57 protein-coding genes (1 of these 57 running past the window's edge) are annotated in these 57671 nt (G+C 37.3%); 25 read left to right on the top strand and 32 right to left on the bottom strand.

What is annotated here, in order from left to right:
* From ACS604_RS15375 to tviB, 20 genes are all read right to left on the bottom strand, one after another.
* Positions 1–248, bottom strand: partial view of an MraY family glycosyltransferase gene (locus tag ACS604_RS15375; RefSeq protein WP_474772160.1) — the 5' portion only. It extends 769 nt beyond the left edge of the window; 248 of the gene's 1017 nt are visible here — the first part of the coding sequence; the start codon lies at positions 246–248; its stop codon lies beyond the left edge, outside the window.
* 3 nt (positions 249–251) lie between these two features.
* On the bottom strand, positions 252–1211 hold the full coding sequence (locus ACS604_RS15370) for an NAD-dependent epimerase/dehydratase family protein (RefSeq protein WP_474772159.1): 960 nt from the start codon (positions 1209–1211) through the stop codon (positions 252–254).
* A 1-nt stretch (position 1212) separates the two neighbouring features.
* Positions 1213–2406 (bottom strand): glycosyltransferase family 4 protein, encoded by a 1194-nt coding sequence (locus ACS604_RS15365; protein WP_474772158.1) that lies wholly within the window; start codon positions 2404–2406, stop codon positions 1213–1215.
* Between the two features lie 11 nt (positions 2407–2417).
* Complete coding sequence (gene wecB, locus ACS604_RS15360) at positions 2418–3548, bottom strand: non-hydrolyzing UDP-N-acetylglucosamine 2-epimerase (protein WP_474772156.1); 1131 nt, start codon at positions 3546–3548, stop codon at positions 2418–2420.
* Between the two features lie 12 nt (positions 3549–3560).
* Positions 3561–4670, bottom strand: a complete 1110-nt coding sequence (gene wbjC, locus ACS604_RS15355; RefSeq protein ID WP_474772155.1) for a UDP-2-acetamido-2,6-beta-L-arabino-hexul-4-ose reductase — start codon at positions 4668–4670, stop codon at positions 3561–3563.
* A 2-nt stretch (positions 4671–4672) separates the two neighbouring features.
* Positions 4673–5707 (bottom strand): polysaccharide biosynthesis protein, encoded by a 1035-nt coding sequence (locus ACS604_RS15350; RefSeq protein ID WP_474772154.1) that lies wholly within the window; start codon positions 5705–5707, stop codon positions 4673–4675.
* Entirely contained in the window at positions 5700–6827 is a 1128-nt protein-coding gene (locus tag ACS604_RS15345; protein WP_474772153.1) for a glycosyltransferase, read from the bottom strand. Before ACS604_RS15345 ends, ACS604_RS15350 begins: the two co-directional genes overlap by 8 nt.
* A 112-nt stretch (positions 6828–6939) precedes the next feature.
* On the bottom strand, positions 6940–7956 hold the full coding sequence (locus ACS604_RS15340; RefSeq protein WP_474772151.1) for an O-antigen polymerase: 1017 nt from the start codon (positions 7954–7956) through the stop codon (positions 6940–6942).
* Positions 7957–8259: 303 nt separating this feature from the next.
* Positions 8260–9456, bottom strand: coding sequence for an oligosaccharide flippase family protein (locus tag ACS604_RS15335; RefSeq protein ID WP_474772150.1), 1197 nt, complete (start codon positions 9454–9456; stop codon positions 8260–8262).
* Positions 9449–11029 (bottom strand): capsular polysaccharide export protein, LipB/KpsS family, encoded by a 1581-nt coding sequence (locus ACS604_RS15330; protein ID WP_474772149.1) that lies wholly within the window; start codon positions 11027–11029, stop codon positions 9449–9451. Before ACS604_RS15330 ends, ACS604_RS15335 begins: the two co-directional genes overlap by 8 nt.
* Before the next feature lie 18 nt (positions 11030–11047).
* A complete protein-coding gene (locus tag ACS604_RS15325; protein ID WP_474772148.1) occupies positions 11048–11818 on the bottom strand; it encodes an oxidoreductase in 771 nt (256 codons plus the stop codon).
* 3 nt (positions 11819–11821) lie between these two features.
* On the bottom strand, positions 11822–12508 hold the full coding sequence (locus ACS604_RS15320; RefSeq protein WP_474772147.1) for an acylneuraminate cytidylyltransferase family protein: 687 nt from the start codon (positions 12506–12508) through the stop codon (positions 11822–11824).
* A 10-nt stretch (positions 12509–12518) separates the two neighbouring features.
* The gene (locus tag ACS604_RS15315; RefSeq protein WP_474772146.1) at positions 12519–13490 is read right to left on the bottom strand and encodes a Gfo/Idh/MocA family protein; all 972 of its coding nucleotides are present in this window, start codon (positions 13488–13490) and stop codon (positions 12519–12521) included.
* Position 13491: 1 nt separating this feature from the next.
* Complete coding sequence (locus ACS604_RS15310) at positions 13492–14547, bottom strand: nucleotidyltransferase family protein (protein ID WP_474772144.1); 1056 nt, start codon at positions 14545–14547, stop codon at positions 13492–13494.
* Positions 14540–15181: a PglD-related sugar-binding protein gene (locus ACS604_RS15305; RefSeq protein WP_192836870.1), complete on the bottom strand. Its 642-nt coding sequence runs from the start codon at positions 15179–15181 to the stop codon at positions 14540–14542. The genes ACS604_RS15310 and ACS604_RS15305 overlap by 8 nt, the downstream gene beginning before the upstream one ends.
* The gene (locus tag ACS604_RS15300) at positions 15182–16276 is read right to left on the bottom strand and encodes an N-acetylneuraminate synthase family protein (RefSeq protein WP_474772143.1); all 1095 of its coding nucleotides are present in this window, start codon (positions 16274–16276) and stop codon (positions 15182–15184) included. It lies immediately after the preceding gene.
* Entirely contained in the window at positions 16266–17402 is a 1137-nt protein-coding gene (neuC, locus tag ACS604_RS15295) for a UDP-N-acetylglucosamine 2-epimerase (RefSeq protein WP_474772142.1), read from the bottom strand. The genes ACS604_RS15300 and neuC overlap by 11 nt, the downstream gene beginning before the upstream one ends.
* Positions 17403–17407: 5 nt before the next feature.
* Positions 17408–18556 (bottom strand): LegC family aminotransferase, encoded by a 1149-nt coding sequence (locus ACS604_RS15290; protein ID WP_474772141.1) that lies wholly within the window; start codon positions 18554–18556, stop codon positions 17408–17410.
* Entirely contained in the window at positions 18556–19752 is a 1197-nt protein-coding gene (locus ACS604_RS15285; RefSeq protein ID WP_031947019.1) for a UDP-N-acetylglucosamine 4,6-dehydratase, read from the bottom strand. Before ACS604_RS15285 ends, ACS604_RS15290 begins: the two co-directional genes overlap by 1 nt.
* Before the next feature lie 13 nt (positions 19753–19765).
* Positions 19766–21040: a Vi polysaccharide biosynthesis UDP-N-acetylglucosamine C-6 dehydrogenase TviB gene (gene tviB / locus ACS604_RS15280; protein ID WP_474772140.1), complete on the bottom strand. Its 1275-nt coding sequence runs from the start codon at positions 21038–21040 to the stop codon at positions 19766–19768.
* 355 nt (positions 21041–21395) lie between these two features.
* On the opposite strand from tviB, the gene ACS604_RS15275 reads away from it, so the two are divergent.
* The 5 genes from ACS604_RS15275 to ACS604_RS15255 all read left to right on the top strand — a co-directional run bounded on the left by ACS604_RS15275 (position 21396) and on the right by ACS604_RS15255 (position 26794).
* Entirely contained in the window at positions 21396–22496 is a 1101-nt protein-coding gene (locus tag ACS604_RS15275) for a polysaccharide biosynthesis/export family protein (protein WP_416718162.1), read from the top strand.
* A gap of 4 nt (positions 22497–22500) precedes the next feature.
* Positions 22501–22929 (top strand): low molecular weight protein-tyrosine-phosphatase, encoded by a 429-nt coding sequence (locus ACS604_RS15270; RefSeq protein WP_474772138.1) that lies wholly within the window; start codon positions 22501–22503, stop codon positions 22927–22929.
* A gap of 18 nt (positions 22930–22947) precedes the next feature.
* Entirely contained in the window at positions 22948–25131 is a 2184-nt protein-coding gene (locus ACS604_RS15265; protein ID WP_474772137.1) for a polysaccharide biosynthesis tyrosine autokinase, read from the top strand.
* Between the two features lie 191 nt (positions 25132–25322).
* Positions 25323–26048, top strand: a complete 726-nt coding sequence (locus tag ACS604_RS15260) for a BamJ family beta-barrel-assembly machinery protein (RefSeq protein WP_474772136.1) — start codon at positions 25323–25325, stop codon at positions 26046–26048.
* A 50-nt stretch (positions 26049–26098) separates the two neighbouring features.
* Positions 26099–26794, top strand: a complete 696-nt coding sequence (locus tag ACS604_RS15255) for a BamJ family beta-barrel-assembly machinery protein (RefSeq protein ID WP_474772135.1) — start codon at positions 26099–26101, stop codon at positions 26792–26794.
* A 47-nt stretch (positions 26795–26841) separates the two neighbouring features.
* On the opposite strand, the gene murJ is transcribed toward ACS604_RS15255, so the two are convergent.
* Positions 26842–28392 carry a murein biosynthesis integral membrane protein MurJ gene (gene murJ, locus ACS604_RS15250; protein ID WP_474772134.1) on the bottom strand — a complete coding sequence of 517 codons (1551 nt, stop codon included), beginning with the start codon at positions 28390–28392 and terminating at the stop codon, positions 26842–26844.
* A 72-nt stretch (positions 28393–28464) separates the two neighbouring features.
* On the bottom strand, positions 28465–29034 hold the full coding sequence (gene ampD, locus ACS604_RS15245) for a 1,6-anhydro-N-acetylmuramyl-L-alanine amidase AmpD (protein ID WP_004795479.1): 570 nt from the start codon (positions 29032–29034) through the stop codon (positions 28465–28467).
* A gap of 171 nt (positions 29035–29205) precedes the next feature.
* Here ampD and nadC point away from each other — a divergent pair, with 171 nt between their 5' ends.
* A complete protein-coding gene (gene nadC / locus ACS604_RS15240; RefSeq protein ID WP_016139677.1) occupies positions 29206–30051 on the top strand; it encodes a carboxylating nicotinate-nucleotide diphosphorylase in 846 nt (281 codons plus the stop codon).
* Here the strand turns inward: nadC and ACS604_RS15235 are convergent.
* The 6 genes from ACS604_RS15235 to ACS604_RS15210 form a co-directional block, all read right to left on the bottom strand.
* A complete protein-coding gene (locus ACS604_RS15235; RefSeq protein WP_353155526.1) occupies positions 30048–30215 on the bottom strand; it encodes an ABZJ_00068 family colistin stress protein in 168 nt (55 codons plus the stop codon). The genes nadC and ACS604_RS15235 overlap by 4 nt on opposite strands.
* Positions 30216–30619: 404 nt before the next feature.
* Positions 30620–32788 (bottom strand): phosphocholine-specific phospholipase C, encoded by a 2169-nt coding sequence (locus tag ACS604_RS15230; protein WP_474772133.1) that lies wholly within the window; start codon positions 32786–32788, stop codon positions 30620–30622.
* Between the two features lie 21 nt (positions 32789–32809).
* Positions 32810–32944 (bottom strand): hypothetical protein, encoded by a 135-nt coding sequence (locus ACS604_RS15225; RefSeq protein ID WP_289845471.1) that lies wholly within the window; start codon positions 32942–32944, stop codon positions 32810–32812.
* Positions 32945–33077: 133 nt separating this feature from the next.
* The gene (gene rph / locus ACS604_RS15220) at positions 33078–33794 is read right to left on the bottom strand and encodes a ribonuclease PH (RefSeq protein WP_004795487.1); all 717 of its coding nucleotides are present in this window, start codon (positions 33792–33794) and stop codon (positions 33078–33080) included.
* 158 nt (positions 33795–33952) lie between these two features.
* Entirely contained in the window at positions 33953–35095 is a 1143-nt protein-coding gene (locus ACS604_RS15215) for a fatty acid desaturase family protein (RefSeq protein ID WP_174758670.1), read from the bottom strand.
* A gap of 30 nt (positions 35096–35125) precedes the next feature.
* Positions 35126–36151: a ferredoxin reductase gene (locus ACS604_RS15210; RefSeq protein WP_174758668.1), complete on the bottom strand. Its 1026-nt coding sequence runs from the start codon at positions 36149–36151 to the stop codon at positions 35126–35128.
* A 173-nt stretch (positions 36152–36324) separates the two neighbouring features.
* Between ACS604_RS15210 and ACS604_RS15205 the strand changes: the two genes are divergently transcribed.
* Entirely contained in the window at positions 36325–36963 is a 639-nt protein-coding gene (locus ACS604_RS15205; RefSeq protein WP_004795491.1) for a TetR family transcriptional regulator, read from the top strand.
* Between the two features lie 137 nt (positions 36964–37100).
* Positions 37101–37748, top strand: coding sequence for a TetR/AcrR family transcriptional regulator (locus tag ACS604_RS15200; protein WP_005308928.1), 648 nt, complete (start codon positions 37101–37103; stop codon positions 37746–37748).
* Between the two features lie 80 nt (positions 37749–37828).
* On the opposite strand, the gene ACS604_RS15195 is transcribed toward ACS604_RS15200, so the two are convergent.
* The gene (locus ACS604_RS15195) at positions 37829–38446 is read right to left on the bottom strand and encodes a thiol:disulfide interchange protein DsbA/DsbL (RefSeq protein WP_049838330.1); all 618 of its coding nucleotides are present in this window, start codon (positions 38444–38446) and stop codon (positions 37829–37831) included.
* A gap of 180 nt (positions 38447–38626) precedes the next feature.
* Between ACS604_RS15195 and ubiG the strand changes: the two genes are divergently transcribed.
* The 12 genes from ubiG (at position 38627) to ACS604_RS15135 (ending at position 49581) form a co-directional block, all read left to right on the top strand.
* Positions 38627–39340 carry a bifunctional 2-polyprenyl-6-hydroxyphenol methylase/3-demethylubiquinol 3-O-methyltransferase UbiG gene (gene ubiG, locus ACS604_RS15190; RefSeq protein ID WP_474772132.1) on the top strand — a complete coding sequence of 238 codons (714 nt, stop codon included), beginning with the start codon at positions 38627–38629 and terminating at the stop codon, positions 39338–39340.
* Positions 39337–40038: an HAD family hydrolase gene (locus tag ACS604_RS15185; protein WP_151743739.1), complete on the top strand. Its 702-nt coding sequence runs from the start codon at positions 39337–39339 to the stop codon at positions 40036–40038. Before ubiG ends, ACS604_RS15185 begins: the two co-directional genes overlap by 4 nt.
* Positions 40039–40107: 69 nt before the next feature.
* Positions 40108–40854, top strand: a complete 747-nt coding sequence (locus ACS604_RS15180) for a YciK family oxidoreductase (RefSeq protein ID WP_004795498.1) — start codon at positions 40108–40110, stop codon at positions 40852–40854.
* A gap of 216 nt (positions 40855–41070) precedes the next feature.
* Entirely contained in the window at positions 41071–41484 is a 414-nt protein-coding gene (locus tag ACS604_RS15175; protein WP_004795500.1) for an RcnB family protein, read from the top strand.
* A 241-nt stretch (positions 41485–41725) separates the two neighbouring features.
* A complete protein-coding gene (locus ACS604_RS15170) occupies positions 41726–42055 on the top strand; it encodes an RcnB family protein (RefSeq protein WP_174732179.1) in 330 nt (109 codons plus the stop codon).
* Positions 42056–42175: 120 nt separating this feature from the next.
* Positions 42176–43531, top strand: coding sequence for an amino-acid N-acetyltransferase (argA, locus tag ACS604_RS15165; RefSeq protein WP_174732177.1), 1356 nt, complete (start codon positions 42176–42178; stop codon positions 43529–43531).
* Between the two features lie 335 nt (positions 43532–43866).
* Positions 43867–44835 (top strand): sulfonate ABC transporter substrate-binding protein, encoded by a 969-nt coding sequence (locus ACS604_RS15160; protein WP_474772130.1) that lies wholly within the window; start codon positions 43867–43869, stop codon positions 44833–44835.
* A gap of 72 nt (positions 44836–44907) precedes the next feature.
* Positions 44908–45891 (top strand): sulfonate ABC transporter substrate-binding protein, encoded by a 984-nt coding sequence (locus tag ACS604_RS15155; RefSeq protein ID WP_474772128.1) that lies wholly within the window; start codon positions 44908–44910, stop codon positions 45889–45891.
* 26 nt (positions 45892–45917) lie between these two features.
* Positions 45918–47093, top strand: a complete 1176-nt coding sequence (gene ssuD / locus ACS604_RS15150; RefSeq protein WP_005308909.1) for an FMNH2-dependent alkanesulfonate monooxygenase — start codon at positions 45918–45920, stop codon at positions 47091–47093.
* The gene (gene ssuC / locus ACS604_RS15145; protein WP_353155547.1) at positions 47090–47887 is read left to right on the top strand and encodes an aliphatic sulfonate ABC transporter permease SsuC; all 798 of its coding nucleotides are present in this window, start codon (positions 47090–47092) and stop codon (positions 47885–47887) included. Before ssuD ends, ssuC begins: the two co-directional genes overlap by 4 nt.
* A 13-nt stretch (positions 47888–47900) precedes the next feature.
* Positions 47901–48701, top strand: a complete 801-nt coding sequence (locus ACS604_RS15140; RefSeq protein ID WP_174731826.1) for an ABC transporter ATP-binding protein — start codon at positions 47901–47903, stop codon at positions 48699–48701.
* Between the two features lie 259 nt (positions 48702–48960).
* Complete coding sequence (locus tag ACS604_RS15135; RefSeq protein WP_013199284.1) at positions 48961–49581, top strand: TetR family transcriptional regulator C-terminal domain-containing protein; 621 nt, start codon at positions 48961–48963, stop codon at positions 49579–49581.
* 36 nt (positions 49582–49617) lie between these two features.
* Here ACS604_RS15135 and ACS604_RS15130 read toward each other — a convergent pair whose 3' ends face one another.
* Both ACS604_RS15130 and ACS604_RS15125 read right to left on the bottom strand, forming a co-directional pair.
* A complete protein-coding gene (locus tag ACS604_RS15130) occupies positions 49618–50184 on the bottom strand; it encodes a 5'-methylthioadenosine/S-adenosylhomocysteine nucleosidase family protein (protein WP_440203382.1) in 567 nt (188 codons plus the stop codon).
* Positions 50185–50264: 80 nt separating this feature from the next.
* Positions 50265–51398 carry a TDT family transporter gene (locus tag ACS604_RS15125; protein WP_440203383.1) on the bottom strand — a complete coding sequence of 378 codons (1134 nt, stop codon included), beginning with the start codon at positions 51396–51398 and terminating at the stop codon, positions 50265–50267.
* Positions 51399–51605: 207 nt separating this feature from the next.
* Here ACS604_RS15125 and ribF point away from each other — a divergent pair, with 207 nt between their 5' ends.
* From ribF to ACS604_RS15100, 5 genes are all read left to right on the top strand, one after another.
* Positions 51606–52607, top strand: coding sequence for a bifunctional riboflavin kinase/FAD synthetase (ribF, locus tag ACS604_RS15120; protein WP_474772127.1), 1002 nt, complete (start codon positions 51606–51608; stop codon positions 52605–52607).
* 61 nt (positions 52608–52668) lie between these two features.
* Positions 52669–55506, top strand: coding sequence for an isoleucine--tRNA ligase (gene ileS / locus ACS604_RS15115; protein ID WP_474772126.1), 2838 nt, complete (start codon positions 52669–52671; stop codon positions 55504–55506).
* Positions 55499–56029: a signal peptidase II gene (lspA, locus tag ACS604_RS15110; protein WP_003655819.1), complete on the top strand. Its 531-nt coding sequence runs from the start codon at positions 55499–55501 to the stop codon at positions 56027–56029. Before ileS ends, lspA begins: the two co-directional genes overlap by 8 nt.
* 1 nt (position 56030) lies before the next feature.
* Positions 56031–56513 (top strand): FKBP-type peptidyl-prolyl cis-trans isomerase, encoded by a 483-nt coding sequence (locus ACS604_RS15105; protein ID WP_004640310.1) that lies wholly within the window; start codon positions 56031–56033, stop codon positions 56511–56513.
* A gap of 136 nt (positions 56514–56649) precedes the next feature.
* Complete coding sequence (locus ACS604_RS15100) at positions 56650–57192, top strand: NADPH-dependent FMN reductase (RefSeq protein ID WP_174760255.1); 543 nt, start codon at positions 56650–56652, stop codon at positions 57190–57192.
* A 43-nt stretch (positions 57193–57235) separates the two neighbouring features.
* Here the strand turns inward: ACS604_RS15100 and ACS604_RS15095 are convergent, their stop codons facing one another.
* Positions 57236–57547 carry an ankyrin repeat domain-containing protein gene (locus tag ACS604_RS15095; protein WP_474772123.1) on the bottom strand — a complete coding sequence of 104 codons (312 nt, stop codon included), beginning with the start codon at positions 57545–57547 and terminating at the stop codon, positions 57236–57238.
* Between the last annotated feature and the right edge of the window lie 124 nt (positions 57548–57671).

The following is a 57671-nucleotide window of genomic DNA, read 5'->3' as shown; positions in this document are numbered from 1 at the left end:
CCCAATCCAGCCGCAACTAAAATTAAACCCGTAGTTAATTGTAGTTGATGGCTAATCATCAAACCCACTAAAACTAATAAGAAAGTGATAACAATAGATACACCCCCACCACGCGGTGTTGGGACTGTATGCGAACTTCTTTCATTTGGATTATCAATAATATTTTTCTTCAATGCGTAATGGCGCATGTAGCCTGTAAGCAAGAATGAAATTAAAAAAGTAGCTAATATTACCCAAATTATCAGCATAAGTTACTCACTTCTCTCAAGATATATTTTCCCGGTTTTTTCTAAAGCATCGTACCCATTAATTGGAGGGGTCCAATTTAATAAATTATGCGCTTTTGAAGCATCAACTTCTAAAGATAAGAATAATTGCTCATACAACTTACTTTTACCGATACAACTAGCCCCTATCTTCATAAGAAATTGAGGGATATAAATTAAGTTCGCCTTTCGCCCCATACCTTTTCTTAGTGAAATCACAAGTTGTTGGGTAGATAGAACCTCATTATCTGAAATTAAAAATAATTCATTTTTTGCTTGAGGATGCTCAATACAAGCTTCGATAAATGAAACTAGATTTTCTAAAGCAACAAAAGAGCGCCTATTATTGAGGAAAGCAAAAGGTAAAGGTAGATTCGTTGAAGCAAGTTTAAGTAATCGAGCAAAGTTGCCAGGAGCATCAGCAGCATATACTAATGGCGGCCTAATTATGACAAGCTCAGTATTTGTATTCTCAAATAATTCTTTTAATGCTTGCTCCGCTTCCAGCTTAGAAATTGCATAATCGGCATGAGGTTGCGGTGGATCTAATTCATCAAAAGCTTTTTTATCTGTTACAGCTCCATTCACACCAATTGAACTAATGAAAATAAACCGTTTAACCTGATTTTCTAATGCCTGTCGAGCGAGTTGCAATGTACCATCGACATTTACGGCTCTAAATTGTTCTAAAGGATTTTGCACATTATCATTTAGTATGTGTGCTCTTCCTGCTAAATGTATGATCACATCAATGTCAGTAGGAATAGGCGTTGAAAAAACATTTTCTTCAGAAATCGCTACTAACTGCTCAACCATGTCAGGTAATGTATGCAAATGTCGTCTATTTAAAGCATATATCTTTTGGTATTTATTACTCAGATTGAGTGAACGGATTAAAGATTTACCGACAAAACCAGATGAACCTGTAACTAAAATATTTTTCATATTACGATTCCACAATGTCAGCAAAATTTTGCAGTAACTTATCCTGATGATAATGATCTTGTAAAATTTGACGTGGTGATTTAGACAATGTATTTAGCTTATTTTCGCAAATTTCATCAATTAAAGATGCCAAACTAATTGGATCATTTGGCTGGCATACCCAACCAATATTATGTTCTTTAACCATATTAGCCACTTCTGCATCTTCTTCCATAATAGCTAAAATTGGTCTATCAGCAGCCATAGTAAAATAGGCCTTACTAGGAACACCGAGGCCAAGCATGCCTTCTGCTAAAGTCACGATAGCAATATCACATGAGCTCAAACCTAAACTTCGCTGTTGGGCAGCTAACTCTCCAATATAAGCAACTTTATTTTTATTATTCTCGCCTTCAGCAACCTCTTTTACCAACCGAGCATCATTTCCACCACCAATAAATAAGAATTTAGCAGCTGGATGTTTACTTAAATTTATTGCGGCTAATAAATTAGAGATGCCTTGGACACGCCCCATGTTTCCAAAAAATTGAAAAACTATATTTTCGTTCCACCCCAGTGAGCTAATAATTGAAGACTGTTGTTTCTGTCTAACATCTATTTCAGTGAAATCTACCCAGTTCGGAATCACTGTAATATTATCGCTACCCGTTTTTTGTCTCATTAAGTTTTTCATATCACGGCCAATCACGATCAGATGATCGGCTCTAGAATAGATACGATTAAAAATAAAATTCATTATTTTAAATAAAACAGAATTTTTCTTTAAAATTCCTGCGGGAACTAAATTCTCAGGAAAAACATCATGAACGAGCAAATACCATTTAAATGGAATGAATACCCTTAAAAAAGCTAATAAAACTAGGAGAAAAAGTGGGTTTGTTCCAGAAACAACAACCTTGTCCTTAGCTAAGTTTTTTAACAAAATCTTAAAAAAACCAAAAGTTTGCTGTAATTGACCCAGCAATCGCTTAAGTAAATTATTTTTATCATAAGAAGCATGTAAAAATAATAAGAAGCCAATATTGCTACAGAACTTTTTCTGTATTTCCTCACGATCTCCTGAATAAGGCGCTATAACAGATAACTGCTCAACCCCATCGGATTGAGCAAGTTTCTGTATAATCTTATACCAAAAGTATCCTGTAGAATTTTGATCAGGATCAATAAACTCTGAAACAACCAACACTTTTTTCACAGTTTATAACCTTAAAATTGTTTCCAGATTACTCTATTTACATAATCTGTGTAGCTCATAATAATACGAACCACTTTTTCACTTACGTTCGGCATACTGTAGTCTTCAACTAGACGTAAAAGGCGTTCCTCACCTCTAGATTGTCCTTCTAAAATTGCCAAACCTTGTAAAATACGTTCCGCTTTTAAACCTACCATCATTACAGCAGCTTCTTCCATTCCTTCTGGACGTTCATGTGCTTGACGTAAGTTAAGTGCCGGAAAGTTTAAAATTGATGATTCTTCGTTAATTGTTCCGCTATCAGACAACGCAGCTTTTGCTGAAAGCTGTAACTTGTTGTAGTCACTAAAACCAAGTGGTTTTAATAATTGAATTAAAGGATGAAATTCAACATTTAACTCTTCAATACGCTTACGCGTACGTGGATGTGTCGATACAATTACTGGATATTTATATTTCTCTGCAACTGCATTTAACATCTCTACCAAATCTAAGAAGTTTTGATCTGAGTTAATATTTTCTTCACGGTGAGCACTCACAATAAAATATTCATACTCTTTTAAATTTAAGCGTTCAAGTACGTCAGAAGCTTCAATTTTTGCTTTGTAATGATGGAGCACCTCAAACATTGGACTACCCGATTTGATTACTAAATCAGCTGGCAAACCTTCCGCTAATAAATAATCGCGAGCAATCGTACTGTAAGTTAAATTAATATCAGCAGTATGATCAACAATTCGGCGGTTAATTTCTTCAGGAACTCGCATATCAAAACAACGGTTTCCAGCTTCCATGTGGAAAGTTGGAATCTTGCGGCGTTTTGCAGGTAATACAGCCATACAGCTGTTAGTATCACCTAAAACGAGTAAAGCTTCAGGCTTTACCTCATCTAAAATCTTATCAACTGCAATAATTACATTACCAATCGTTTCTGCACCTGTCGCACCAGCTGCATTTAAGAAATGATCAGGTTTACGAATACCCAAATCAGTAAAGAAAATTTCATTCAACTCATAGTCATAGTTTTGACCTGTATGAACAATAACATGATCAAAATATTCATCACACGCAGCCATTACGCGAGACAAACGGATAATTTCTGGACGTGTTCCCACGACTGTCATTAATTTTAACTTTTTCACAAATCTCTACTCTTAATTTGTTATTGGCATCGCATAAGTATCTGGCTTATCACGATCAAAAATTTCATTTGCCCATAGCATTACTACCATCTCATCCTCACCGATGTTAGTAATATCATGTGTCCAACCCGGTACGGTTTCTACAATTCGTGGTTCATCGCCTTGTGTTTCAAGCTCATAAAATTCGCCTGTCACGACATGCTTAAACTTAAATAGTGCCTTACCCTTAATAACAAGAAACTTTTCAGTTTTTGTATGGTGATAATGACCACCACGGGTAATTCCTGGATGAGCAGTAAAGTAAGAAAACTGTCCTGCATCTGGGGTTTTCAGCATTTCAACGAATACGCCGCGAGCATCACCATATTTTGGAACACTATAATCGAATTGCTCAGGCTTTAAGAAACTTAAATAAGTTGAATAAAGTGCACGAGTTAGCCCAGTTCCCACCCGATCTGTAATAAGCGTATCTCGAGATGCTTTAAAGCCATTTAAAACTTTAGCTAAGTCGCCTACTGTAATTTGATATTCAGGTTCAACTTGAAAAAATTGTTCAACCTGTTCTCCATTGATAATATTCCAGAATGTCTCAACTACATCATCGACATAAACAAGACGAATCACAGCATTTTCATCGTGAATTTGTAGCGGCAAGTCATTTGCAACGTTATGGCAAAAAGTCGCAACAGCTGAATTATAGTTAGGGCGTGACCACTTACCAAAAACGTTGGCTAAACGGCAAATATAAACTGGATTACCTTGTGCTTGATTAAGCGCTACAAGTGCCTGCTCACCACCTAACTTACTTTTACCATAAGGATTATCACGTTCAACTTGAATAGAAGACGATAAAATAACAGGCGTTTTCTTATTTGCTTGCTGCAAAATTTGAGTGATCTTTTCCGTTAAAGAGGTATTGCCTACAGCAAATTCTTCTTCATTTAAAGGGCGATTCACACCAGCCAAATGTACAATCCAATCAGCAGCTAAAACTGATTGTTCATACTCTTGATCTGTTGTTTCACGATGAGCTTTTAAAATCTCAATCTCAGGTTTTTCTGATAAAAATTGAATCAAGTTCTTTGCTATAAAGCCATTTGAACCTGTTACTAAGATCTTCATATTTATGCCTCTGGATCTACATATTGTCCTTTCGTTAAAGCTCTTACAAACTCTAACTTAAGTAATAATTTTTTCATTCCTTCAACATCTAATCGCTCAGTATTATGCGAGTTATAATCATCAAATTCTGTAATCTTTAGGTCACCATCTTCTACGTATTTCTCATAGTTAAGATCACGTTGATCTGCTGGTACTCGGAAATAGTCACCTTGGTCGATTGCAACAGCCATTTCTTCACGGCTTAGTAAAGCTTCATATGCTTTCTCACCATGGCGGGTTCCCATAATGGTAATAGGGTAATCTTTCTGGTTCAGTAATTCTTTTAATGCTTGAGCTAGGACTTCAATAGTTGCAGCAGGAGCTTTTTGTACAAAAATATCTCCATTTTCACCATGCTCAAAGGCATATAGAACTAAATCTACTGCATCTTCAAGTGTCATCATGAAACGAGTCATATTAGGATCGGTAATAGTTAATGGTTTACCTTTACGCATTTGATCAACAAATAAAGGAATTACCGATCCACGTGATGCCATTACATTACCGTATCTGGTACAGCTAATAACAATATCTAAATTTTCTAAATTTCTTGATTTAGCAACAATTACTTTTTCCATCATTGCTTTAGAAATACCCATTGCATTAATTGGGTAAACTGCTTTATCTGTACTTAAACATACTACGCGTTTAACACGGTTCTGAATTGCCGCTTCAAGTACATTTTCTGTTCCAATTACATTGGTTTTTACAGCTTCCATTGGGTGGAATTCGCAAGAAGGTACTTGCTTTAAAGCAGCTGCATGGTAAATATAATCCACACCACGAGTAGCATTTAAAACGCTATTGTAGTCACGAACATCACCAATATAGAATTTAAGCTTAGATGAGTGATATTTCTTACGCATATCATCTTGCTTTTTTTCATCACGGCTAAAAATACGGATTTCTTTAATATCTGTTTCTAAAAAACGCTTTAGAACAGCATTACCAAAAGATCCTGTACCACCAGTAATTAACAAAATTTTATCTTTAAACATATGAATTCTCGTCCTCATTTAAACAATTTTCAATAATCTGGGTATATTTAACTGCACGTTCTCTTGCAGTCGAAAAATTTTCAGCGTGTCTTTTTGCAGCTCTTAATTTGATATCTAATTCATTATTTTCATTATTTTCGATAAAATGATTAATCACAGCTGCTGCAGAATCTGGAGCAGTTGGGTCAAAATAAAATGCGAAGTCTAAGCAGACATCTTTTATAAAACCTCTATCTGAAGCAAATAAGGGCTTTTCCATAATCATAGCTTCTAAAGGAGTTGCAGAGAAACATTCTAAGAGACTAGGAAATATAATTGCATCCATTTTTTCATAAAAATTTGGACACTCATTTACCTTCAATGGGCCTACATTAATAATATTTTCCTGAAAGTTAGAGGATTTATTCGCCCACTCCTCTTCATTAAAAGTCACATAAAAATCAACGTCTTTCTGATGTTTCTTTCTCAACGCCTCTTTTACTTGAGGTAAGAAATTTGTATTTTTATGAAAATAATCTCGACTGATTAACCCAATTTTAAATTTATTAGAAGTTTTAATATTAACTTCTTCCCATTTCTCAGGAGAAAAATATACATTTGAGACAGTATTATAGACTACAAAAATATTATCTTTTTTAAATATATCCAACTCAACCAATTGGTTCTTAACATGTTCAAGCTCGACAATAAAGAAATCGGATCTTTTAAAAAATATTTTTTGTAAAAAATATTTTATTTTTAACTTAATTTTTTCACTAAATGATAAAAGATTATAACACTCATTATCTGGATAAATAATCCAAGCTTGAGCAAAACCAACTAGATTTATTCCTTTTATGCTATAATAACAAGGTCCAAAAATAGTAAAAACAAGATCATAATTATCAAATAATCCTAAATTATTTTTATAGTTTTTTAAACCAAAAATATTATATACATTATAGTTTTTAAAAAAACTTTTTGTAGCTTGATTAATGTTTTTATCTACTTCAGTTGAAACAATGACATCAAAAGATTTGATGATATTATTTGACAGAAATGGCATCTCATTAATAAAAGAGCTAGCCACCTGCACACCACCGCCACTATGTAAATTAGCAGCATTAATTAATATCTTCATCATTTCACCTTGAAATAATAAACAAAAGACTAAAAACCAAATAAAATATTTCACTATTGGAATAAATTACTTGTAAGATTAAATAACTATTAGCTACTTCTAAAATTTGCATCTATATTTTTTCAGCAATTTTAAACGCAACAATTCCAGCTAACAAAAAAGAGAATGATGACATTAAATCACCTCTAAGCATGAAGAAGATAGCTGCACATAAAAATACACCTTTACAATAATTAAAATTAATATTGTCAACTTTACTTAAATATAATGAATCTACCTTTTTCATTAGGAAAGCTAAAAAGATAGAAAATATAATAAATCCTAAATATCCAAAATTAACGTAACCTTCTGCTATAAATGGCATTGATATATTATTAAATGCATAACCTAAATCTAATGATAATTGGTATCCACTTCCAAAAGGTTTGTCACTCCATAAGAAACGAGGAACAAAGAAAAATAAAGCACCTAAAAGCTGATATCCATGAGTTACAAAATCAACCCTCAATACCTCAACAAGATTTTGGTAGGCATCAAAATGTCCCTGATTAAAGAAAACAGCTTCTGGCAAAAATTTAATTTCTTGGCTAATAGAGAAATAGCGAAATTGATTTAAAAATGGAAAAACTATAATTATACTAAAAATAATAAGTAATGTAATATTAATGGATTTACGCAATAGAGGTACTATTGTTAACAATAAAGGTAAATATATAAATGCTACTAAAAACCGTGCTATACCAGTAGGAAAAGCACAAAGTAAAACAAAAACAAAAATTACTGCCGCTTTATAATATTTTTTTGCAACTAGATATCTCATTAAAACAAAGGCTGGCAGAAGTCTTGATAACATTACAAAAATAGAGAAAAATGGATTTACACTGGAATTATCAGATAGATCATCTTCAACTCCACGAAAGAATACCTTAGTTAAATTAAAATCAAAGGCATATAAAATAACAAACAAAGAAATAGAACAAGTTAAAATAGCAATCAAAAAATTAGGTTCTTTTAAAATTTTTAATTCTTTACTTCTAGAAATTGGAAATAATTTATAAAAAACAAAAACTAAAAAATTAAATAAAAATAGCATTATATTTGCAAAAATATAGTCAGAACTTGAAAACACATTATTCGACCAAAATATGACATTATTAGAATAGTTAATCCAAGGAATAAAAGACATGAAGAGAAGATTAAAAATATAGTAAAAAAGTATTGAATTGATATAATTTTTTAAACACAATCCAATGTAAATAACACAAAATAAAACATTAGCAAAAAAAGTCAAACCTACAATATTGAAGTTTAAATCCAATAAAAAAGGTAAAATTACAAAAGCTGTTATAAAGAATAAAATGAAAATAAAATTCTTAATACTTATAAGCATCACATACCAACCTATATAAATTTTCTTGCACTGTAAGTTATATCAGACATTCTCTTTTGCTCTATTAAATAGAATAAAGAAAATATATCCTAAAAAAACCAACCAACCAGTTGCCACTTTTGCATATAAATAATAATCTAATCCATAATTTAATTTAAATAAGAGAGGGTATGCATAATATAAGGCTAAAATAATACATATAACTAGATTTACTGTGACAATTTCTTTTCTTAAATCCAGCCCATTCATTACATGATAGTAGATTGCTGTCAGAGAAAAAGGAATAACGGCTAACGTTGCTATATGCATTTTTCCAGTTAAAAAACCATAATTAGTAAATCTTTGAACAAAGTAGTCCATACAAAAATTCGCAACAACCACCCCTAATACTGTAATACCAAGCGTAATTAATGTTTCTCGCAAAAATAATCTCTGACCTGCTTCGCAACTTTGTTTTATAATCTTAACAAACAACAGCTCAGCAACTGTTGCTGGTATAATCATTAATGCAGTAAAAGCAAACAAAATAATACTATAATGTCCTAACTCTTCCCTACCACTTGAATAATCAATAAAAAAGCGGTCCATTACTAAATATAGAAAAATCATTAGTGAGTTTATAAATAGCAAAAAAGATGGAAGTGCTATTTCTTTTATAACTTTTTTAATTCTTTCATATTTGATGAAATGAAAAAGCTCTCTCTCTCTATAAAACAAGATAAGACTAAAAAATAGATAAGAAAAAATTAAAGATATAAGATATACATTAAAATCTAATGTGTAAAAATATAGACCAATAGATATTAGAAGAGGTACTAACTGATTATAAAAAACCAGCTTTAACATTTTTGTTAAACTATTTGTAGCACGATAATAGGCTTTTACAATATTTCCTACCGCAATAAAAATACCGCTTGCTGTTAGTATTGAAACTACAATATCAGCGTCATTTAATACCACAGCCACTAAAAGAATAAATAAAGAGCCTAAAAAGGTAGTAAATAAAACTGTTGCAACTAAATATTTTTTTTCTTCATCTGAAGCTACAGGAATATATCTGTCTAGTGAAAATCTAGCACCCAAATGTGAGTAATCTACAAGTTGCTGCCAAGTTCTAGCAAGAGTCAAACTCCCCAACTGATATGAGCTTAAATACTTCATTAACAACAAGTTAAATATAATATTTAAAAACTGAATTGTATAATTCAGTACAATATATATCAGTCCTTTTTTAAACATGGCTATTTACTACGTCTTTTTTAATTTCATCATAGAAGCTATCTTTCATTGCTTCACCATTTTTGAAATTTTCAATAATTTCTTTATATTTACCTAAATAAACCTCTGAGTAAATCTCGCCTGGCATAATATGACTTTTTGGTAAAATTTTGGAATGACGTCTACTTTGAGCAACCATATAAAGTAAGACTAATGCTCTATTTATTGTTTCGTTATCTAGCCTATCAATTTTGGTAATATTATCTAAAACACTATAGTACTCTTCTACGGTATCTGGTTCTTTAGTTATACCAAATCCATAATAATAACCTTTACCTGCAGTTACTGCCGGTATACCAAGACAACTAAACTCTAAACCAGCTGTTCCTTTTGCTGTAACAATATAATCTGCAAAATTGACAATCGAATTTGTATTTAAGTTATTTGGTAAAATATAAATATTATCCAACTGATACTTTTCTAAGAGCTCTTCTACTGCTCCTTTTTCATTCCACATATATGAACTAGGGTGAGCTTTGACAAAAGTATTAACTTCTTTATTTTCGTTTAAATGAATAAGAGTTTTAACTAAGAAGTCATAATAATCATTAAATAATAAACCCTCTCCAACATGCGGCGCATCGGAAAAAGCATGAGACATTACCACAATATTTTTTTTGTTCTTATCTACTTTTGGAAATATCTCTTTTAACTCATCTAAGCTGTAAGTTTTTTTATTTAGAAATGCATTTTTAACATCTATTTGATCAATGTTTCCATTAAATCTATTTTCAACATAAGCTCTAGCTTCTGCCAAATATTCAGGTGATGATAATTTTTGATTAAAAAGCTCTATCGAAGGTTTAAGGAAATGTTCTTTTATATTTACAGATGAGTTATAGCATTTATACGCATAAATATCTTTTAAAAAGATAACATTTGTATTATTTGCTTTTTTTAACTGTCTAGGCAACATTCCAAATTCAGCATACACATTATGACTTGTAACTAAATATTTTGGCTTATATTTTCTAATTAAGTATTCATTATTATAAAAGGTCAAGAATGCTCGAAATATTAACCTATAATGCGTAAATTTAATTTGTTTAATAGTATAAGTATTTGGCTTAAATCTAATAAGAGTATCATAAATAAGCTCACCTACCTCAACACCCTTATGTTTAAGGTGAGCTAACTTATTGCCATCTTTATATAAAACAATTGTCTTTAATGTTGCAAATAAAGCGGGAATAAAAATGATTGGGTTTAGAAACCCTTTCCACCACATATAAAAATCATTGATACCAAATGATTTATAAATATGTGCTACATCATTACCTTCCTCATAAAACCCTCTTAAGAAGACAACAGGTTTAGCACCGGTTACTTCTTGCACAGCTTTACCTATTCTTGCTTTATCCATAATACTTGCTGGACAAGTAATCTGGCCCTCTATTAAGCAATAACTATTTTCAGAAACAGGAGTATTTTGTTTTTTCCAATACTGAGAGTTTAAATTAGTGAACTCATCTTCTATTTCGCTAGACTTATATGGCTTAACATAATTTACAATAGTCTTTAAAATATTAATCATTGTGGTGATCCTTAAAAATTAGAGACTAAAGCCATCATCTACAATAATATTTTGACCTGTTACATATCTGGATTGTTCAGAAAGTAAGAATAAAACTGAACCTATAATTTCTGTAACATCTAACATACCAGCTCCGTGGGTATGGCTCTTATATGCTTCTAAAAATGGTTCAGGTTGATGATCAAAGATACCACCTGGACTTACACAATTAATGCGGAATCGACTATCGTTGACATAAGCAACTGTGTATTTGTTTAAATGAAGTGTTGCTGATTTAATTGCAGCATACTCAACAGGCATCGTCATTTTCGTGTTGTTATAGATATCAAATTTTGGAGCAACTACTCCATAAATAGATGAAATATTCACAAGCGAAAAAGGAGTCTGGCATTGTGTAAAATATTTTGCACATTGCTGAGTGAACAAAAACATACTACCTAAATGTAGTGATAAGTTCTCATTAAAGCTTTCAAGGGTCACATCAAAAAAATGTGAACCATATGTCTTATTACGTGGATATGTTGTATTAACAGCTCCATCAATTTTAAGATCTGTTGAAAAAAATGACTTTACACTTGATTCATTTGTTATATCTAAGGAAACCAACGATAACTTTTCATTTGTAGGATTAACTCCTACACTACTTAATCGAGTTTCCATAGATTCAACGTTTATATCAGCTGCAATAACTTTTGCACCTTGTTCTAATATAGCCGCCACTAAACGCGTGCCTAATAACCCACCAGCACCAGCTACTAAAAAGGTTTTATTCTGTAATAAATTTTGCATCAATTATTCACCTTTAATAATAGCTTCAGCTAAACGAAAATCGTAAATATCATCGATATCTACGGCTCTTGCTTTTGGCACTTCAATACTCGCAACTTTTCCTGAAAATAAACCATAGTTATTCAGCACAAACTGTGGCGTTGTCGCATAGACTACTGTTGTAATATCAAAAACTTTAGGAGCATCTTGACGGCGTGACACCTCGCCCTCAGGTTGGTTTACAAGCTCAACAAAACCTGTCTCGTTGTGCTTAACCATATTAAAATATGGACTGCGGCTTGCTGGTGTAATTGCAATACAAATATCAGCTATCTCTGCTTGTCTTTTTAAAATCGCAGCTTCTACATCATCTTGACTACGTAATGGACTTGTTGCAGGCAAACTAACAAAACCATCAAATGAACCATAGTGCTCAGTTGCCCACTCAACGGCATGACGCCAAGACAACCATTCTGGACTTTGATCAGTTGCTAGTTCAGCAGGTCGCTCTATAAGAATTGCTCCACCTTCTATAGCGACTTGTGCAATAGCCTGATCATCTGTTGAAACAAAAACTTGTTCAATCAGATCCGATGCTAAAGCTGTATCAATTGAATATTGTAATAAAGGTTTACCTGCCAGTGGTTTAATATTTTTTCCTGGTAAACCCTTAGAGCCGCCTCTAGCAAAAATAAATGCAAAATTTCTCATATAAGCAGCCTCATTCTTTCGTCACAAATTCTTTCATCTCTACAATCAGACCAACTGTTCTTTCAGCTTCTTGTAGACTAATAGATTGGTTTGGCTGTCCGTTTATTTTTCTAATAAAATCGGTAACCATTTCTAAATACATTTGATTTTTATCCCACTCAGGGTCGCTATAAATTTCCTGTCGCTCTTTAGCCTTTATAAGCACAACTTCATTTCGAATTAAATCCCACTCAATACATCCTTCACTGCCAATAAAACGGCATTTACGATGTGCTTTACGCTGCAAAAAATCTAAGTGGATATTAACAACGGCTCCTTTCGCTGTTGTCATTAAAAGATCGGCATTATCCTCGACTTCTAAACCGAGCTCTTCTGAAGCACGTAAAACGACATATTTAGGAGTAAGCGAACCTAAAATCCATTGAGCATAATCTAACTCGTGACTTAGCTCTAATAGGACTCCTCCACCCAATTCAGTTTTAGCAGATACTGTTTCGCGATAATCCTTGGTAGGTCGCCAATCTGGTAAATACTGACCAATTTCAATAAATGCATTATATAAGTTTCCAATGACACCCTCTTGTATCATTTGCCTTACTTGCTGCGCTGAAGGTAAATAGCGCAAACAGTAACCTACTGCTACAGGTGTCTTATACTGGGCTTCTGCATCAATTAAAGCTTGAGCATCTGTCTGCGTAACTGAAACTGGTTTTTCTATTAATACAGGGATACCAGCTTTAATAAGTGGTATTGCATGTTGGGCATGAAAAGGAGCTGGTGAAGCAATTATTGCAAACTGAACTTGCAACTGAATAATTTCCTCAATACTTTCTGCTATATGATCACTATCAGTTACTGGCTCTTTAGGAATACGACCACTGGCAGACATCACTATTAATTTTGCTTCAGGAAAAAGCATTTTAAGGTTACGGCGATGTCGGGTAGCAATATTACCTAAACCAATAACAGCAATATTTTTCATATTATTCTAAACCCAACATATGAATATCTTTTTGCGCACGGTTATAATCTTCCATATGACCAATATCAAGCCAGTATTCATGTAAAGGATAACTTAAGACTTTATTTTTCTTTTCCATTTGCTGTTCTAGGATAGTCGGCATGCCAATAAACTGTGCATTAACTTGAGCCAACAATTCAGGTGAAATGACATAAATACCTGTATTAATATCAAAAAAGTAACTTGGCTTTTCAGTCATACTTTGTATTTCATTATCTTCTGAATTAACTACGCCATAAGGAATTTGATATTGGAACTCTCGCACACACATCGTTGCAATAGCTTCACGCTTCTCATGAAAATCCAATAACTTTTCAAAATTCATATTTGTTAATACATCACCATTAATCACAATGAATGGCAATTTAATATCTGATGCTGGTAATAAACTCAATGCACCGCCAGTTCCAAGCGGATCAGTTTCATGTACATATTGAATCTGTACGTCAAACTTCTCGCCATTACCAAAATGCTCATTAATCACTTCTGGTAAATAATGGGTAGAAATATAAAATTTGTAAAAGCCTTGATTTTTAAAGCTTGAGATAATGGTTTCTAGTAAAGGCTTACCACCAACAGGTAACATTGGTTTTGGACATGTATCTGTGAGTGGACGTAAACGTGTACCAAAACCACCAGCCATAATAAAAACGGGATTTTCTTTACGTTTTTTACGAATCAAATCATCAAGCGTAATAATATTAACTAGCTGATTATTTTTAATTACTGGTAATGCCAGATAACTTTTTTCACGCATGATCTCAAAAATCTGGCGGTTATTTAAGCTACCTTCTTCAATACTATAAGGATTCGTATGCATGATTGTTTCAACAGCTGCATGCACATCTTGGCCTTTTAAGAGACCTCTACGAATATCACCGTCTGTAATACTTCCGATCAATTGATTATGATCATCAACCACCAAAACAATTCTTAAAGCATATAAATCAAGAAGTTCTAATGCTTTCAGAATTGAATCATTTTTATGCAAAATTATTTTATTAACATCTCTAGTCACGATTTAATTCCTTAGCAGGTGATCCAATATAGACCTTATTCGGTTCCGTATGTTTCACAACCACAGCACCCGCACCTATAACGGAGTTTTCACCTAAATATTTCAATTGCTCTGGGCTTTTGCCCGGCAAAATAGCAGCATTTGTTCCAATGTAAGTGCCTTGCTTCAAATGAATACAACCAGACACATTAACACCTGGCATGACAGAAACGTAGTTTTCTAGAATACAGTCGTGCCCAATTGTGCTGTTAAAACTTACTATAATAAAATGACCAAAACGACATGAATTTGTAATTCGCGCTCCAGCCGCAATTACCACACCTTTACTATGTTCTAGCAACTCCCGAATGCCATACCCAAGTGATGATTGAGAATGGATCAAATTGGGATAAGGTAAATCGGGATAAGCTTCATATATTCTTTTACGAATCTTTGGATCAGCAACACCTATTGCATACACCGTATCCATTAATGTCGGAATCACTGATTCTGGCAAAATGGGGAAACCAAGTAGGGTGTCACCATCTTTGGCATTTCTTTCTAAAAAAAATATATGGCGATAGCCTTGATCTATTGCTAAATCTACTAGCTCTTTTGCAAAGCCACCTGAACCAAAAATCGCCAGTTTTTTCATTTAAATTTCAATAAAGTCGTTCTTTTTAAAGCTACGTTTTGCTTTTGTACCAACAACATCCCAATACTTATTTGGTTCTAAACAAACGCGACCTGCTCGTTTTGTTGTGACATTGTCAGAGGTTAAAAGCTCCCCTTCCGCAATATCGGTTTTCGCCACAATACTACGACGTACTAGATAATAGTTATCGCTTTCTTGCTCTAGCATAAATTTAATACCGTCGCCTAAAGCTGCATGTGTTTTATGCAAAATTTCAACATAATGCTTAAATTCATCCGGTTCCATTGATGCTGCATGGTCTGGGCCAGCCATCGTTTTATCTAATGTAATATGTTTCTCGAAAATTCGAGCACCAAGACTTACACCAATAACCGCTGCATATTCATCAAGCGTATGGTCAGAAAATCCTGTTGCCAAATCAAATACATTTTTTAAAGTTGAAATGGCTTTAAGATTGCTTTCTTCAAACAATGCCGGATATTGAGTCACACAGTGTAAAATAGAAACCTGTTCCTTCAACTGTTTACGTACTGAAATTTTAGAATAAGCTTCTCTAAATAACTGCTGAGACGGTCGAACATCTGTTCCCTTATCGATAACAAATGCAAATACTGATAAGGCTTGTTCAATATCACCCAAACTTGCCGTTCCTGTAGATAAAATGACATGTTTTTTTGAACATGCAATTTCATAGAGAAACGGTAAATTTGAAATATCAGCAGATGATACTTTTAAGTAAGGTACATCGATGTCATTCACCAAAAACTGCAAACTGTCAGAGTCAAACGGCGTTGAAATAAAAGTAATTTGATGTTCATCACAAAATTTCTGTATTTCTTCTGTTTGCTCATAAGTGAGCTCTAAACTTTTTACAAGCTCTAATTGGCTTTGACTAGAACCTGTATTTTCTTTTTGATAAGCAGCCATTTCAGTTTGATCAGATAACAAACTATCTGCTTTAAATGTTTGAAATTTAACAGCGTTCGCACCACAATCTTTGGCTTTTAAAATAAGCTCTTTTGCTAGTTCTACAGAGCCATTATGATTTACACCAATTTCTGCAATGACATAAATTTCGTCTTGATTAAAGATCATAAAATGGTGCCTTCTTTTTAAAATCCGTCGTTTTAATAAGTTCAATTATTTTCTGAGAAGTGTTGCCAAGCCCTAAAGGTGGAACAACTTGACTCAATTCATCATCTGGGAAATGAATTGCTTTTTGCAATGCTTCTAAAATTTCATTTTCGTCTAATTTAACATCAAGGATAGATTCACAACGCAAACGTCCTTTTTGACGATCACCAATATTTACTGTTGGAACCTGTAACGCTGGAGCTTCTGATAAGCCACTTGATGAGTTACCTACCATAGCTAAAGCATTTTTCAAAACACTTAAATAATTTTGAATACCAAAACTCTTTACAAGCAATACACGATCTGGCAACTGTGATTTTAAATCAAGCATTGCTTTCACAATGTTAGTATTACCATTGTCGGCATTTGGATAACTAAAGACAAAATTGACATCTTTTATTTGCTTAAGTGCATCAAATAAAGGCGCAACATTTTCTTCTAGTAAATTAGTTTCAGGATGGTAAGTAATCAGAAAATATGGTTTTGAAAAATTAAAATCATATAATTCGCTTAATTCTGCAATATTTTTAAATGTTGTACGTTGGATATGATCTAAACCTAGTGCACCAACATTAAATACCTTGTCTGGTTGCTCCCCTAACTGAATAATCCTTTTCTTATATTCTTCTGCCGCGGCAAAATGAATATTGGACATTTTGGTGATTGCATGACGAATTGATTCGTCATATGCACCTTCAGTGATTTCACCACCATGCAAATGTGCAACAGGTACATGCATGATTAAAGCAGCTTGGGTCACTGCCAAAGCTTCGAAACGGTCACCCAAAACAACTAATAAATCAGGTTGCATACGTTTCAATGCATCTGCAAATCCAAGTAAGCCAACCCCCATCGACTTCACAACAGCGGACGATGTATCCGATGACAGTAGCATTTCGACCGATTCGGTAATTTCGAAACCATCTTGAACAATAGTTTTCCAAGTTTCGCCATGCTCAGGTGAATAATGCATAGCCGTAGCTAGAATTTGCAACTCCAGCTCTGGATCTTGCTGAATATCTCGCATTAACCAATACAGCAAACCATATTCAGCTCGAGTCCCTGTAAAAACGGCTATTTTTTTCATTCTTATTACTCCAGAGGAACCGAACTTGGAATATTTACAACTCTTTCTTCCAACCATAATGAGTTAGTTAAATCACCTTGTAATGCATTTTGGTACATTGGTAATCTGGTCATTAAAGTCCAGATTGGGCGAGTCATCACCTTATTTGAATTGGTTTCATCCAAAATCAAATCTCGTTGAGCTTTATCTTTGCAAATAATGGCATTTAACCAATAGTTAGATCGGCAGTCTTTAGGTTCCACAACAAATGAAATATCACTATCTTTAAAGAAATTTTGATATTGCTCTGCAAGTTCACGTTTTTTCGCAAGAAAGCCTTCTAAGCTTTCCATTTGCGCACAACCTAAAGCAGCATTCAAATTTGGTAAACGGTAGTTAAAACCATTTTCATCATGATAAAACTCATAAGGATGCGGTATTTTTGCAGTTGTCGTAATGTGCTTCGCTCTTATGCCAAGCTCTTCATCTTGACATAGGACCATACCGCCACCACCTGTGGTGATAACTTTATTTCCATTAAAACTAAGTGCTGAAACTAAACCAAAAATTCCAGTATGTTTACCTTTATAGTAAGAACCTAAACTTTCAGCTGCATCTTCAACTAATGCAATATTCCACTTGGTTACAACCTGTTGAAGCTCATCAATTTCAACAGGATGACCAAATGTATGCATTGGCACGATTGCAGAAATACGTTTATTCGTTGTTTTGTGTTTACATACACCTTGGTCGTCGATAAAAGCATTTTCTTGCAAATAAGCGTCTAATGCTTTCGGACATAGACCTAATGTTTTTAATGACACATCGACAAATAAGGGTTCAGCGCCGATATAAGACAAGGCATTACATGTTGCAACAAAAGTCAAAGCTTGTGTAATCACGATATCATCACGTTTTACGCCAGCCAACAATAGAGCAATGTGTAATGCAGCAGTTCCATTAACAGTCGCAATAGCTTTAGCACAGCCTGTAAACTGTTGAACTTTGGCTTCAAAGTCGTTTACATATGCCCCAACACTAGAGACGAAAGTACTATCAATCGTATCTAATACATATTTTTTTTCATTACCAAGAAAACGAGGTTCATGTAATGGAATAAAATTATTGGTACGATAAATGTCTCGTACAAATTGATTAAACTTAGAAGTATCCATTACATTTTCCCATCTAAATATAAACCTGTTTCTTTGTGTCCAAAGTTAGGCATCATATAGTTAAATAGATCAACAATTTCTTCTTTATTCCATTGTTTATTTGAAAGCATCGCATGAATTTTTTCTTCGAATACATGCAATTTATCTTCTTCAACATTTAACTCGTTTTTAATAACACCTAAATTATTAAAACGTTGCATATCTAAAGTTTCATTATCGGTAAAGAATTCTTCGAAATCTTTCTCACCCGTAGTTGTACTTCCAGCAAATAAACAAGGCCATTTTCCTTGTTTTGGCAAGGTCTGAATTAAGCTACGTGCTTCGTCTTCAGATTCACACAAATACGGCTCATACCCAAGATTATTAAGGTATTTGACTGCAATATCTGCAAAAGTAATGAGGTGTAAGTGCTCGCTAAGCTTAGGGAAGAAAATATCTCTATTCTCACCCAGTAAACAAGACATCAGGCACAGCTCACCTGACTCTTTTGGAGTAACGAAATAACGGCGAATATCATTTGGCGCAGCAATTGGCTGGTTTTTCTGAATACGTTGATTAAAACCATGTAGTAAAGAACCATCTGAAAATGCAACATTCGCAAAACGAGCCGTGGAAATATCAATATGCTGACTTTGACGCATAAGGAACATCTCCATAATACGCTTTGAGCCACCCATCATATTTACAGGGTTAGCAGCTTTATCTGTCGAAACACAGAAATACTTCTTCACGCCTTTTTCAATAGACTGCTGAATCGTTTTTTCAGTATTCAAAATATTGACATGAATCATTCGCATTAATGTAAATGGATCTTTTTCACTACGTACATGCTTTAAAGCAGAAAGATTTAAAACGTAGTCAAAATCACCATCATTCTGAATATAGGCATCATACTCAGCAGAGCCAATATCTAGTGCAAATGTTTGGAAATCACCATCAATGTAGCCAAACGAGCTACGAATATCACGAACAACTTCTGTTAAATTATTTTCAGAAATATCAACAACGTGTAGTTTCTTAGGATTACGTTTAAAAATTTCTTTAACAACTGCTTGGCCAATAGACCCCGCCCCACCTAAAACTAAAAACTTCGATGAGGAAACAATTTCGATTAACTTATTATTCCAATGTTGAATATCATCAACAAAAAGCTCTTGTGTTCTGCCAATTAAATTTAATTGAATATCTGTAGACATTATAAAACCCTAATCAAAGTCTAATATTTGAACTTTCTTTATCCAAAACATATTTCAAATCATAAAGCACATGCTTTTCTTTACCTAAAGCATGGAACTCCTCAACACTCATGGATTTAAACTGGTTATGTGCTACCGCAATGACGATCGCATCATACAAGCCTTGTTGTAATTCTTTAATTGGCGCTAGGCCATATTCGTGTTGTACTTCTGTATCATCAACCCATGGATCATATATATCTAAGTCTAGATCATATTCTTTCAGAGCTTTAATAAAGTCGACAATTTTTGTATTACGAATATCTGGACAGTTTTCTTTAAAACTCAGTCCCATCACTAAAATACGAGCACCAACAACTTGTATTCGCTGCTTCACCATTTCCTTAATGAGCTGTGTTGCCACATGCTCACCCATACGGTCATTTAAACGACGAGCTGCTAAAATAATTTCTGGATGCAACCCAATAGATTGAGCTTTATGGGTTAAATAATATGGATCTACACCAATACAGTGCCCACCTACTAGCCCAGGACGGAATGGTAAAAAGTTCCATTTCGTTCCAGCTGCTTTAAGCACATCTTCTGTATCAATACCAAGTTTGTTAAAAATAAGTGCTAATTCATTAATTAAGGCAATATTGACATCGCGCTGGGTATTTTCAATGACCTTTGCCGCTTCAGCCACTTTTATATTCGGCGCCTTATGAGTGCCCGCCTCAATTATAAGATTGTAGACATCATCGACATAATTAGCGATCTTAGGTGTAGAACCTGAGGTAATTTTTAAAATATTAGTTACTCGGTGAAGTTTATCACCTGGGTTAATTCGCTCAGGACTATAGCCTGCGAAAAAGTCTTGATTAAATTTTAAACCTGAAACCTTTTCCAAAACAGGAATACATACCTCTTCTGTTGCGCCGGGGTAGACAGTAGACTCATATACTACTACATCACCCTTTTTAAGCACTTGACCAATACTGGTCGATGCTTTAATTAATGGCGTGAGATCTGGTTGTTTAAAGTCATCAATTGGTGTTGGGACCGTTACAATAAAAAAATTGCTGTCTTTTAAGTCCTTTAGTTCAGCGGTATAACTTAATTGCACCGCCTGTTGTAATTCTTGTGTTGATACTTCTAAGGTATGATCTTTACCACTTTTGAGCTCATCAATACGTTTCTGATAAATATCAAAACCAACTACAGGTACTTTTTTCCCAAACTCAACTGCCAATGGCAAGCCTACATAGCCCAACCCAATAATTGCTATTTTTAAATTGGCAATTTGCATATAAACGAGCCTTTTTCCTTAGAGTTTATATCTAATAAATCATGCTTTTGGCACTTACAATGCAGCGTACTATATCAGATTTTAAGTTAGCACCGCATACCAATTGTATAAATGTGTTTACAGCACTTATAAGTAGAATTTATCAGTTTAGCTAAAATCATACGTTTTTAATATTTCTGATGAATGACTACTGTCTAAATAGGTGGATCAGATAAACTAAACATACAAAGCTCTACGATTTTTCGATGTTTTTTCATTTCTTTTCAGCTAGAATCAGTTCAGCCTGCGTTTAATAGACACTTGTTACTATGCAGTGGACAATATCAATTAAAGATAAATACACAAAGGGTTGCGTGTGAAGTATTGCCAGTTTTTTTCTGTTCTTGCCTTGAGTTTAAGTGCTGCCAGTTGTGCAGTTACTTCCGGTTTACAAACTTACGATATTCCTAATGAAGGCGTTTATAGAACAGACCTTGGAACTACCGTTAATGTAGTTAAAATTTCTCAAGAAACATTACCAGCGATACAACCTGCTCAAGTTGACTATCAACGTGACTATGCAGCTTTATTTAAAAATCAACAACCTATTTACCGCTTAAGCCCAGGTGATGTTCTTTCTATTCAGTTGTGGGCTTACCCTGAAATTACGCCACCAGTAAACAGTATTAGTAATGAACAATCAATCCAGGCTAATGGTTACCCAATTGACCAAAGTGGTTACATTCAGTTTCCATTAGTAGGTCGCTATAAAGCTTCTGGTAAAACACTAGCTCAAGTCAACCGTGAGCTACACAGTCAACTAGCTCGTTTCTTAAAAAATCCTGACGTTGTTGTTCGTGTTCTTTCATACGAGGGTCAGCGTTTTTCCGTGCAGGGTAGCGTACTTAAGGGCGGTCAGTTCTATTTAAGTGATCAACCAGTTAGTGTGTATACTGCTTTAGGCCTTGCTGGAGGAGTTACAGATAAAGGTGATAATACTTATATCCAACTCATTCGAAATGGCCAAACTTATAATCTAAATACAATCGATCTAGAAAAAGCAGGTTATTCATTACATAAATTATTGGTTCAACCAAACGATACGCTTTATGTCAGCACACGTGAAAACCAGAAAATTTATGTGATGGGTGAAGCAGGTAAAAACCAGGCTTTACCAATGCGTGATCAAGGTATGACTTTAAGTGATGCTTTAGGTGAAAGTTTAGGCTTAAATCCTTTATCTGCTAGCGCTAGCAAAATCTATGTGCTACGTACCAATCCAAATGATCGATCAACTGAACTTTATCATTTAAACTTGATGAGCATTGGTGACTTTGGTTTAGCGAATCAATTTAAACTACGTAGCAATGATATTATCTATGTGGATGCGACTGGCTTGACTCGCTGGCAACGTGTGGTCAATCAAATTATTCCATTCTCAAGTGCGTTATATAACATAGACCGTTTGGGACAATAATATTATGCAATTTAAGAATATTTTGGTGGTTTGTATCGGAAATATTTGCCGAAGCCCTATGGCAGAGTATTTCTTAAAACAGCAATATCCTCAATTAAATATCGAGTCAGCAGGTATTTCTGGACTTATAGGGCATCAAGCTGATGAAAAAGCTCAACTTTGTATGCAACATTTAGGCATTGATCTGCAACCACATGTAGCCCGTAAGCTAAATGCTGAGCATATTAAAAAAGCTGACCTGATTTTAGTCATGAGTCAAAACCAGCAAAAACATATTGAGCAAACCTGGCCATTTGCAAAGGGTAAAACCTATCGCTTAGGTCATTGGCAAAATAGAAATGTGCCTGACCCTTACCAGCACGATCAAGCTATTTTTGATGAAACTTGCCAACTTATTCAACAGTGTATTGCTGACTGGAAACCGTATATTTAACGCCAAGATTTTAAGCTTATGAACCAAAATACTAAAACTGAAGATTCAATTGATTTAAAAGAATTGTTTTTCTCACTGATTGCCCAGTGGAAATTAATTGCACTCTGCATCATTTTGAGCCTTGTATGTGCTCTACTCTATTTACGCGTAACACCAGATACCTATTCGGTAGATGCTTTGGTTCAGGTTGAAGACAGTAAAGGTGCTTCTGCTGCACTCTTAGGTGATCTATCACAAATGATTGAGCAAAAATCACCAGCTCAAGCTGAGATTGAAATTTTAAAATCTCGTTTAGTTTTAGGCTCAGTTATTAGAGATTTACACCTCAATATCCGAGTTTCTAGTACAGAGAATACTTTTACTCATCGCTTATTAAGTAATACTGAATATAAAACTGAATATAATAAAAACTCTGTTGTATTTAAAGACGGATTAAAAAGTTTTGAAATTCGTCAATTTGAAATTCCAGCTTATTACTTAGATAAAACATTACATCTTAACTTCGACAAACAATCGTTGCGTTTAACCGATCCAACAACCGAAGAAGTTATAATAAATATTCCTCTTAATAAGTTAAACCAAGTTACAGGGCCACATGGTACTTGGAAAATTGCTCTCTTCACGAATGATCAGTTTGATGCCACATATAATATTACCAATCTATCAGTACCTGCCGCTGTAAATGCTATTAGCTCAAATTATTCAGTTGCAGAACGTGGTAAGCTCACTGGTGTATTAGGTTTAAATTATCAAGGTCAAGATAAAGAGCAGATCACTAAAGTACTTAATGCTATTTTAGCAACATATAGTGCTCAAAATATTGAACGTCGTTCGGCAGAATCTGCGCAAACATTAAAGTTCTTAGATGAACAACTTCCAGATTTGAAAAAGCAACTAGATGATGCAGAACGTCAATTTAATAAATTCCGTCAACAATACAACACTGTTGATGTCACCAAAGAGTCTGAACTTTATTTAACTCAGAGTATTACTTTAGAAACTAAAAAAGCCGAGCTCGAACAAAAGCAAGCTGAAATGGCAGCAAAATATACTGCTGAACACCCAGCAATGCGTGAAATTAATGGCCAAATTACTGCTATTAATAAGCAAATTGGTGAACTTAACAGTACTTTAAAGCAACTTCCAGACGTACAACGCCAGTACTTACAGTTGTATCGTGAAGTAGAGGTTAAAACTCAACTCTACACAGCTTTGTTGAACTCTTACCAGCAACTTCGTATTGCAAAAGCAGGTGAAATTGGTAATGTTCGTATTGTAGACACTGCAATTGAACCAATTGAACCAATTAAGCCTAAAAAGTTCCAAATTTTAATTTTGTCATTATTTTTGGGTGGGTTTATTGGAACCCTAGTTGCTTTATTACGTAATATGTTACGCACAGGCATCAAGGATTCTGGACAAATTGAAAGTGAACTGGATTTACCAGTTTATGCAACAGTTCCACGCTCTCCAATTCAAGAAAGTCGCATCAAAATTTTAAAGAAGAAGAAGAGTATTCCTATTCTTGCAGTTAAAAATAGTGATGATATTGCAATTGAGAGCTTACGTAGTATCCGTACTGCGATTCACTTCGCATTAGCGAGTGCGAAAAATAACATCATTATGATCGCAGGTCCTTCACCAGAAGTAGGTAAATCATTTATTTCGACCAACCTTGCAACAATTTTTGCGCAAGGTGATAAACGAGTACTATTGATTGATGCAGATATGCGTCGTGGTTATATGCATAAGTATTTTGATGTTGATGTAAAGCCAGGTCTTTCTGAATTGTTAAGCGGACAAACTGATCTACAAAAAGTTCTGCACAAGACTCAAGTTGCTAACCTTGATGTGATTACTCGTGGTAAGAGTCCAACAAATCCATCAGAAATTTTAAGTTCCAACCAATTTAAAGAGCTACTTGAACAGCTACAAAGTCAATATGACCATATCATTATTGATACTCCGCCAGTGTTGGCAGTAACTGATGGTATTATTATTTCGCAATATACTGGTGTGAATTTAATTGTTGCCCGTTATGCTAAATCACAAATGAAAGAGCTTGAATTAACACTTAATCGCTTTGAACAAGCGGGTGTTAAAGTCAATGGCTTTATTCTCAATGACATTCAACGTGCTAGCGCAGGCTACGGTTATGGTTATAACTATGCCTATGCTTATAAAGCACAAAAAGAAGATTAATCGTAAAGTGATAAGAGAACCGGATCAAATGATCCGGTTTTTTTATTTAAGATTTTTTTAAGTATATCCCTACTAAAACTAACTAAAATATATAAAAAACCACTCGTTTTTTTTCTTAAACATTCTATGCTTAAGCATGCTAAGATCAAAAGCAGCCTTTTAGACTCAAATGATTATTTTTGGAACCTTTTATGAGTAAAGCCTTACCCATTGCTGTCGCTGTAGTTTTAGGCGGTGCTGCACTTGTACCAGTATATTATGCAAGCCAACATCCGACCACAGAAGTCGGAAGCAAGGCAAATAAGAATGCCTCTCCAATTGAAAAAATCAGTTATGTTCTTGGATATGAAGTTGCTCAGCAAACTCCACCTGAGCTAGATACAAAAGCATTTGTGAAAGGCATTCATGATGCTCGCAGCAAGCAGCCAAGTGCTTATACTCAAGAAGAGTTAAAAGTTGCTGTAGCAGCTTATGAAAAAGAATTGCAGCAAAAAATGCAACAACAAAATAAACTGGAGCAAGCTGCTGGTGCTACTCCTGAATCTGCAGATGCGCAGTTCCTTACAGAAAATAAATCAAAAGCTGGCGTAAAAACAACCGCTTCTGGTTTGCAATATATCATTACTAAAGAAGGTACTGGCAAACAGCCAACAGCTCAGTCAGTTGTTAAAGTACATTATGAAGGTCGTTTAATTAACGGTCAGGTTTTTGATAGTTCTTATAAACGCGGTGAGCCAGTTGAGTTCCCTCTTAATCAAGTAATTCCAGGCTGGACTGAGGGACTTCAATTAATGAAAGAAGGCGGTAAAGCGACTTTCTTCATTCCATCAAATCTTGCCTACGGTCCTCAGGAAGTTCCTGGCATTCCAGCAAACAGTACACTGATTTTTGATGTAGAACTTATTTCAGTGAAATAAAAACATTCAGGAGAGTAGAACACTACTCTCCTTTTTTTTTGGAAAACAGCATGAAAAAAATCGGTTTAATGATTGCAGCATCAACAATGAGTTTATCTATTTTTGCTGCAACTCCTATAACGAATAAAAGTCCAGCAAAAGAACAATTTAGTTATAGTTATGGCTATTTAATGGGTCGTAATAATACGGATGCACTAACAGATTTGAATCTTGATATTTTTTACCAAGGTCTCCAAGAAGGCGCTCAAAGTAAAACAGCACGCTTAACTGATGAAGAAATGGCAAAAGCGATTAATGACTATAAGAAAACATTAGAAGCCAAACAACTCGTCGAATTTCAAAAAACTGGTCAACTAAACGCTCAAGCAGGCGCAGCATTTCTTACTGACAATGCAAAAAAATCTGGTGTGATGACGACTAAATCTGGTCTCCAATACCAAGTGTTAAAAGAAGGTAGTGGACAAAAACCGAAAGCTACCTCTCGCGTTAAAGTGAATTATGAAGGTCGTTTACTAGATGGAACCGTATTTGATAGTTCTATTGCTCGTAATCATCCAGTTGAGTTTCAGCTCAGCCAAGTCATTGCAGGTTGGACAGAAGGTCTACAAACCATGAAAGAAGGCGGAAAAACCCGTTTCTTTATTCCTGCCAATCTTGCTTATGGTGAAGTCGGTGCTGGTGACACGATTGGTCCAAATAGTACTTTAATTTTTGATATTGAATTACTACAAGTTTTACCAAAATAAATTTATTAGATATAAAAAAAGCGATCATTTAAGATCGCTTTTTTATTTTAGTGTTTTAAGTCTTTAGGACGAAAACCGGTGATGATTAAAACGACCAGATAAGCAACTACGCCGACAACACACAATCCCACTACTTCGGCAATACGCAACCACTGTGAAAGCTCGCCGTTATACCAATTTAATGCAAACCACAGTGCTGCAATCATAGCAAGGTTTGCCAAACCATATTGGAGCCCTAATTTTTTCCAATGCGAATCAAATCGGAAAATATTACGTTTGTGTAAATAGAAGTAGAGTAGACCCGCATTCACTAAAGCTGAACCTGAAGATGCCAATGCAAGTGCCATATGCTCTGCCTGCCAATCAATCAGCTTAAAGAAACCAATAAATACAACGTTTAAAATAGCATTCGCTGCGACTGACATTAAACCGACACGTACGGGTGTTTTGGTATCCTGCTGCGCATAAAAACCTGGTGCAAAGACTTTAATCAGCATAAATGAAATCACGCCTGCACTCATACATTGCAATGCAAGCGCTGTCATTTGTGTATCATGGAGGTCAAACTCACCACGTTGGAATAATGCCTGAATAATCGGTGTAGAAAGCATAAATAAGGCAATACTTGCTGGTAAGCCAACTAATACAATAATTTTTGCAGCCCAGTCGATCATACCGCGGAACTTTACTTGATCTTGTTCTGCATGACGGGCAGAAAGTGAAGGTAAAATCACTGTACCAATCGCAACGCCAATTAAACCTAACGGCAACTCAGTCATACGCTCTGCACTATAGAGCCAAGACACAGAACCATCTTGCATGAAAGAGGCCCAAATCGTATTTAATAACAGGTTAATCTGAGTAACAGATACCCCAAATAATGCTGGAAGCATTAATTTTAGAATACGCTCTACACCTTCATGTTTAAAATCAACTTTAGGTGGAATCAGTAGGTTTTTACGCCACAATTCAGGAATTTGTATAGCTAACTGTAATATCCCTGCCACGACCACCGACCAACCTAAGGCTTTGATGGGTTCAGCCATATACGGCGTAAGCCACCATGCACCTGCAATCATCGCGACATTCAGTAAAACTGGTGAAAAAGCTGGTGAAGCAAACGAACCATAACTATTTAAAATACTGCTAGCAAAAGCAGTCAGTGACATAAATAATAAATAAGGGATGGTTAACCGGAACATGCTGACGGCTAAATCGAACTTTTCAGGATCACTATGGAAACCCGGTGCGTACATATAAATGATCGCAGGTGCTAAAACCATAGCCACAAAAGTCAGTAAGGTCATGACTGTTAGTAAGCAACCAAATACCCGACTAATCAAGATCTGTACTTCAGCGTGTGCTCGACCTGTTTTATATTCAGTTAATACTGGAATAAAGGCCTGAGAAAAGGCGCCTTCGGCAAACAATCGTCGAAAGAAGTTGGGAATACGAAAAGCGACGACGAAGGTATCAAAATCTTTACCCGCACCAAACACGTTGAGCAATACGACGTCACGTACGAGCCCTAACACTCGTGACAACATCGTCATTGCACTGACAATAAAAGTCGATCGCCACAATGCCATCGTACTCACCTACAGCTATATTCGAAAGACGCTATTGTAATGAAACTAGAAAATCTTTTCGTTGTGAAATGATGAATGAACTCAACTTTTTTTCTGAACTAACAGTTGTCTAAAGTGCTGCCATTTAAAATAAGGTCCCGGATCAGTTTTTCGGCCGGGTGCAATGTCTGAATGCCCTGCTATATGGTTTTTAATTTCGGGATAAGCCTGACGAATAGCCTTAACCACATCGGTTAATACTTCGTATTGTACTTCGTCAAAAGGTAAATCATCACTTCCTTCAAGCTCTATCCCAATTGAATAATCATTGCATTCTACTTTGGCTAAATAGCTCGAACGTCCTGCATGCCATGCCCGATCATTAAAATTAACAAACTGTAGGACTTCACCTGTTCGTAAAATTAACAGATGTGTAGAAACTTGCATGCCTTCAATGGTCTGAAAATAAGGATGCACTGACCAATCTAATTTATTTTGAAAAAACTGCTCAATATATCCACCTCCGAATTGAGACGGTGGCAAGCTAATATTATGAACAACGATCATTTGAATTTCGGTACCAGTCGGCCGCTGGTTAAAATTTGGAGAAGGGATTTGTCTCGCCCCTTTTAATTGTCCATCTATAACTTCATACGGTGTGATTTGCTTCATTGAGATGCCAATAAATTGCTTGCCAATTGTTTTAGTTTAAAGCAGTTATCTACTTTTCAAAGCAGTAAATACGATTGTTTATCGCGATTAATCTCATAAAACAGCTTATTTTTAAAGTCGACGGTGCTAATATATCGCAAGTTTTAGGGTCATCTACAAAATGGAAACCGTATGAGCATACCTCAGTCTTTGCTTGAACAATCAATTCAAATCAATATTCAACAAGCATTACAAGAAGATATTGGGGACGGTGACATTACCGCGATGCTTACACCTGAAGATGAGCAGGCAACCGCGACCATTATTAGCCGTGAAGATATGGTTTTAGCTGGCCAGCCTTGGGTAAATGCACTCATCTCAGCTTATGACAATACTGTACAGGTAACTTGGTTAAAACAAGAAGGTGACCGTGTTGCCGCAAATGAAGCCTTTTTAAAACTTGCAGGCTCTGCACGTAGCTTACTTACTGTAGAGCGCCCTGCTTTAAACTTTATTCAAACTTTGTCTGCTGTTGCAACAAAAACTGCTGAATATGTTCAACATCTTGAAGGTTTAAATACAAAACTTCTCGATACGCGTAAAACCTTACCAGGCTTACGTATTGCACAGAAATATGCTGTAGCTATTGGTGGTGGACAGAACCATCGTCTCGGTCTATTTGATGCATTTTTAATTAAAGAAAATCATATTATGGCGGCAGGTGGTATTGCTCAGGCAATTGAAAAAGCCCATCAAATTGCACCGGGTAAACCTGTTGAAGTCGAAGTTGAAACTTGGGATGAGCTAAATCAAGCGCTTGAAGCTGGTGCAGACATTGTTATGCTCGACAACTTCAGTCAACAGCAAATGATTGATGCTGTAAAACATGTTGCAGGCCGTTGTAAACTCGAAGCATCTGGCAATATCACGATTGAAAACTTGCGTGAAGTTGCCACCACTGGCGTTGACTATATTTCTATGGGCGTTCTGACTAAAGATGTTAGAGCTGTGGATTTATCAATGCGTTTTAATGCTTAGATAAAATCTGCATCATTATTGGTATTTTTTTGCGACTTGGTCATGTCTGCCGCTTGTGTTTTTTGCCATGCTGACTGAGTCGCTTGTGCCCTACTATCACGTGGATCGGCAGCCATTAAAACAAATGTAACTACTGCTAATAATACAATAAAACCTTGTAGCATAAATTTTCCCCATTACTTTAAAAAATCAGGGTTTCAAGATAAAAGATAAATATGACCACGCTTAGGAGATTCTGTTACAAAAGGTAAGCCTTTATTTTTATTATTCATCTATACGACAAGTTATTAACTCTCTTCATTTATATTTCCCAACATTAGATTGTGCGAGATGTCATCTACAACCTGCCCAAAATTTATAAATATATTGTTTTTGCAATAAATCAGATATATGCAGAAAGAGAACAGGTTTTGTAGATGACAAATGCATTTGGTTACTTTGGGCGAAACCAAAGTAACGAATTAGCTACTTCCACTGGATGAATAAATGATAAGACTCCGTCGTGCTAACTAATTTAAAATAATGATCGACCTAAGACTTCATCTTAACATTCATGCATTACAGCAACTTAAGACTCTAAATACCCCATATATGGATCAGAAATTGAATCTTCTTGGGTTTCAATACGTCCTGCAAAACGGCGGCTGAAAGTAGCATCATCAGCTAAAGTCACAGTGAAGTCGTACCAACCTCCAAATTCAGACATATCCCAAACTAATTCTTTTTCAGAACTATTCGTTTCTATAGTCCATGTCTTATTTAGAAGATAAGCATTTGCTTTGACTGTGAGCTTGACTGACTTATTACCATCGTGACGAACTTTTAAATACAAATTCGCGTCACACTCTTCCACACACACTCTAATTTCTGGTAATGCTTGAGTTTGATTGGCTTGGATCAGATTACCTTCAAACGCGCGGTGGAAACCATTTGGACCAAGTACCCATAAATCGTACTGTCCATTTATAGTATTCCACACATCATCAAGCTGTTTACCCGCCTCAACCATATAGCGACGTGGAGCTACCGTAAGATCTAATCGGTTATACACATGAAAAACGGCTGCCTGCTTACCAGTGTTTGAGAACATCAGCTTTACAGTCTTTTGTGCTGCATCGACTTTGGCACTGGTGTGTAAGATATATGGCAAAGCGCGCGATGGTCGAATTCCCATTTCCTGCTGAGGAAATTGTTGCTGACTCGGAACAGGAACTTGTGGCAATAAGGCTTGAGCAACACGAATCGCATCGGCTTCAGCTTTTGTTTTCTTCCCATCTAATTGGGCTATAGGCATGAGGTTTGGTGTTTTGAAGTTAAAAGCCGTCGTTAAGTCACCACATACGGCACGGCGATATGGGCTAATATTTGGCTCTTGCACACCAAAGCGTTTTTCTAAGAACTGTAAAATAGACGTATGATCAAACACTTGTGAATTCACCCATCCCCCTCGGCTCCACGGTGAAATCACATACATTGGAACACGCACACCTGGCCCATACACTCGACCATCTGGCTTAGGTTGAGATTTTGAAGTCGCTACTGCTGGATGATTAAAGTACTCATAAGATATTTGCTGATCAGTTAAAGTCGTTTTTCCATATACGACACCGTTTATATCTTTAGACGGCGCACTCGGTGAAGGAACATGGTCGAAGAAACCATCATTCTCATCAAAGTTCACCAATAAAACGGTTTGGTTCCACAGTTCAGGATTTTCAGTTAATGCATTTAATACTTCCTGAATATACCAAGCCCCCTGCACAGGACTAGATGGTCCCGGATGTTCACTGTAAGTTGCAGGAGCGACTAACCAACTCACTTGCGGCAATTTACCTTGTGCAATATCATTTTTAAAGGTTCCCAAAAAACCACCATCCGGCATAGTGTTAGCAATACCTTTATAAAGTGGTTGAGTCGCATCAATCTTTTCATCGTATGCAGGGCATGTTGGCGTGTCGTTACTGACAGGCTGACCCGATTGTTCATTTGCACGGCGATATTGTTTGAAACCAGCTAAAGGGTTATCAGTAAAGTTATCCGGCATGTTTTGATAAACTTTCCATGTTACGCCAGCCTGCTGTAAGCGCTCAGGATACGTCGCCCATTCATAACCTTCTGTTGATGGCCCAATCCCATCAAATTCATTTACCACACTGGCAACACCTGCACCTGTAGGGCCATTCGTTCCGGTCCAGATAAATTTACGGTTCGGGTTAGTTCCCGCATGCATGGCACAGTGGTAAGCATCACAAATTGTAAAAGCATTGGCTAAAGCAAACTGATATTCGACTTCCTGTTTTTTATAGTAACCCATCGACTGCGGTTTTTTATAAGCCACCCAGTCGCTCATGCGACCATTGTCCCAAGCTGCTTGGCCATCAGACCATGAGTGAGGAGTTCCTGAAACACGCTGAGCATTTCCTAAACGACTATCGAGATGGTACGGCAATACTTTATTTTTCTTGGCATCATATTGCTCCCAAACCTTTCGACTTTCCGTCATTGGAATAGTAAAGCGGTCACCGAACCCACGCACGCCTTTTAGTGTTCCGAAATAATTATCGAATGAGCGGTTTTCCTGAGTCAAAATCACGATGTGCTTAACATCTTGAATAGTTCCACTTTCAACTTTGGCATCAATAGCCAGCGCTTTTTGAATACTCAATGGGAAACTTGCCAAAGCAGCGGTCCCAAACATGGTTTTTGTAGAATTTAAAAGAAATTCGCGACGATTCATTAGTTCTATCCTAAGTTCTTATTATGGTGCGCAGTGCATTTTGCAATTACTGGTTGGCGGTGTTGTTGGCGATGAATTATCTAGGTCGTTATCATCGTTACAAGCACTCAGTAAAAGTGCTAAAGAAGTAATTAATAGAAGTGAAAGTTTTCGCATTGGTTTTTTCCAAACGGTTTAAATGCGAACTACTAATAAAGTGAAAAAGTGACAGGCAAGTGATGTTTTTATGTCGATTTGATGAATACATAAAAAAACGCATCCGAAGATGCGTTTTTTAGAAAGGGTAAAATTACCAGCCTAAAGCTTCTTGTTGCTTTTTAATGAGCTCTGCAATCCCTTTTTCAGCCATTTCTAACATGTCATTGCTTTGTGCACGAGTAAATGGTTTATCTTCGGCAGTACCTTGAATTTCAATAAATTCGCCTGCTTGTGTCATTACGACATTTAAGTCAGTTTGACAGTTCGAATCTTCTTCATAGCAAAGATCAAGCAATACTTCGTCTTGATACATACCTACAGAAATTGCAGCAACTAACCCTTTAAGCGGATCATGCTTAATTTTCTTTTGAGATAACAAAACATTCATCGCATCAACTAACGCTACAGCCGCGCCAGTGATTGAAGCCGTACGTGTACCACCATCTGCCTGAATCACATCACAGTCGATGGTAATTGTGTTTTCTCCAAGCTTCTTCAAATCGACCATAGCACGTAAGCTACGACCAATCAGGCGCTGGATTTCCTGTGTGCGGCCCGACTGTTTACCACGCGCTGCTTCACGATCACAACGTGAGTGTGTTGAACGCGGTAACATGCCATATTCAGCAGTGACCCAGCCCTGTCCTTTCCCTTTTAAAAACCGTGGAACTGAATTATCGATACTTGCAGTACAAAGGACTTTGGTGTGACCAAATTCGACCAGCACAGAACCTTCAGCATAACGGGTGTAGTTTCGTGTAATTTTCACTTCACGTAATTGGTCTAATGCACGTTGGTCAATACGCATAATCCTTCCTAACTTCTCTTAAATACAAACTTGGGCATAGTATAGCAAAGGATTTTGACAGGTTGAGTTTATTCCCTACTTTCAAATGTAAGTCGGCACTTTTCATGACACAAAAATAAAAATAGCCCCTTAAAAGGAGCTATTTGAAATGCCTTAAACTAGGCAACTTTTAATTTGGTTTTTAACTTTTGCAGTGTTTGCAGTACTTTTCCAGTGGTCTGGTTTGGTAGCGAACACTTCGCTAAACGCACCCACACACTCCAGAATTGACGCATAAAGCTCGCTTCATTGTAGTTAATACCATATTCTGCGCAGAGTGCCTTGATTTTAGGAGCTACATCTTTATAGCGGTTAGCCGGCATATCTGGAAATAAATGATGCTCAATTTGATGGCTCAGGTTACCACTCATAAAGTGCATTCCTTCTGTACCACTAAAATTACTTGAACCACGAATTTGACGTAAATACCACTCTGCCTTGGTTTCTGTATCCGTATTATCAGGTTCAAAAGTTTCTGCATCTTCAGTAAAGTGACCATTAAAAATCACAGCAGATGACCACAAGTTACGAATAATATTAGCAACTACATTTCCTGCAAAAACTGGTAAGAACATAGGACCAGAGATAATAGGGAAAAATACATAATCTTTTAAAACTTGACGGGTCGCTTTTTTGCGGAATTTAGAAGCATCTTTCCAAACCTGTTTCCAGCTCTTGGTTTTATAAACTAACGCATCTTCAAGATGTAGGTTTTGCACGCCGACATACCACTCAAAGAAAAACATTAACTGTAGACCGAGTGGAATATTAAACAGGTGACGAGGTTCCCACTTCTGCTGATCACTTACACGCAAAAGACCATAACCGACATCATGGTCTTTACCGACAATATTGGTATAGGTGTGGTGCACATAGTTATGTGTTTCACGCCAATCATCACCCGATGCAATAGTATCCCAGTCATAAGTATTACCATTCAGGCTGGGTTCATTTAACCAGTCAAACTGACCGTGCATAACGTTATGGCCAAGTTCCATGTTTTCTACAATTTTAGAAATCCCCAGTAAACCTGTGCCCAATAACCATACAGGTGGAATCCAGCCACCAAACATCAACATGCCACGAGAAGCAATTTCGGTGTAGCGGACAAAATTACGTACTTTGTATATATATTTTGCGTCTTGCTCACCCAGACTTTGCATAACCTCTTGGCGAATCTGTTCAACACGACGGCCAAATTCTTCAGTCTGTTCAGGTGTTAAATGTGCAGACTTTGATACTGTAGAAAATTCTAATGCCATATTCATAAGGTTAATCCTCTTTAATTCTTTTTATAGATCAATCGTGACTGGGCTTAATGCCTGGCTCACGCATAGTTTAATTGGACGGTTCGGTTGGTCTTCAATTTCACCTGTTAACAGATTTTGAGTGACTCCGCTGACTTTGGTACAGCTACATTTATTACAAACACCCATTCGACAACCATGTTGCGGACGTAGACCTGCTTGCTCTGCACTGCTCAGTAAATTCGTTTCAGCCAAGAACTCTTGCTGGGCACGGCGAAAAATAATAGGTTGCGCAGTTTGTGTTCCAGTGACCTGAGGCGGCTGGAAATATTCTTGATGCAACTGCGACTGAGCACCTTGCTGTGCATAGATTTCATTTGCCTGTTGCATCATGCCGTGGTGTCCGCACAGATACGTCGCTGTTTGTACGTAATCAGGAACCAACTTTTGCAATAAGTCTTCAGTTAAATGCTGCTTTTGCTCAGCGGTATTAAAAAAATGATATTGAAGCTCTGGATGCTTTTCTGCCAAAGCTTTTAATTCAGCATGAAAAATTTCAGCACGATTAAAATAAATAACATGAATCTGTTCAAGCTGCTGTTTCAACGCTTCCTGCAAAAGTGAATAAATTGCAGTAATACCACTACCTGACGCAATTAAAATCGCGGGTTGCTGGCCTTGGTGCAAAGTAAAATCACCCTGTGGCTGTGAAATCTCAATGCACTCTCCAACATGTAATCGTTGAGCTGCACTAGACACCAAGCCTTGTACTTTAATACCTAAAGAGATTTCACCTTGAGGAGTTACTTCAATAATTGAATAACTACGCTGTTGGTAAACTCCATCTATCAGTAGCGTTAATAGAATACTTTGCCCTGCGCGTACCTGATCAAACTTAAAATTACGATTCGGTTTAAGCTTGATAAGCACCATATCAGTATGTAGAGACTGAACAGTAGTAACTTCTGCAAGTACCCTTTTCCAAGCCCAAGTCACGTTAATTTTCTGCAAAACAAAATCAACGAAATCTTCTCGGACCAAATGTGGCTGATAACTAAGTGTTGCGTTCATACGTTCCTCTTTTGTATCTGGCTATTTATTTGAGTGAACACATGTTCGTATAGTGAACATATGTACACTATATTTATAACTGTTCACTCAGTCAACACTTGTTCACTATTTTTTTTATGAAAGTTTGCTCTTTTTTGTTAGACTCTGGCTCACGGTTTAAATAGGTTCTTTTAATGTCGATACGGGATGAACGAAAACAGCAAAGTCGTCAAGCACTTCTAGATGCAGCCTTGCATCTGAGCACGTCTGGGCGCTCGTTCAGTAGTATCAGTTTGCGTGAAGTTGCACGTGAAGTTGGTTTAGTACCGACAGCGTTCTATCGTCATTTTCAAGACATGGATGAACTCGGTAAAGAGTTGGTTGACCAAGTTGCCCTACATTTAAAAAGTGTTTTGCATCAATTAGGTCAAAGTTATTTACAACATAAATCGACCAAAACTCAGACCAGCATTGAGCTATTTGTTCAGGCGGTAAATCATAGCCCTAAGCAGTGGCAATTTATGATTTCCGAGCGTTGGGGCGGTTCAGAAACGGTTCGTGCAGCCATTGCACGAGAAATCGAATTTCTAATTGAAGATCTAACAACTGATCTCACTAAACTCGAAAATTTTAAACATATTCAAGAGCCTCAAGACTTAAATGTCTTATCTACCATTTTGACCAATATGTCATTTACATGGGCAATGACGTGGCTCAACCTATCGAAACAATATCAAGGTGAACAGCTCAAGCTGCAACAAGCTGCCTTTATTGAAAATGCTTCTACACAAGTTCGCTTACTCTTTAGAGGGATTGCAAACTGGGAACGGTAGAAGCGGCAAATGACAAAAAACAGGTTATGTGGTAATACGTAAAGAGAGAAAGAAAAAGGCTAAAAATTTCGAGAAAAGTCTTTTTCTTTTTACAGGAAGTAAATTATTAGTTAGGCCAAACTGGTGTGGGAATACCTATGAATCTTGATCGTCATACACAGTTTTTGATGCGCAAAGAAAAAATTCTGAGCGTGGCAGAAAAGTTGTTACTAGAAAACAATCAGGAAATTACTCTAGATGAGTTAGTGGCCGAGCTAGATATTGCTAAAGGCACACTTTATAAGCACTTTAGAAGCAAAAATGAGCTTCTACTTGAGCTCATTATTCAAAATGAAAAGCAAATTTTAGAAATTTCTAAAAAATATAATACAGATTTCAAAGAGTATGCCCCTCATTACATGCTTCACCATTTGCTTACGCCAGGAAAAACCATTTTATTGCATCAACTTGAAGAAAATCTGACAATGACAGAGTCTAAGTTGAAGCATCTTTTCGAAGAGCTTTATGAAATCCGCCAACAACGTATTTTAGCAATTAAAGATATTACAGAAAATTATTTGAAATCATTAAATTATGATATGTCGATTCGTGATTATTTGTCTTATATCTGGTCACTGACTTATGGAGCATCACTGCTTTTAAATTCTACGTATTATCAGCGTTCTATTGGTTCTCGCCAGAAATTAATTAATTTATATATTAATCAGGCATTATCGCTGCCAACTCAAACTGTTAATTTTGATGTTTTAAATTTTCAAATTGAAGATGAAAATAAGCAAAATTAATTGAAATATTTCGTGATAATTAACTAAATATAAAAATGGGCTTCATATGAAGCCCATTTTTGAAGTAAAGCCTAAACAACTTATTTTGCTTTACGTTCTTTCTCAATTAAATAATTAAGAACTTGAGTAACTTTACCATCTTCACCCTGTACAACATATTTACCATTAACGACAACTGCAGGAACACCTGTTAATTGGTACTGTTGAGCAAGTTTATTTGACTCGGCAACTTTTGCAGTCACAGCAAATGAGTTGTAAGTGCTATTAAACTTCTGTTCAGGCACGCCATAACGAGTAAAGAACTTCGCAGCAGAAGCCTGATCAAAAATTTGCTGACCATTCACCTGAATCGCATGGAACAATGGTAAATGCGTGCGTTTACGTACACCTAATGCCTCAGATGTATAATAGGTACGCGCCCCTTGTTCCCATACTTTGTTCATAGCAGCTGGTGTACGTACAAAACGCACATCGTTAGGAATCTGTTTTAACCACGTTTGCATATGCGGTTCAAGTTTAAAACAGTGTGGACATCCATACCAAAAGAACTCTCGAACTTCGATTTTCCCCGGAACTTCCACTTTGCCTGGATTGGCAATCACGGTGTAGTCTTTACCAGCAACAAAATCTGCTGCCATTGCACTACCCGATACGGCCATAATTGCTGCGCTTAAACCACCCAAAACCAATTTTTTCATTGCTACAGCTTTTCCTCTAAGTTGTTATGCATTAGCTTATGCTCTAAATATAAAACAAATATGCTAAATTCGTTTTGCTTCTGTGAAGTTTTTTATTGGGTTTATCGCTTTTTTCCCAATAATCGCTACACTAACGGCGAACTATATCCAAAAAGATAACCCAAGTTTAGAGGTAGCACCATGTCGCAATTGAATGTTGATTTACAAGAAATCGCAAAGTTTGAAGCACTTGCTGCCAAATGGTGGGATCAACATTCTGAATTTCGCCCACTTCATCAAATTAATCCAATACGTTTAAACTGGATTGATGAACGTGTAGGCGGCCTTGCTGGTAAAAAAGTACTTGATGTCGGTTGTGGTGGCGGTATTTTGGCAGAGAGCATGGCACGTCGTGGAGCAGATGTACTTGGTATTGATATGGGAGAAGCACCGCTAGCTGTTGGCCGTTTGCATGCTCAACAAGACAATGTTCAAAATATTGAATATCGTCAAATTCCTGTAGAAGAATTAGCACAAGAACAAGCAGGTCAATATGATGTGGTCACTTGCATGGAAATGATGGAACACGTTCCAGATCCAGCATCTATTGTAAGAGCTTGTCAGGCTTTGGTTAAACCGGGTGGCCATGTATTCTTCTCAACCATTAACCGTAACCCAAAATCTTATTTATTTGCCATTATTGGCGCAGAATACGTACTACGCATGTTGCCAAAAGGTACACATGATTATCATAAATTTATTCGACCATCTGAAATGGCACATGATATTCGTAATGCAGGTCTTACTCTAAAAGAAATGACAGGACTGCACTACAACCCACTGACCAAGCATTACTGGTTAGCGCCAAATGTTGACGTTAATTATATGGTTCACACGATAAATACAGGTGCATGATGAAAGCTGTTTTATTTGATTTAGACGGTACTCTTATCGATACAGCTGCCGACTTCATTCGTATTATTCAGCAAATGTGCCGTGATGAAAGACGCCCAATTGTTGATGCAGACCTCATTCGCACTCAGGTTTCTGAAGGTGCACGTGCGATGGTTAAACTGGTCTATCCAGAGCTGGATGTGGCCAATCCAATTTTCTTGGCACATCGTCAAAACTTTTTAGATATTTACGGCAATAATATTGTGGTTGATACAGACCTATTTGAAGGCATGTATCCACTTTTAGAAGAGTTAGAAGCTCAGCAAATTCCGTGGGGTATTGTGACCAATAAACCACGCGGATTAAGTGAATCTCTTTTAGAAAAGTTAAATCTGACCGAACGCTGTGCGGTTTTGGTGTGTCCTGAAGATGTCAGTAAAACCAAGCCAGATCCAGAACCAATGTATTTGGCGGCTAAACAGTTAAATATCCCAGCAAATGAAATTATTTATGTGGGTGACCATCCACGTGATATTGATGCTGGTCGCAATGCCGATATGTATACTATTTTGGCTGCATATGGCTATTTACCAATCGAACATCGGGATGATCTCGCTGCATGGCAGGCCGATTCGATTGTAAATACGGTGACAGAATTACACCATATGTTACGTCAAAAGCTTCCTGCTCTACAGGAAAATCAGCGTATGATAAGTTAACATAAGAGTTTTATAGGCTTTTTTTAACAGTTCTTTGTTTTATCAATATAAAAAGAAGGAGGTTTACCAATGAAATATTCAGAATACCAACCTCGTCCGGATCTACTCAAAGATCGAATTATTTTAATCACCGGTGCTGGCGATGGCATTGGGCGAGCTGCCGCTCTGACTTATGCCCTACATGGTGCAACTGTTGTACTGCATGGTAGAACCTTAAATAAACTTGAAGTTATTTATGATGAAATTGAAAGTCTGGGTGCACCGCAACCAGCAATTTTGCCATTACAACTTTCGAGTGCTTCTGACCGTGATTATGACTTTTTAGTCGATACGCTCGAAAAGCAGTTTGGACGCCTAGATGGTATTTTGCATAATGCAGGTATTTTAGGTGAACGCGTAGAGCTAGCACATTATCCAACCGAAACTTGGGATGATGTCATGGCTGTTAACCTGCGCGCGCCTTTTGCTTTAACTCAAGCATTACTACCACTTTTGCAAAAATCAGAAAATGCCTCTGTTGTATTTACCAGTTCGGGTGTAGGCCGTGAAGCACGTGCACTATGGGGTGCATATTCTGTCTCAAAAATTGCAATTGAAGCGGTGAGCAAAATTTTTGCGGCGGAACATACTTATCCTAATATCCGTTTTAACTGCATTAATCCAGGTGCAACGCGTACTGCAATGCGTGCTAAAGCCTATCCACAAGAAGATCCGAAAACACTACCTACACCAGAGTCGATCTTGCCTGCTTATCTCTATTTAATGGGTGAAGATAGCTTGGCGCTCAATGGTCAAAGTATTGATGCACAGGATTAAAAGTTAAAGATGAAAAGCTAAAGAAAATTACAGCCGATCATGAAATCTGGCTTGCCTATACCTGAAAAGATATATTCAAGCCTTTTTTATGATTGATAAAAACTCTTGATCTATCCGTAATTTTAATTGAACCATTAAATGATCTTCACAGTTTCTCTGCATTTTGCGCGTAGAGTATTCAACATGAGAGACATCAGATGTAAACGAGGATGCATCATGAAAAAGTTGTTCACAATCTTAACCCTTTCCATAGCCGTACTCACCACAAGTATGGCGAGCTTTGCTGATCCTCCTTTTGACCGAGGCCATGGCCCCAAAGGTCCTAAAGGTGGAGGACCACGCGGTGAATGGAATGATCGTGGGCCAGGATTTGGACGTGATCATGATGAAGATCGTGTCCGTGACGAGCGCCGTATGCGTGAAGAACGTGGTTTTGAACGGCTTAAACAGCATCGCTGGCAGCCTGGTTATGTTATGCCACAGCACTATCGTGGCAATGGCTATAAAGTTGACTATAAAGATAGTAACTTGCCAAAACCAGACCGTAATCAGCAATGGTACAAAATCAACAATGACTATATTTTAGTCGATACTGATTCTAATAGTATTGTGAGTATTCGTGGTTTTTAAAGCGATAGAACCTCGCTATCGCTGAGCAAAAAGGATAAAGCCTTATGGTTTTATCCTTTTTTTATTACTTATATATTTAAAAAAATAAATAGATTTTTATATTCTAATATTTCGTATTTTCTTAATTTCTTCTTATTTCATCGTTAGTTTTCACATTTATTCTTCGTAGCCTCCACGATTTATCTGTAATTGTTCACTAATCTTTAATTATTGAAATTTAATTCATCACTCGAGGTTTACAATGAAAAAATTAACAACAGCGATTGTCCTTTCACTTAGTGGTTTAATTGCAACAACAGCAATGGCAGCACCAAACGATCATAACCACCATGGCAACTACCAAAACCATGAAGTCAAAACCGTTAAAGTAATTAAAAAAGACGACCATCGTAATGTTTGGCGAGCAGGTCAGGTTGTACCCCGTGAATATCAACACTCACGTTACGTGATTGACTATCGTCAGCATCAAAAATTAACTAAACCGGGTCGCTACCAAAAATGGTACAAGGTGAACGGAAATTATGTGTTGGTAAACGAGCAAAGCCATAAAATCATTAGAGTGGTTCACTAATTTAAAAAAATTTAAACACCCAAACTTAGATTTGGGTGTTTTTTTATCTAAAACATGCGGCTTTAATCTTTTTTGTTTAGAATCATCTTTATATCTTTTTGCTGTTGATTCGAGATCGGTATGCCAAGCAAGTCTTTAGAAAAGTCGCATAATAACCCCCAGCATTATGTACACTGGTTTCGACACTCAGCACCCTACATTAATGCCCACCGCGATAAAACATTCGTATTGATGTTTGGTGGTGAAGCAGTCCGTCATCCTAATTTCGAACATATCATTCATGATATTGCATTACTTCATTCTCTTGGTATTCGCTTAATTCTTGTGCACGGCGCACGTCCGCAAATTAATCAAAATCTTAAAGAGAAAGGAATTGAAACTCCTTTTTATGACAACAGCCGTATTACCACACGCGAATCTTTAAGCTGTGTCATGAGTGCGGTAGGCTCTATTCGCCTAGAAATTGAAGCATTGCTTTCTATGGGCTTAGCAAACTCACCCATGTACGGCGCTCGAATCGATGTCGTATCAGGTAATTTTGTGACTGCTAAACCTTATGGCATTCGTGATGGCATGGATTTCCAGCTTACAGGTGAGGTTCGTTCAATAGACACCGATGCAATTGAACGACACCTTGATAATCATAATATTGTGTTACTGGGGCCAACAGGTTACTCCACTACAGGCGAAGTCTTTAACTTACGAGCAGAGGAAGTTGCGACCAAAACTGCAACTTATTTAAAAGCAGATAAACTGATTTTTCTTGGAGAGCAACAAGGTCTTCTGAATGAAGATGAACAAATATTACGTGAGTTAAGCCCACATCAACTGGACTACTATATTCAACAATATCAAACCCTTAGCCCAACACTCACCCTACATTTGCAACAAGCAAAAAAAGCCTCTTTATCAGGTGTACACCGCGTTCATCTCATTTCCTATGCCTATGATGGCGCCCTTCTCGAAGAGTTATTTACTCGAGATGGTATAGGCACCATGATTACCGATGCGCATTATGAAGAAGTTCGTACAGCCCATATTAAAGATGTGGGTGGTTTAATGAATTTATTGCGTCCCTTGGAAGAAGAAGGCATCTTGGTTTATCGTTCACGTGAACGCCTAGAGCAAGAAATCAGCCAGTTCGCTGTTATTGAACGCGACGGTATGATTCTAGCGTGTGCTGCCCTTTATCCAATTCCAACCGAGTTTAACGAAACGCGTTCTGCAGAAATTGCCTGTGTTGCAGTACATCCAAGTTATCGTAAATCAAATCGTGGTAGCCAAATTCTGCAATTCCTTGAAGAAAAAGCCAAAGAACAAGGTATTCGTCAGTTATTCGTTTTAACAACGCGTACCGCTCACTGGTTTTTGGAACATGGTTTTCATCAAGTCAGCGTTGATGAGTTACCTAATGCCCGTCAGGCGCTCTATAACTATCAAAGGAATTCTTTAGTCTTTAAAAAACTGCTTCCCTAGCCTTTGCTCTTTTTAAGATATTCTTATTTCAGATAAGCTTAGTTAAAAAAGTACAACCATAAACGCTATTCATTTATGGTTGTACTTTTTTTAAATCTCTATTTTTAATGTTTTAATATTTTTTTTATTTTATTTACATCAACTTACTCCTAATTTATTAAATATATTTCTATTAGATAAATCACTTTTTTGCATAAGTTTATAGCCTAATATTTTTAGCTTTTTTTTGCATAAATAAAGACCGAATACTTATTTTTTCTGAAATAAAAATCCCTTTAGGGTATCTGCTCATCCAATTATTTTTTCTTTTTCTCTTTCGGGGAGCACGAAATCTCATGGCACTTTTCAACACCACTTCATGGACAAAATATTCAGTCATCGCAGCCAGCCTTGCAGGAGTGATGATGTTAAGTGGTTGTGCCAAAAAAGAGGAGCAGGCCACCACAACTTTAAATATTGGCTATCAAAAATATGGCATTCTTCCTATTTTAAAGGCTCGTGGTGACCTAGAAAAAGTACTAAAAGAACAAGGAGTGCAAGTAAAATGGGTTGAGTTTCCTGCTGGCCCTCAATTGCTTGAAGGCTTAAATGTAGGGAGCGTTTCACTCGGTGAAGCAGGTGAAGCACCACCTATTTTTGCTCAAGCGGCCAATCCAAATTTAGTCTATGTCGCAAACCAACCTGCTGCGCCGAAAGCTGAAGCATTATTGGTACAAAAAGACTCTCCAATCCACTCTATTAAAGATTTAAAAGGCAAACGTGTTGCTCTTAATAAAGGTTCGAATGTTCATTACCTATTATTAAAAGTTCTAGAGGGCAACAACTTAAGCTTAAGTGACATTCAACCCGTTTATTTACCGCCATCAGACGCTCGTGCTGCCTTTGAAAAAGGTGCAGTAGATGCATGGGTCATTTGGGATCCATTCTTTGCAGCAGCTGAACATCAAATTCAAGCTCGAGTTTTAGCGACTGGTGAAAGTTTGGTAAGCAATCATCAGTTCTATCTAGCTGACCGTAAATTTGCAGAAAATAATCCGAAAGTTCTCAATACAGTTGTGCAAACCCTTAACCAGACAACTGAATGGGTGAGTTCACATCAGGATGAAGCTGCCAAACTACTCGAAAAACCTACAGCACTTGAGTTTGATGTACTCAAAACTTCCATTTCACGTATGGGTTTTGGAGTTCAGCCAATCTCTGACAAGGTGACACAAGAACAACAACAAGTAGCTGATGCCTTTTATGCGCAAAAGCTCATTCCTAACAAGCTCACCATTCAAGATGCCATTTTAAAACTGAAATAAACCCAGCTTGGGCACAGCTTAAATAATCATATAAATGCTGTGCCTGACCTCAAGGGGAACAAGGATATCAATATGCAACATCAGTCATTATTTAATAAGAGTCAGTGGGCACAATTCGCTAAACGCATCAGTGCAGTCGCTGTATTAGGTTTAACAATCGCAGCGCCAGCTTGGGCAATTGATCCAACTGTAAAAGAACTTCGTATTGGTTTTCAAAAAAGTTCAATTAATTTTGCGATTACCAAACAGCAAAAACTATTTGAACAAGAATTTCCAAATGCCAAAGTTACTTGGAATGAGTTTCCTGCTGGACCACAAATTTTAGAAGCTTTGGCTGTGGGTTCCCTTGATGTCGGAGTTACTGGGGACACTCCTCCTGTCTACGCACAAGCAGCTGGAAAGCCTTTATATTACATTGCCTATGAAGCAGCTAAACCACTAGCATCAGCAATTTTAGTTCCTAAAAACTCGCAGCTCAAACAACTTAAAGACCTTAAAGGTAAACGTATTGCGCTGCAAAAAGGTTCGAGTTCACATTACTTACTTGTACAAGCTGTACGTAAAGCAGGCTTAAACTGGAGTGACATTACTCCGATCTGGCTTACACCTGCCGATGCTCGCGCAGCATTTCAAAAAGGTGCCGTTGATGCATGGGCCATTTGGGACCCTTACTTCGCTTCAGCACAACTAGAAGATCAAGCTCGAGTTCTTGCATCAGGTAAAGGCTTAAGCCCGAACTATACATTTTATTTAGCAGCTCCAGATTTTGTTAAACAACATCCGAAAGCTGTTTCTGGACTCATCAAACAAATTAATCAAGCTGACAAATGGGTTCAAAGCCATCAAGCAGAAACGGCAACGGCCATTAGCCAAAGCACAGGACTGAAGCCTGCAACCAGTGACTTATTTATTAAACGCCGTCCTCGTCCTTCATCAGCCGCTCCGCTGAACAGCAAAGTGATTGCTGAGCAGCAGCAACTCGCAGACATCTTTACTCAACAAGGCATCATTCCAAAACCAATCAGCATCAAACAAACTGTTTGGATTGCCAAGTAATTTCAATAGACATATAGGTAATGCACATGAAAATTTTCTGGTTTATTCCTACCCACGGTGATAGTCGCTATTTAGGTACAAGTAAAGGCGCTCGTCAGGTTGACCATGCCTATATGAAGCAAATTGCTGTGGCAGTAGATAATTTAGGTTACGAAGGTGTACTTATTCCAACAGGCCGTTCATGTGAAGACCCATGGATTACGGCGGCTAGCCTGATTGATGCAACTCAGCACCTTAAGTTTTTAGTTGCATTACGTCCAGGAGTAACAACACCAGCCTTGGCTGCTCGTATGGCTGCAACATTTGACCGCTTGTCAAATGGTCGCGTGTTACTCAACCTAGTGACGGGTGGCGATGAAGCCGAACTACGCGGTGATGGCTTATATGAAGATCACTCAACGCGTTATCAAACAGCCAATGAATACGTAAAAATCTGGCGTGAAATTTTGACGCGCTCACATACGGGTGAAGCGTTTACCTTCCACGGTGAACGCTTACAAGTAGATGATGCAAAATTACTTTACCCACCTGTTCAAAAGCCTTATCCACCACTTTGGTTTGGCGGCTCTTCAGACGTGGCTGTCGATCTTGCAGCTGAACAAGTCGATACTTACCTTACATGGGGTGAACCACCAGAAGCAGTTAAACAAAAGGTCGAACATGTTCGTGCTAAAGCTGAGGCAAAAGGCCGTAAATTAACTTATGGCATTCGCTTACATGTGATTGTTCGTGAAACCAACGAACAAGCTTGGGCAGCAGCGAACGAGCTGATCCAATATCTTGATGATGCAACTATTGCTGCAGCACAGAAAAAATTTGCACAAATGGACTCTGTAGGCCAACAACGTATGGCAGCTCTCCACGGCGGTAACCGAGATAAACTTGAAGTGTCTCCAAACCTTTGGGCAGGTATTGGTTTAGTCCGTGGCGGTGCTGGTACAGCACTTGTAGGTGACCCAGAAACAGTTGCTGCCCGCATTCAGGAATATGCTGATTTAGGTATCGATACTTTTATTTTCTCGGGCTATCCACATCTTGAAGAGTCAATCCGTTTTGCAGAGTTGGTCTTCCCGTTATTACCAATCGAAACTCGCGCTAAACTTGCTCAGCCAAATTTAACCGGTCCATTCGGTGAAATTATTGCCAATAACTATGTTCCAGACGAGAAGAAGCAAAATAGTTCCGTCAAGGAGCCTGCATGAGCAAAGATGAAGGTATTGTTTCACGTGGAACAAAACAGATCGGGCAGCATTTGCTGCCTTGGGTTTTCCCAATTGTTCTATTGGTTGTATGGCAAATTGCTTCAAGTTCAGGTCTTTTAGAAAGCCGTATTTTGCCAGCACCCACTGCTGTGGTTTCCGCTTTTTGGCATCTCCTTATTAGTGGAGAATTATGGCATCACGTTAAAGTAAGTGCTGGTCGCGCTTTGCTTGGGCTTTTGGTTGGTGGTGGCTTAGGTCTGCTCTTAGGTTTACTTAATGGCTCTTCACGCTTCGCCTCTACCCTGCTCGATACGACCCTGCAAATGATACGGAACATCCCAGCATTGGCCCTTATTCCACTCGTCATCTTGTGGTTCGGTATTGATGAAACAGCGAAATTATTTTTGGTCGCAGTAGGCGTTTTCTTCCCGATTTATATTAATACCTATCACGGTATTCGGTCAGTTGACCCACAATTGATTGAAATGGGTAAAAGCTACGGACTTTCACGTTGGCAGCTCTACAAAGAAATTATTCTACCGGGTGCAATGCCTTCTATTTTAGTAGGTCTACGCTTTGCTTTAGGTTTGGTTTGGGTATTGCTCATTGTCGCTGAAACCATTTCAGCTCAAGCTGGTATTGGTTATATGACCATGAATGCACGTGAGTTTTTACAAACAGATGTCGTTCTGGTCGGTATTCTTCTGTACGCCTTACTAGGCAAACTGGCCGATGTTTTAGCCCAGCTTTTAGAACGCTATTTATTACGTTGGCACTCCGGATATCAGAAATAAGGGAGCTTAGAACATGACAAATCTGAATTTAAATATTAATCAGAATGAAGTGCAGCTCATTCCGGAAGAACCAACAGAATCTCAAGAACCCGTATTAGGTGCAGAGATTCTGATTGAGCAACTTTATAAATTCTATGGCGAGATAAAGGTTCTTGAAGATCTTGACCTACACATCCAGCCTGGTGAGTTTTTAGCAATTGTTGGTCGAAGTGGCTGTGGCAAAAGTACGTTACTACGTTTAATTGCTCAACTTGAAAAAGCCAGTTTTGGAGAAATCAAATTCAAATCTGCTCGGCATTTGCGCGAAGGCATTACTAACGATGACATTCGAGTAATGTTCCAAGACCCACGCCTACTTCCTTGGAGGAATATCCTTCAAAATGTTCAACTTGGTTTACCTAAAGCCCAACATGCTTTAGCAGAAGAGTTACTGGAAAAAGTGGGTTTAAAAGAGAAATCAGGGCAATGGCCTTCTCAACTCTCAGGTGGACAACGTCAGCGTACAGCTCTAGCACGTGCGTTATCTCATACACCACGTATTTTGTTGTTAGATGAACCTTTAGGTGCATTAGATGCCCTAACCCGTCTTGAGATGCAAAGCTTGATTGAGCGCTTGTGGAAAGAGCAAGGTTTTACTGCCATTTTAGTGACACACGATGTAAGTGAAGCAGTGCAATTGGCTGACCGTATTATCTTATTAGACAAGGGGAAGATTGCTCAAAGTTTCCAAGTTAATTTGCCACGCCCTCGTAAAAAAAGTATTAGTTTTTCCCAACTTGAGCAACAAGTACTCGATGCGGTTTTGGCAACTTAAGGTCGTGATGAGTAATGAGAACTGTTCAACCGAAAAATGCCCAATTTATGAGCAATAAAACTGCTGTTTTATTACTCTTTTTTAGGGCGAAATTTAAAAAATATTTTTAAGAATAACAATAAACTAGTGAATCTCTCTATTTTTTGCACAATAGTATATCTATTACGCAAATAACTAGCCGTTTTTTGATTAAAAAAGCAAGACACCTGTGCACAAATCAAACAATTTCCCTTACAATGGGAATATTATTTTTTTAATTATGCAGCAGATGGAACAAAAGAAGAGTACCCAAAAGCGCAATCAGCTTCTTGCTGCCGCCCTTGATGTTTTTTCAGTCTATGGGTTTACTGGCGCAAGTCTGGATGAAATTGCCCAACTCGCCGACATGCATAAGTCGAATATTTTCTATTACTACGAAAATAAAGAGTCTTTATACGTAGAAGTGCTCACAACCGTTTTACAAAAATGGTTGGCTCCCTTACAAACTTTAGAAGCTGAATTAGAACCAGCCGAAGCCCTATCACATTACTTAATACAAAAAATCGAACTTTCACGTAGCCAACCGAAAGCATCTAGATTATTTGCTTTAGAAATTATTCAGGGTGCGCCGCATATACTCCCTATTCTCAAAGGACCATTAAAAAAACTATTTAAACGTAAGGCTAAAGTGATCCAAACTTGGCAAGAAGAAGGAAAGATTTCACCAGATATCGATCCGGAATTATTAATCTTAAACATTTGGGGTCTTACGCAAAACTATGCAGATTTTGCAACCCAAATGGAAATGGTGACTGGAAAAACGCTTCGCAACCGTAGCATGTTCCAACGCTCAATTGAGCATACAGTCCACCTGATGCTCTACGGCGTATTGCCTCGTTAAAACCAAAAAAAGATCGGCAAATTTGCCGATCTTTTTTTAGAAGTGATTTTGATAAAGCGCTAAAAGTTTTTGAGCACCTAATAATAAATTTTCTTCCCAATCTATATGTGCAGTGTCATCTGCACCATCAGTAATATATTTCACCGAAATCAGGCGTACACCTAACTTATGGCAGACTTTGGCTAAGGCATATCCTTCCATATCCACCACATCACAAGCGACTTTCGGCTGACCCGTTTCAAATGAATCTCCAGTTCCACAAATTGCTTTTGGCAAATCAGCAAAATGTGATTGAAGATGAATTTCAGCTGACAAGTGATCATCTAACGGCGTTACACCTACTTCAAACCCTAGGGGTGAAACATCCATATCACGTTGTACAAAAGTTTTTACCTCGACCAAATCATGTCGATTAAACGCAGAGCTTCCAGCTGTACCTAGATTAATTAAAGTTTTACAGCCAGTTTTTTGAATAACCTCAAATGCTTTAAAGGCAGCATTAATCTTACCAATACCACTGTAATGGACTTCAACACCTGCCTGCTCAAACAAACCTTTAGATTCATTAGGAAGTGCCATAATTAAAGCAATATCAGTGTTCATTCAAAAAGCTCAAATCAAAATTAAATAAATTAGAAAATAAGTATAAATCAGGTGCAAAAGCTTTTTACACCTTTTCATCATTACTGCATTTTTTGTTGTAAGGCGATTAAACACGGAGAAAAGAACAGTTGGCCGCTATATGCGCCTGCTAGCGTTTTCTTCATTACCACACCCCACATTGTCAATAATAAAAGACTCAATGCCACAGCAACGTATTGTAAAAATACAATTTCAACCTGATGCCCTAAATTAAACAGTGCAAGAATAAATACGCCTAATGGAAAGGTTAAGCCCCACCAACCCAAATTGAATGGAATACCTGTCTTTGCGTGACGAAGCGTTGTTAAAATTGCAAGACCCAGCCACCATAACCCAAAGCCTAAAAGCACGAGACTACCTACGACTCCTAAAGCTTGAAAGACATTCGCAAATTGGTGAAATCCTACATTTGGTGCCACTCTTTGTGCCTGCTCGCCTAGTAACAAGAGACCTAAAGCACCTGTACCAATAGGGCCTAAAGACAACCAGCTAGAAATTGCGACTTCTTTTTCCGGTAACTGATGTAAAGCCATACGCAGCATTAAAATTGTCAAAATAGCGAATGCGGGTAAAACAGACATTCCCCAAAGTACGTAGCCCGCCATTAATAAATGAAAGCTGTGTAAATCTGCTGGTAAATGTGCAACCAACATGCCGGCAGAACTTGCTGCTACTTCACATGCAACCACAGGTAAAAGCCAAATTGCAGTCATGGTATGTAGCTGATGGTTCTGACGACTAAACATGCAGAACGGCACGATCCACGCAATTGCTAGCGCTAAAAAGACATCGATGTACCATAAAGCTTGAGCAATATGTATCGCAACTTCACCATAAAGCCCTATACCAAAGGTTAAAAAACCATTTAGTATTGTAGCGAGCCCCATTGGAATAGCGCCTAAAAACAAGCTCATATTGGGATGGTTAAATATTTGCTTCGCTTCATGAGGGAAAAGAAACCACCGCAATAAATAAAGACCTGAAAAAACGCTGAATAAAATAATATTAAATTGCCATAACAAAGTTGCTAGCGTGAATAAAAATGATTGAGCAAATGGAAGCTGAATTAAAATCATACTTACCACGCCAGTACCCATAGTCGCTGTAAACCAATTTGGAGTAAAATGTCGTATAACATCTTTGCTATGATTTAATTGGTAAAAGGGTTTTTTCATCTTAGTTCTCTAATCAAAGAGTGGATAAAGATATACTAGAGCAAATCAATAATAAGAAAAATTGATTTATTTTTATTTAATTCATCAATATTTTAAATATACAAATATTCATGTTGAAAAATAACTGAGTAAAAACACAACAACAAGACGAATCTGTGAGATTATGGCAATATATAGCCCTTGCAAAAATAGCCATATTTTAAGTTCATGAAACTGCTTCGTCTTAATGCGTTATCGCCCAATTTTCAGTTACCTCAAACAGCGGTAACTATTGGTAATTTTGATGGTGTCCATTTAGGTCACCAAGCGATGATTGCTCAACTCAAAAAAATTGCTGCAGCACAAGGCTTAAAAACATTGGTTATGATTTTTGAGCCACAACCTCTTGAATTCTTTAAAGGCTACGATGCCCCTCCTCGTATTAATTCACTACGAGAAAAGGTCGAATATCTAACCGAGCTTGGGGTTGATTATATTGCGGTTGCTAAATTTGATCAGCATTTCCGTAGCATGAGTGCGTCTGAGTTTGCAGATTTATTAAAAGATAAACTAAATGCGCAGACTTTGGTTCTAGGGGATGACTTTCATTTCGGCAAAGACCGTCAAGGTAACAGCGAATTTCTAAAGAATTACGGCTTTCAAGTCACAAATTTACATACCATTGAACTTGAAGGTGAACGCGTCAGTTCAACTCGTATTCGCCAAGTGCTTCAAGTGGGTAATCTCGCTTTAGCAGCTAAATTATTAGGTCGTCCGTACAGTATTACAGGACGTGTCCAATATGGCGACCAAATTGGACGAACTTTAGATTTTCCAACTATTAATGTCCACCTCAACCGCCATAAGCCATGTTTAAATGGGATTTATGGTGTTGAAGTCATTTGTGAAACAACCTCACTTACTCAAAAAGTGCGTCAAGATACACCCGAAAAACCGGGAATTGCCGGATATCATGAAAACAGCCTCTATGGTGCTGGACATGTCGGTACACGTCCAGCCATTCAGCAAGAACATCCAGAATGGAGATTAGAAGTACATTTCCCTGATGTTTCTGCTAATCTGTATGGCTTATTTATGCGGGTGACTTTCCTTCACTATCTTCATGGTGAATTGAACTACCCTTCGCTTGAGGCACTTAAGGCAGGAATTGATAATGACGTGCAGCAGTTACGACAATACCGTAACGACACGACACAATTTCCTTTTTAATTCGAATTTTGATTGTAAAACATGTCGGCTCCCAAGCTGATTAAACTGGATGAAAACTTGCATGAGCGATAAGCAAACTCCTGAGAATGCAGTGGACTACAAAGCCACGCTAAACCTGCCGGATACTCAATTTGCAATGAAAGCAAATTTGGCAGTACGTGAAGTGAAATGGTTAGAAGAGTGGTATACCGACAACATTTATCAGCAGATTCGTGCATCGCGTATTGGCAAGAAAAAATATATTTTGCACGATGGCCCTCCATATGCGAACGGTACAATTCACTTAGGTCACGCAGTCAATAAAGTACTCAAAGACGTGATTGTAAAAAGCCGTACTTTGGCTGGTTTCGATGCACCTTATGTTCCGGGTTGGGACTGTCATGGCTTGCCAATTGAGCTAAAAGTTGAAGAAAAAGTAGGTAAAGTTGGCGAAAAAGTTGACGCTGCGACTTTCCGTAAACTTTGCCGTGAATATGCTCTAAAACAAATTGATTTACAGCGTACTGACTTTAAGCGTCTTGGTATTTTAGGTGATTGGGATAATCCTTATCTCACCATGAACTATAAACAAGAAGCCGATATTGTTCGTACTTTAGGCTTAATCCAGAAAAATGGTCATATCCAGCCGGGCTTAAAGCCAGTGAACTGGTGTATGGACTGTGGTTCAGCACTTGCTGAAGCTGAAGTTGAATATGAAGATAAAAAATCTGACGCAATTGATGTTGGTTTTGGCGTTGTAGATCTTAAAGATTTAAGTGCCCGTTTAAACGTAGAAGTTCAAGACCCGACAGATATCGTGATCTGGACGACTACGCCGTGGACATTACCAGCTAACCAAGCGGTTGCTTTGCATGCCGAAATTGAATATCAATTGGTACAAGTGACTACTGAACGCGGTAAGCAAAACTTCATTCTTGCTAAAGACTTAGTTGCTTCAGCAATTGAGCGTTACAAGCTTGAAAACCCAGTTGTTTTAGCTGACTTTACAGGTTCAGCTCTTGAAAACCTTACTTTACAACACCCTCTACTTACTGATCGTCAAGTTCCAGTGATTTTGGGTGAACACGTTATTGCAACAAGCGGTACAGGTGCAGTACATACAGCGCCTGGCCATGGTGCAGACGACTATAAAGTAGGTCTTCAATACAATCTTAAAGTAGACAATCCAGTCGGTGGTAATGGTGTTTATTTACCAACTGCCCCTATCTATGCTGGTGAGCACATCTATAAAGCCAATCCAAAGATTATTGAAGCGTTGGGTGCTGTAGGTCGTTTATGGGCTCATCAACCAATTAAACACAGCTACCCACACTGCTGGCGTCATAAGACTCCTATTATTTTCCGTGCTACACCACAATGGTTCATTAGCATGGATCAAAAAGGCTTACGTGAAGGCGCACTTAACGCGATTGAAAACGATATCGAGTTTGTACCGAACTGGGGTAAAAACCGTATTGAATCAATGATTGAAGGTCGTCCGGACTGGTGTATCTCACGTCAACGTACTTGGGGTGTTCCAATTCCTTTCTTCGTTCATAAAGATACGAATGAATTACACCCTCGTACACCTGAACTCATCGAAGAAGTTGCTCAACTGATCGAACAAGAAGGTATCGAAGCATGGTTCAAACGTGAAGCAAAAGACTTCATAGGTGAAGATGCTGAACAATACAACGCCGTTCGCGATACGCTTGATGTATGGTTCGACTCTGGTACAACACATTACGCTGTACTTGAGCAACGTGAAGAATTAGAAAGCCCTGCTGATTTATATTTAGAAGGTTCAGACCAACACCGTGGTTGGTTCCAATCTTCTTTATTAACGTCTATGGCAATTCACAATCGTGCACCATATAAAGCCTTGTTAACACATGGTTTTACAGTGGATGAAAACGGCCGTAAGTTGTCGAAATCTTTAGGCAACTACATTCCGCTTGAAGAAATCATCAAACAGCTTGGTGCTGATGGTTTACGTCTATATGTAGCTTCTAGCGACTATCGCTATGAAATTGCAGCTTCTAAAGAAATCTTTAACCGTGTAAGTGATAGCTACCGTCGTATTCGTAATACCTTACGCTTCTTGCTTGCGAACCTAAATGGTTTCAAACCAAGCACAGATGCTTTAGCAGTAGATGACCTTATCGCTCTAGATCAATACATCTTGCAACGTGCGAATGAAGTACAACAAACTATTATCACTGCTTACGAAGAAATGAACTTCCATGTGGTGTGTAGTGCGTTAACAAGCTTCTGTATTAATGACTTAGGTGGTTTCTACTTAGACATTATCAAGGATCGCCAATATACGACTAAGGCTGACTCACAAGCACGTCGTTCTGCACAAACTGCGCTTTATCATATTGTTCAAGCATTTATCCGTTGGATGAGCCCAATCTTAAGCTTTACCGCTCAAGAAGCTTGGCCACTGATTCCAGAACAAACTGAAAAGTATGTATTTACTTCAGAATGGTATGACTTGCCTGTTTCATCAAAAGCAAACCTGCTTTCTGAAGAAGATTGGCAAACATTGATTAGCGTAAAATCTGCAGTAAATAAACAGATTGAAGCAGCGCGTAACGCTAAACTTGTCGGCAGTAATCTTTCAGCCAAAGTTGAACTTTGGGCAAATGAATCATTACAAACAGTTTTAAACCAACTGGCTGATGAACTCCGTTTTGTTCTTATTACTTCTCAAGTAGTAGTACATCCATTTGCTGAGCAAGGTGAAGCAACTGAAATGGAAGGCTTACGTGTACAAATATCTGCAGCTGAAGGTGAAAAATGCGTACGTTGCTGGCATGTCCTTCCAGATGTAAATACACATGCCGATCATCCTGGTTTATGTGGTCGTTGTATTGTGAACGTCACTGGTCGTGGCGAAGTGAGAAAATATGCCTAATTCACAAGCTAAAAAAGGCTTATTCCAGTTTTATCCACACAATCTCATTTGGCTCGGACTTTCTGTCCTTGCCATTGTGTTGGATCAATGGACAAAATGGATTGCGAGTACACATCTGAACTATGCAGATCCGGTGCCTGTGCTTCCATTTTTAAACTGGACACTATTACATAACTATGGTGCAGCCTTTAGCTTTTTATCGGATGCAGGAGGATGGCAGCGCTATTTCTTCACATCTTTAGCAGGCTTAGTTTCAATCCTTTTTGTATTTTGGTTGCTTCGTATGCCTAAAAAAATGGTGGTGCTACCTGTAGCCATCGCTTTAATTTTAGGTGGAGCTTTAGGCAATTTAATTGACCGTATTACCCTAGGTTATGTGGTCGATTTCATTCATGTTTATTACCAAAATCATCACTTTCCAGCTTTTAATATTGCGGACAGTGCCATTACCTTAGGTACCATCTTGCTACTCATCGATACATTCTTCCTTGAGAAGCAACGCAACCAAAATTCGGATGCATAATATGACCGAAATTATCCAACCTAACGAAGAAATTCGTATTACAGACGGCTCTAAAGTCGATCTACACTTTTCTGTTGCTATTGAAAATGGTGTAGAAATCGATAATACACGTAACCGTGAAGAACCTGTTACCTTGACTATTGGTGATGGAAATCTGTTACCAGGCTTTGAAAAAGCATTATTTGGTTTACGTGCGGGTGATCGTCGTACCGTACATCTTCCACCAGAAGATGCATTTGGTCCATGGAATCCAGAAAATATTCAAACTTTCGATACAGTTAAGTTTGAACAACGCCCTATTCCTGGTCATATGATTGAGTTCGAAGACAAGGCAAAAACAACTTTATTCGGTGTAGTGAAGTCAGTTAATGATGACATTACAGAAATTGATTTTAACCACCCGTTAGCTGGGAAAAACATTACCTTTGAAGTAGAAATATTCAAGGTTACTCCTGAAGGCCAACAAGGCATTAAACTCATGTAAATAAAAAAGCCCTCTCAATGAGGGCTTTTTTATTATCCAATTTTTTTCATAACATAAGAATCTTTACAAATTCTATATTCTCAGCTACCCATGTAATGAATTAAGTTATAAGTATAAAAATCATTGGGAAAAATACATGCTGGTCTATATTGTCGTGGGAAGTGTTCGCGAAGGACGTACAGCAATTAAAGTTGCCAATTGGGTAGAAACAGCAATTCCCTCATTCAATCTAAAAGATTTTCAGATAGAAGTGATTGATTTAAAAGAATGGGATTTACCCCTATTTTCAGGATCTCATCCACCCGCTACCGGAATTTATGATCAACCTAAACAACAAGAATGGGCAGACAAAATTGCTCAAGCAGATGCTTTTATCTTTATTAGCCCAGAATATAACCATGGTTACAGTCCAGCTTTAAAAAATGCTCTGGACTATGTAGGCAAAGAATGGAGTGGTAAACCAGCTGCATTTATTGGCTATGGTTCAACGAATGGCTCTCGATCTATTAGCCAAATACGTCAAGTCACCTCAAGTTTAAGTATCATTGATCCGAATGCTGTAATAGAGATACGAGATATCTTTAAACGTAATAAAGATGAAAAATTCGAAGCTAATGAATTTGAAATAAAAGGACTTCAATCAATTGTTGAAAAACTACAGAAATATTATTTACCTTAAATTTTAAAAAGGCCTCTATAAAAAAATAAGAGGCCTTTTATTTTTATAAACTTTTTAAATAATTTACTACATCTATATTACCAGCTATTTCTGCAAGCTGTAGCGCTGTGTATTCGCTTTTATAAGCAACCTGAGCACCTTTTCCTACTAAGAGTTTAACTATCTCTAAATGATCATTTTCAGCAGCTGCTTGCAAAGCGCTATAACCTTCATCATCTGCCTGATTAGGATCTTGTCCTTCTAAAAGTAATTGCTCTACCTGATCTAGATCACCTAAAGAAGCCCAATAAACTAATTCAGGAAGAGAAAGTTCTTCATCATCTTCAGGTATTAAAGAGAAGGAGTTAATTTTCATGGAAATACCTAAAAATAAGAAACTTCATCATTATTATATTCATAGAACATGCTTGATATGCAAATCTGATTTTAAAGCTGTACTTTCATTAGCTTAAACTCTTCAATTTCATTATTCTTCCATA

It is taken from the genome of Acinetobacter sp. Li1LvA2, from assembly GCF_056156705.1.
The sequence above is the reverse complement of the archived record's forward strand: the minus strand, read 5'-3'. Positions and strand labels throughout refer to the sequence as shown.

Coding starts and splice junctions, on each gene's coding strand:
- ACS604_RS15225 (WP_289845471.1), bottom strand. CDS start 32,944: ATGCGAAAACTTTCACTTCTATTAATTACTTCTTTAGCACTTTTACTG.
- ACS604_RS15200 (WP_005308928.1), top strand. CDS start 37,101: ATGAATCTTGATCGTCATACACAGTTTTTGATGCGCAAAGAAAAAATT.
- ubiG (WP_474772132.1), top strand. CDS start 38,627: ATGTCGCAATTGAATGTTGATTTACAAGAAATCGCAAAGTTTGAAGCA.
- ACS604_RS15195 (WP_049838330.1), bottom strand. CDS start 38,446: ATGAAAAAATTGGTTTTGGGTGGTTTAAGCGCAGCAATTATGGCCGTA.
- ACS604_RS15285 (WP_031947019.1), bottom strand. CDS start 19,752: ATGTCTACAGATATTCAATTAAATTTAATTGGCAGAACACAAGAGCTT.
- ssuD (WP_005308909.1), top strand. CDS start 45,918: ATGAAAATTTTCTGGTTTATTCCTACCCACGGTGATAGTCGCTATTTA.
- ACS604_RS15300 (WP_474772143.1), bottom strand. CDS start 16,276: ATGATCTTTAATCAAGACGAAATTTATGTCATTGCAGAAATTGGTGTA.
- ACS604_RS15100 (WP_174760255.1), top strand. CDS start 56,650: ATGCTGGTCTATATTGTCGTGGGAAGTGTTCGCGAAGGACGTACAGCA.
- ACS604_RS15230 (WP_474772133.1), bottom strand. CDS start 32,788: ATGAATCGTCGCGAATTTCTTTTAAATTCTACAAAAACCATGTTTGGG.
- ampD (WP_004795479.1), bottom strand. CDS start 29,034: ATGAAGCAAATCACACCGTATGAAGTTATAGATGGACAATTAAAAGGG.
- ACS604_RS15215 (WP_174758670.1), bottom strand. CDS start 35,095: ATGGCATTAGAATTTTCTACAGTATCAAAGTCTGCACATTTAACACCT.
- argA (WP_174732177.1), top strand. CDS start 42,176: ATGCCAAGCAAGTCTTTAGAAAAGTCGCATAATAACCCCCAGCATTAT.
- nadC (WP_016139677.1), top strand. CDS start 29,206: ATGAGCATACCTCAGTCTTTGCTTGAACAATCAATTCAAATCAATATT.
- ACS604_RS15305 (WP_192836870.1), bottom strand. CDS start 15,181: ATGAAAAAACTGGCGATTTTTGGTTCAGGTGGCTTTGCAAAAGAGCTA.
- ACS604_RS15335 (WP_474772150.1), bottom strand. CDS start 9,456: ATGTTTAAAAAAGGACTGATATATATTGTACTGAATTATACAATTCAG.
- ACS604_RS15255 (WP_474772135.1), top strand. CDS start 26,099: ATGAAAAAAATCGGTTTAATGATTGCAGCATCAACAATGAGTTTATCT.
- ACS604_RS15170 (WP_174732179.1), top strand. CDS start 41,726: ATGAAAAAATTAACAACAGCGATTGTCCTTTCACTTAGTGGTTTAATT.
- ACS604_RS15270 (WP_474772138.1), top strand. CDS start 22,501: ATGCAATTTAAGAATATTTTGGTGGTTTGTATCGGAAATATTTGCCGA.
- ACS604_RS15235 (WP_353155526.1), bottom strand. CDS start 30,215: ATGCTACAAGGTTTTATTGTATTATTAGCAGTAGTTACATTTGTTTTA.
- ACS604_RS15155 (WP_474772128.1), top strand. CDS start 44,908: ATGCAACATCAGTCATTATTTAATAAGAGTCAGTGGGCACAATTCGCT.
- ribF (WP_474772127.1), top strand. CDS start 51,606: ATGAAACTGCTTCGTCTTAATGCGTTATCGCCCAATTTTCAGTTACCT.
- ACS604_RS15205 (WP_004795491.1), top strand. CDS start 36,325: ATGTCGATACGGGATGAACGAAAACAGCAAAGTCGTCAAGCACTTCTA.
- tviB (WP_474772140.1), bottom strand. CDS start 21,040: ATGCAAATTGCCAATTTAAAAATAGCAATTATTGGGTTGGGCTATGTA.
- ileS (WP_474772126.1), top strand. CDS start 52,669: ATGAGCGATAAGCAAACTCCTGAGAATGCAGTGGACTACAAAGCCACG.
- ACS604_RS15180 (WP_004795498.1), top strand. CDS start 40,108: ATGAAATATTCAGAATACCAACCTCGTCCGGATCTACTCAAAGATCGA.
- ACS604_RS15260 (WP_474772136.1), top strand. CDS start 25,323: ATGAGTAAAGCCTTACCCATTGCTGTCGCTGTAGTTTTAGGCGGTGCT.
- ACS604_RS15125 (WP_440203383.1), bottom strand. CDS start 51,398: ATGAAAAAACCCTTTTACCAATTAAATCATAGCAAAGATGTTATACGA.
- ACS604_RS15105 (WP_004640310.1), top strand. CDS start 56,031: ATGACCGAAATTATCCAACCTAACGAAGAAATTCGTATTACAGACGGC.
- ACS604_RS15175 (WP_004795500.1), top strand. CDS start 41,071: ATGAAAAAGTTGTTCACAATCTTAACCCTTTCCATAGCCGTACTCACC.
- ACS604_RS15210 (WP_174758668.1), bottom strand. CDS start 36,151: ATGAACGCAACACTTAGTTATCAGCCACATTTGGTCCGAGAAGATTTC.
- ACS604_RS15265 (WP_474772137.1), top strand. CDS start 22,948: ATGAACCAAAATACTAAAACTGAAGATTCAATTGATTTAAAAGAATTG.
- ACS604_RS15345 (WP_474772153.1), bottom strand. CDS start 6,827: ATGAAGATATTAATTAATGCTGCTAATTTACATAGTGGCGGTGGTGTG.
- ACS604_RS15315 (WP_474772146.1), bottom strand. CDS start 13,490: ATGAAAAATATTGCTGTTATTGGTTTAGGTAATATTGCTACCCGACAT.
- ACS604_RS15320 (WP_474772147.1), bottom strand. CDS start 12,508: ATGAGAAATTTTGCATTTATTTTTGCTAGAGGCGGCTCTAAGGGTTTA.
- ssuC (WP_353155547.1), top strand. CDS start 47,090: ATGAGCAAAGATGAAGGTATTGTTTCACGTGGAACAAAACAGATCGGG.
- lspA (WP_003655819.1), top strand. CDS start 55,499: ATGCCTAATTCACAAGCTAAAAAAGGCTTATTCCAGTTTTATCCACAC.
- ACS604_RS15185 (WP_151743739.1), top strand. CDS start 39,337: ATGATGAAAGCTGTTTTATTTGATTTAGACGGTACTCTTATCGATACA.
- ACS604_RS15160 (WP_474772130.1), top strand. CDS start 43,867: ATGGCACTTTTCAACACCACTTCATGGACAAAATATTCAGTCATCGCA.
- ACS604_RS15130 (WP_440203382.1), bottom strand. CDS start 50,184: ATGAACACTGATATTGCTTTAATTATGGCACTTCCTAATGAATCTAAA.
- neuC (WP_474772142.1), bottom strand. CDS start 17,402: ATGAAAAAAATAGCCGTTTTTACAGGGACTCGAGCTGAATATGGTTTG.
- ACS604_RS15095 (WP_474772123.1), bottom strand. CDS start 57,547: ATGAAAATTAACTCCTTCTCTTTAATACCTGAAGATGATGAAGAACTT.
- ACS604_RS15370 (WP_474772159.1), bottom strand. CDS start 1,211: ATGAAAAATATTTTAGTTACAGGTTCATCTGGTTTTGTCGGTAAATCT.
- ACS604_RS15325 (WP_474772148.1), bottom strand. CDS start 11,818: ATGCAAAATTTATTACAGAATAAAACCTTTTTAGTAGCTGGTGCTGGT.
- wbjC (WP_474772155.1), bottom strand. CDS start 4,670: ATGAAGATCTTAGTAACAGGTTCAAATGGCTTTATAGCAAAGAACTTG.
- rph (WP_004795487.1), bottom strand. CDS start 33,794: ATGCGTATTGACCAACGTGCATTAGACCAATTACGTGAAGTGAAAATT.
- ACS604_RS15330 (WP_474772149.1), bottom strand. CDS start 11,029: ATGATTAATATTTTAAAGACTATTGTAAATTATGTTAAGCCATATAAG.
- ACS604_RS15290 (WP_474772141.1), bottom strand. CDS start 18,556: ATGGATACTTCTAAGTTTAATCAATTTGTACGAGACATTTATCGTACC.
- ACS604_RS15350 (WP_474772154.1), bottom strand. CDS start 5,707: ATGTTTAAAGATAAAATTTTGTTAATTACTGGTGGTACAGGATCTTTT.
- ACS604_RS15140 (WP_174731826.1), top strand. CDS start 47,901: ATGACAAATCTGAATTTAAATATTAATCAGAATGAAGTGCAGCTCATT.
- ACS604_RS15135 (WP_013199284.1), top strand. CDS start 48,961: ATGCAGCAGATGGAACAAAAGAAGAGTACCCAAAAGCGCAATCAGCTT.